The sequence below is a fragment of the Mycobacterium sp. ABE4_509 genome (genome assembly GCF_056160785.1).
Window position 1 is genome coordinate 1 of sequence record NZ_JBSWXU010000028.1, and the last position, 46162, is coordinate 46162.

A 46162-nucleotide genomic window follows, 5' to 3' on the forward strand; every position below is an offset into this window, starting at 1 on the left:
GTGCGGCCGGCTCGGTCTGGTCGTCGCGGTGGCCGCCGACCCGCTGGCGCGGTTGTCCGGGCTGACCGCCACCGCGGAATGGCTTTCCGGCGCCGCGCTGGTCGGCTACGGCGCACTGCTCTACGCGGTGTCCGGGGTGCGGTCGGTGCGGCGGGTCGGTCAGGGCGTCCTCGTCGGAAACCTGGCCTTCGCCGCCGCCGTCGGCGTCGTGCTGGCCGGCGGCTGGCTGCCGCTGACCGGGTTCGGCGTCGCTGCCGCGGTGACGTTCGTCGCGGTCACGCTCGGCTTCGCCGGGCTGCAGTACCTCGGGGTGCGCCGTCTGGCGCGACCCCCGCATGACTGGTCCGGGGCCGGCGCCGCGCACGCGAGGAGCGTGAGCTCGCGGGTGCGAGGTTCCGGCGTCGGCTCCGGCACCGGTCGTCCGTTCGCAACACCCATCCACTGAAAGGAATCACCATGACCGCCACCTTCTCCGCACGGCTGGGCGAATCGACCGACTCGCTGCTGCGTTTCGCGATGCGCGCCGACGCGGTGCTGACCGGGTTGGCCGGCGTGCTCGCCCTGCCGCTGGCCGGTTGGCTGGCCACCGTGTCGGGCACCACCACGACCATCGAGTACTCGCTGGCGGCGTTCTTCATCGGCTACGGCGCGGTGGTGTTCGGGCTGTCCACGCTGCCGCGGGTCGCGACCGCGGGCCTGGCGGTGATGGCGGCCAATCTGCTCTATTCGGTGGCTACCGTCCTGGTGGTCGTCACCGATGTGTGGACGCTCACCACCACCGGGATCGTTCTGGTGCTGGCCACCGGGGTGTACACGCTGGTCTTCGCCGACCTGCAGTACGTGGGCTGGCGGCGGCTGCGCCGGACGTCGGCCGAACACGCATAGCCGCAGGATCCGGTGGCCCGGCGCGCGGCACCGCCAGTGCCCGCGCCGGGTACGCGTGTGTCGCGCACCCTCAGAGCTTGCGCAGGCGCAGCCGGTTGATGGAGTGGTCGGCGTCCTTGCGCAGCACCAGCGTGGCGCGCGGCCTGGTCGGCAGGATGTTCTCGATCAGGTTGGGCCGGTTGATCGACTGCCAGATGTCCCGGGCGGCGAACATCGCCTGCTCGTCGGACAGTGTCGAGTAGTGGTGGAAGTGCGATGCCGGGTCGGCGAACGCTCCGGCCCGCATCGACAGGAAGCGCGAGATGTACCACTGCTCGATGTCCTCGATGCGCGCGTCGACGTACACCGAGAAGTCGAACAGATCCGACACCATCAGCGCCGGACCGGTCTGCAGCACGTTGAGACCCTCGAGGATGACGATGTCGGGGTGCTCGATGATCTGCTTCTCGCCGGGCACGATGTCGTACAGCAGGTGCGAGTACACCGGAGCGCACACGGCGTCGGCGCCCGACTTGACCGCGGTGACGAACCGCATCAGCGCCCGGCGGTCATAGCTTTCCGGGAAGCCCTTCCGGTGCATCAGGTTTCGCCGCTTCAACTCGGAGTTGGAGTACAGGAACCCGTCGGTGGTGACGAGGTCGACCCGGGGGTGGTGCTCCCAGCGGGCCAGCAGCGCCTGCAGCACGCGGGCGGTGGTGGACTTGCCGACCGCAACGCTGCCGGCGACGCCGATCACGAACGGCACCGGGCGGTCCGGGCTCTGCACCGGCTCGCCCAGGAACTCCGCGGTCGCCGCGAACAGCGCCTGGCGCGCCGCCACCTGCAGGTGGATCAGACGGGCCAGCGGCAGGTAGACCTCCTGGACCTCGAGCAGGTCGATCTTCTCGCCCAGACCGCGCAGCTTGACCAGTTCGTCCTCGGTCAGCTTCAACGGCGTCGACATGCGCAGAGCGCGCCACTGACTCCGGTCGAATTCCACATAGGGGCTCGGGTCGCTCAGCCGCGCCATGCGCACAGTCTTGCAGCTAGCGTGGGGCGGCATGGACCCTGGTATCGATTCCGGCGCGAACGCCGGGCTGGACTCGGCTGCTTCTGCTGGCTTCGTACGCGAGTACCTGACGCTCGGACTGCGCTTCGACAGGGTGGAGGAAGGCTACGTCGACGCGTTCACCGGTGACCCCGCCCTGCGCCGTGCGGTGGCCGACGAGCCGCGCCCCGAGCCCGCCGATCTGGTTCGTCAGGCGCAGCGGCTGCTCGCCGAGCTGCCCGCCGGGCTCGACGATGCCCGCGCCGCGTTCATCGGTGCCCACCTGCGGGCGCTGGCCTGCGCGGGGCGCAAGTTCGCCGGTCAGGACGTCGGCTTCGTCGACGAGGTCCAGGCCTACTTCGACGTCCGGATCGGCCGCGGGGACCCCGAGCGCTACCGGCAGGCGCACACCAGGCTCGACGAGGCGCTCGGCGGGTCCGGGCCGCTCGCCGAGCGGGTCCAGGCGCACCGGTCGGCCGAGGAGATTCCGCCCGCCCGCCTCGAGGAGTGCATTCACGCCTTCTCCAGTGCGCTGCGGGACCGGGTGCGTGCGACGTTCCCGCTGCCGGCCCGCGAGACCATCACCTACGAGGTGGTCACCGACAAGCCGTGGTCGGGGTTCAACTACTACCTCGGCGACTACACCTCCACCGTGGCCGTCAACGCCGACCTCAAACAGCAGATGTCGAACCTGCCGCGGCTGGTGGCCCACGAGTCCTATCCCGGCCACCACACGGAGCACTGCCGCAAGGAGGCGGGCCTGGTGGAAGGCCAGGGGCAGGCCGAGCAGACGATCTTTCTGGTCAACACACCGCAGTGTCTGATGGCCGAGGGGTTGGCCGACCTGGCGCTGTACGCCGCCGTGGGCCCCGGGTGGGGTGGCTGGGCCGGCGAGATCTACGCCGACCTGGGCCTGCGTTTCGACGGTGAGCGGGCCGAGGCGATCTCGGAGGCCACCGCCGCGCTGGCCGACGTCCGCCAGGACGCCGCGCTGATGCTGCACGACCAGCATCGCCCTGTCGACGAGGTCGTGGAGTTCCTCAAGCGGTGGCTGCTGGTGAACGACGAACGGGCCAGGCAGATGCTGCGCTTCCTGTCCTCACCGCTGTGGCGGGCCTACACCAGCACCTACGTCGAGGGATACCGGCTGCTGCGCGGATGGTTGGACGCCCGGCCCGACGAGGTCAGCCTCACCGACCGGTTCGCCAGGCTGCTCGACGAGCCGCTGATCCCGTCGTCGTTGCGGGCCGGCGAGCTTTCGACCGCGGACGTGCATTCCCGGTAGCGCCGGGCGCCGGGCCGCTACCACCGGCGCACGCTCGCGTCCTGCCACCGGACTAGGCTCGCAGGCATGACTGCTGACTCCACCATCGCCGGTCTGGGTGCCGAGTACGCCGATACCGCCAGCGAGGCCTACCGGGCCGCGCTGCGGGTGATCGAATCCGTCGAGCCCCGCATCGCCGCCGCGACCCGCAAAGAGCTTGCCGACCAGCGGAGTTCGCTCAAGCTGATCGCCAGCGAGAACTACGCCTCACCGGCGGTGCTGTTGACCATGGGCACCTGGTTCTCGGACAAGTACGCCGAGGGCACCATCGGGCACCGCTTCTACGCGGCCTGTCAGAACGTCGACACCGTCGAGGCGCTGGCCGCCGAGCACGCCCGCGAGCTGTTCGGCGCCCCGTACGCCTACGTGCAGCCGCACTCGGGCATCGACGCCAACCTGGTCGCCTACTGGGCGATCCTGGCCACCCGGGTCGAGGCCCCGGGCCTGGCGGAGATGGGCGCCAAGCACACCAACGATCTGTCCGAGGCCGACTGGGAGTCGCTGCGCAACAAGATGGGCAATCAGCGGCTGATGGGCATGTCGCTGGACACCGGCGGCCACCTGACGCACGGCTTCCGGCCCAACATCTCCGGCAAGATGTTCCATCAGCGCCAGTACGGGACCAACCCGCAGACGGGGTTCATCGACTACGACGCCGTCGCCGCCGCGGCGCGCGAGTTCAAGCCGTTGGTGCTGGTGGCCGGCTACTCGGCGTACCCGCGGCGGGTGAACTTCGCCAAGATGCGCGAGATCGCCGACGAGGTGGGCGCCACGCTGATGGTCGACATGGCGCATTTCGCCGGCCTGGTGGCGGGCAAGGTGTTCACCGGTGACGAGGACCCGGTGCCGCATGCCCACGTGACCACGACGACGACGCACAAGTCGCTGCGCGGTCCGCGCGGCGGCCTGGTGCTGGCCACCGAGGAGTACGCACCCGCGGTGGACAAGGGCTGCCCGATGGTGCTCGGCGGCCCGCTGTCGCACGTGATGGCGGCCAAGGCGGTCGCGCTGGCCGAGGCGCGCCAGCCGGCGTTCCAGGCCTACGCCCAGGCTGTTGCCGACAACGCCCAGTCGCTGGCCGACGGCTTCGTCAAGCGCGACGCCGGACTGGTCACCGGCGGCACCGACAACCACCTGGTGCTGCTCGATGTGACCTCGTTCGGCCTGACCGGCCGCCAGGCGGAGTCGGCGCTGCTGGACTCCGGGATCGTCACCAACCGCAACGCCATCCCGGCCGACCCCAACGGGGCCTGGTACACCAGCGGCATCCGGTTCGGGTCGCCGGCGCTGACCACCCGGGGCTTCGGCGCCGACGAGTTCGACCGGGTCGCCGAGCTGGTGGTGGAGGTGCTGAGCAACACCGAGCCCGCCGCCGGGCCGAACGGTCCGTCGAAGGCGAAGTACACGCTGGCCGACGGCACCGCCGAGCGGGTCCGCGCCGAAGCCGCCGAGCTGCTCGATGCCAACCCGCTCTACCCCGGCCTGACTCTGTAGATCTCTCCGCCGAACTGGCATTCCGGCAGCGTCTCTCTCGCACTTTCGCTGCCGGAATGCCGTTTCGGCGCGACACGTGCGCGGGAGTTTTACGATTCCCACAGAGTTGGGTTACTGTAACCGCATGGCACAGAAACCTGTCGCTACTGCGTTGACCGTCGAGCTCGAGCCCGTCGTCGAGCAGGAGCTGCGGCGTCACCTCGACACCGAGGACATCTGGTACGCCCACGACTACGTACCCTTCGACCAGGGCGAGAACTTCGCGTTCCTGGGCGGACAGGACTGGGATCCTTCGCAGGTCAGCCTGCCCCGGCACATCACCGATGCGCTCGAGATCCTGCTCATCACCAAGGACAACCTCGCCGGTTACCACCGCGAGCTGGTGGAGCACTTCATCCTCGAGGACAAGTGGGGCCGGTGGATGGGCCGCTGGACCGCCGAGGAGACCCTGCACCAGATCGCGTTGCGCAACTACCTGGTGGTCACTCGCGAGATCGACCCTGCGGCCAATGAGGACGTGCGCGTCGAGCACGTCATGAAGGGCTACCGCGCCGACTCCTACAGCCAGATCGAGACGCTGGTGTTCATGGCGTACTTCGAGCGCGCCCACGCCGTGTACTGCCGCAACCTGGCCGCCCAGATCGCCGAACCGGTGCTGGCGGGCATGGTGGGCCACATCGCCAAGGACGAGGAACGCCACGAGGAGTTCTTCGCCAACCTGGTCTCGCACTGCCTCAGTCAGCATCGCGACGAGACGATCGATGCCATCGCGGCCCGCGCAGCGACCCTCGACGTGGTCGGCGGCGACATCGACGCCTACGGCGACAAGGTGCAGGTCGTCGCCGAGAAAGGCATCTTCGACAGGGCGGCGCTGGCCCGCGTCGTCTCCGACCGGATCACCGGCTGGGGTTTGGCCGACGAACCGCGTCTGGCACAGTTCATCAGCTCGTAACTCCCGCGCCGTCCCGTCTCGGCGCGCCTGTCAGGCGCGAATGGCGCACCCGGAGTAGCGTCGTTTCCGATGGCTAGCGAAATGCTCTGCTGTCCGGGCGGTCCAGATCGATTCGATTCGAAAAGGACCGGCCCCGGTCCTGAGGCCGCTGTGTGTCCACCGAGAACGTTCGTGTGGGGCCACATGAACTTGGATGCCTCGAGGAGCGCTCTGTGACTGATTCGCAGGATCGGCCGGGCCAGCAAGCCGACGGATGTCGGACCTACGTGCTCGACACCTCAGTTCTCCTATCCGATCCGTGGGCAATCATGCGGTTCGCCGAACACGAAGTGGTTGTCCCGCTGGTGGTGATCAGCGAACTCGAGGCCAAACGGCATCACCATGAGCTCGGTTGGTTCGCCCGGCAGGCGTTGCGGCTGTTCGACGATCTGCGTCTGGAGCACGGGCGCCTCGACCAGCCGATCTCGGTGGGCGAGCTGGGCGGCACGCTGCACGTCGAGCTCAACCACAGCGACCCGACGGTGCTTCCGGCTGGTTTCCGCACCGACACCAACGATGCGCGCATCCTGACCTGCGCGGCCAACCTGGCCGCCGAGGGCAAGCGAGTCACGTTGGTGAGCAAGGACATTCCGCTGCGCGTCAAGGCCGGTGCCGTCGGCCTGGCCGCCGACGAGTACCACGCGCAGGACGTCGTCACGTCCGGCTGGACCGGGATGGCCGAGTTGGAGGTCGCCGGCCAGGACGTCGACGCGCTGTTCGCCGACGGCGACGTCGACCTCGAAGCCGCCCGCGACCTGCCCTGCCATACCGGGGTTCGGTTGCTGGGCACCAACTCTCACGCCCTGGGTCGGGTCAACGCCGACAAGCGGGTGCAGCTGGTGCGCGGCGACCGGGAGGCGTTCGGCCTGCGGGGCCGCTCCGCCGAACAGCGCGTCGCGCTCGATCTGCTGCTGGACGAATCGGTGGGCATCGTCTCGCTGGGCGGCAAGGCCGGCACCGGCAAGTCCGCGCTGGCGCTGTGCGCCGGGCTCGAGGCGGTGCTGGAACGGCGCACCCAGCGCAAGGTCGTGGTGTTCCGCCCGCTCTACGCGGTCGGCGGTCAGGACCTGGGCTACCTGCCCGGCAGCGAGAGCGACAAGATGGGTCCGTGGGCCCAGGCCGTGTTCGACACCCTCGAAGGCCTCGCCAGCCCCGCGGTGCTGGAGGAGGTGCTCTCCCGCGGCATGCTCGAGGTGCTGCCCCTGACCCACATCCGGGGCCGGTCGCTGCACGACTCGTTCGTGATCGTCGACGAGGCGCAGTCGCTGGAGCGCAACGTGCTGCTGACTGTGCTGTCGCGGCTGGGCTCCGGCTCGCGGGTGGTGCTGACCCACGACGTGGCGCAGCGGGACAACCTGCGGGTCGGTCGCCACGACGGTGTGGCCGCGGTGATCGAGAAGCTCAAGGGGCATCCGCTGTTCGCCCACATCACGCTGCTGCGCAGCGAGCGCTCCCCGATCGCGGCGCTGGTGACCGAGATGCTCGAGGAGATCGGCCCGGGGAACCTGCCCTGATTGGTGATTTCGGCGTGGTTGTCACCGCTGGGCGACGACAACCACGCCGAAATCGCTGGGTGATGGCGCCGGTTGCGGCGGTAGCGGCCGCGCTGGGGTTGATGACGGCGCCGGGCGCCGCGGCCCAGCCGGTCGATTGCGCGCAGGTCAAATGCGTGGCGTTGACCTTCGACGACGGGCCGGCCGCCCACACCGACCGGCTGCTGCAGATCCTGCGTGACCAGGACGCGCGCGCGACGTTCTTCCTGATCGGCGACAAGGTGGCAGCCGACCCTGCCGCCGCGGCGCGCATCGCTGCGGCGGGCATGGAGATCGGCAACCACACCTGGTCGCATCCGGACATGACGATGCTGCCGCCGCAGGAGATCGCCGCGCAGTTCGCCGGGACCAACGACGCCATCGAGGCGACGACCGGTCAGCGGCCGACGCTGGCCCGCACCGGCGGCGGCACCGTCGACGACGCTGTGCTGGCCGAGGCGGGACGCCAGGGGCTGGCCGTGATCAATTGGGACGTCGTGCCGTTCGACTGGCTCAACGACGCGAACATCGCCGAGACGCGTGCGGTGCTGATGCGCCAGATCCGGCCCGGTTCGGTGGTGTTGCTGCACGACACGTTCGCCTCGACGGTCGATCTCGTCGCCGAGTTCCTGCCGGTCCTGCAGGCCAACGACTACCACCTGGTGACCGTCACCGAGATGCTGGGGCCACGCGCCCCCGGCAGCCTCTACGGCGGCCGGGACAACGGCCCGCCGGCCGATGATCTGGTCGACCGCCCGGGTTAGCGCCGGCCGACCCGCCACCCCGCATACACCAGACCGATCCCGGCCGCCGCGATGATCGGCCCGGCAATCGACCACGTGGTGGTGCCGGTCATCGGGCTGCCGCCGACGAGGCCGAACCCCTGAAGCGCGAACAGCGTGCCGGACAGGGTCACCAGGACACCGAGGCCCACCAGCGCGATGGATGAGATGGTTCGCATCGGACCAGGCTAACTCCGCCCACTCGGGCCCCTGGGCCGATGATCCCGTTCGATCGTCGCTGCGGCGAACCGGTCCACCGAGGTCAGTGGCGGCGGCGGGACTCCACCAGATACCACCCCGCGGCGGCTGCTCCCGACATCGCCAGCATCCGGTCGGCGCCGCCGCCGTTGCGCACCTTCGACAGGCCCAGCAACGAGGCCAGCCCCAGCATCACGAACCCGGTGCCCAGCGCGGGCTGGCTGGTGGCCGTTGTGACCAGAGTGCCGGGAGTGGACGCCGGTGCGGCTGATGCGGCTGATGCGGCGATGTCAGCGATGTTGTGGTGTACAGGCACCGAGCCCTCCTTGAGCCGAACGCGTGAGACCACTCGACGCTAGGCCGCGACCGGCCCGCGACGAATCGGGTGTTTCCCTAATCTTGTTGCGGTCTCGGCGATTCGTCAGGCGTTTCGCGTGATCGGTGCGCCCGGATTCGCGTCAGCGCAGGTCGTCTTTGACCTTCGCCATCGCCAGCACGTCCAGCCGCTTGTCGAGCTCCTCCTCGGAGAGCTTGTCGCCGATCAGGCCGCGGTCGATGACCGTCTGGCGGATGGTCTTGCGCTCCTTGAGGGCTTCCTTGGCGACCTTGGCGGCCTCTTCGTAGCCGATCGCCGAGTTCAGCGGCGTGACGATCGACGGCGAGGACTCGGCGAGCTCACGCAGCCGCTCGTCGTTGGCGACCAGGCCGTCGATGCACTTGGTGGCGAACAGCTTCGACGCGTTGGACAGCAGCGTGAACGACTCCAGCACGTTGCGGGCCATCATCGGGATGTAGACGTTGAGCTCGAAGGCGCCCGAGAGGCCACCGACCGTCACGGCCGCGTCGTTGCCGATCACCTGGGCGGCCACCTGTGTGACGGCCTCCGGGATGACGGGGTTGACCTTGCCCGGCATGATCGAGCTGCCCGGCTGCAGGTCGGGCAGCTGCAGCTCGCCCAGACCGGTCAGCGGGCCCGACCCCATCCAGCGGATGTCGTTGGCGATCTTGGTCAGCGACACCGCGATGGTCTTCAGCGCGCCGGAGGCCTCGACCAGACCGTCGCGCGCGGCCTGGGCCTCGAAGGAGTCCACCGCGGTGCGCAGCTCGGCGATGCCGGTCTCGTTGACGAGCACCTCGACCACCTTGGCGCCGAAGCCGTCGGGTGCGTTGAGCCCGGTGCCCACGGCGGTGCCGCCGATCGCCAGCTCGCCCAGCCGGGGCAGCGACGCCTTGACGCGCTCGATCCCGGCCTGGATCTGGCGGGCGTATCCGCCGAACTCCTGGCCCAGCGTCACCGGGACCGCGTCCATCAGGTGGGTGCGGCCGGACTTCACGGCGGTGTGCCACTGGCCCGCCTTGGCGGTCAGCGACTCGTGCAGCGTCTCCAGGGCCGGGATGAGGTGACGCACAGCGGCTTCGGTGGCCGCGATGTGGGTGGCGGTGGGGAACGTGTCGTTGGAGCTCTGCGACATGTTCACGTCGTCGTTGGGGTGCACGGTCACCCCGTTGGTCGCGCAGATCGAGGCGATTACCTCGTTGGTGTTCATGTTCGAGCTGGTGCCCGAGCCGGTCTGGAACACGTCGATCGGGAACTGGTCGTCATGCTGACCGTCGGCGATCTCGGCCGCGGCGGCGATGATCGCGTCGGCCTTCTCCGCGGCCAGCAGCCCCAGATCCTTGTTGACCTGCGCGCAGGCGCCCTTGAGCAGGCCCAGCGCGCGGATCTGGGTGCGTTCCAGCGGCCGGAAGGAGATCGGGAAGTTCTCCACCGCCCGCTGGGTCTGCGCGCGCCACAGCGCGTTCTTGGGCACCCGCACCTCGCCCATGGTGTCGTGTTCGATCCGGTACTCGGTGTTGTCGACGCCGCTGTCGGTCATTGGCTCCCTGCTCGTTTCGGTTCGGACTGGTTGTCGGGTTCGGTGCCTGCGGCCGGTGCTTACGGCAGCGGGTAGGCGGCGGTCTTGTCGCCGGTGAAGTCGACTGCGGAGTACTCGTTGAGCTTGGCCAGCCGGTGGTAGGCCTCGACCATCCGGACCGTGCCGGACTTCGATCGCATCACGATCGACTGGGTGGTACAACCGCCACCGAAGAACCGGACCCCGTTGAGCAGGTCGCCGTCGGTGACGCCGGTGGCGCAGAAGAACACGTTCTCGCCGGAAACCAGGTCCCTGGTGGTCAGCACCTGGTCGATGTCGTGGCCGCGGTCGATGGCGCGCTGGCGCTCGTCGTCGTCGGTGGGTGCCAGCGTCGCCTGGATCTCACCGCCCATGCAGCGGATCGCGGCGGCGGTGATGATGCCCTCGGGGGTGCCGCCGATCCCGGCGAGCATGTCGGTGCCCGAATCCGGCCGGCACGCCGCGATCGCGCCGGCGACGTCGCCGTCGGAGATCAGCCGGATACGCGCACCGGCGGCGCGCACATCGGCGATGAGGCGCTCGTGGCGGGGCCGGTCGAGGATGCACACGGTGATGTCGGAGACCGAGGCCTTGCGCACCTTCGCGATCCGCTGGACGTTCGCCGCGATCGGCGAGGTGATGTCGATGAAGTCGGCGACGTCGGGCCCGGCGGCGATCTTGTTCATGTAGAACACCGCCGACGGGTCGAACATCGCTCCGCGCTCGGCCACGGCGAGCACCGAGATCGCGTTGGGCATGCCCTTGCTCATCAGGGTGGTGCCGTCGATCGGGTCGACCGCGAAGTCGCATTCGGGTCCGTCGCCGTTGCCGACCTCCTCGCCGTTGTAGAGCATCGGCGCGTTGTCCTTCTCGCCCTCGCCGATCACCACGACGCCGCGCATCGACACCGAGTTGACCAGCTCGCGCATCGCGTCGACGGCGGCTCCGTCGCCGCCCTCCTTGTCGCCGCGGCCGACCCAGCGGCCGGCTGCCATGGCTCCCGCCTCGGTCACCCGGACGAGTTCGAGGGCGAGGTTGCGGTCAGGGGCTTCCCGGCGCGAGGGCGTTGTCATGGCCAGATTGTCCCATTAGCGGGTCGGGGTCCGGGAGCTGGGATACTGGCTGGCATGACGACGCCGCCCGAGCCGGGTCCGCAGGTCGGCGGGCAGACCGCCGGCCACCCCGATCCCGCTGGTTCCGACGGCGCGGACGCCGGCTACGCAGGACCGGCGCCGCGCCCGCAGAAGTCCCGTCTGCTCCAGGACGGGCGGGACATGTTCTGGTCGATGGCGCCGCTGGTGCTGGCCTGCGTGGTGCTGGCCGGCCTGCTCGGGATGTGCTCGTTCGCCCCGACCGGGCCGGGGCGGGGGCCGGCACCCGACTACGACGCACCCGCGGCGCTGCAGGCCGACGCCGACGCGCTGGACATCCCGATCCGGCTGCCGCAGCTGCCCGACGGGTGGCAGGCGAACTCGGGCAGCCGGATGGGTATCGACGGCGGCCTCACCGACCCGGTGAGCGGGCAGCAGGTGCGTGCGGTCGCCTCGACGGTGGGCTACCTGACACCCAGCGGGGTGTACATGAGCATCACGCAGAGCAACGCCGACGAGGAGCGCCTCGTCGCGACGTTCGGTCCCGATCTGGTGCCCACCGGCGTGGAGGACGTCGACGGTGTCAGCTGGGTGGTCTACCAGGGCGGTGAGCGCGACGGCAGGCCCGCCGAGCCGGTGTGGACCGCACAGGTGGACGGCCCGTCCGGGCCCGCCCAGCTCGCCGTGACCGGAGCTGGCGGTACGGATGAGTACCGTATGCTGGCTGCTGCGACGCAATCCCAGTCACCTTTGACTCCGATGTAGCGCACCGCTGCGTCGCGAAACGGACGGAGACGCCATGACCGCCCCGGACCGCGCTGCCGCCGATGAGGCGGCCCCGGAATCTGACCTGACCGGGTGGGAGGCGGCGCCGTTCACCGCCGCCGGGCTCACCTACGACGTCTACCGCAAGGGCAGCGGGCCCGGTGTGGTGCTCATCCCGGAGATGCCCGGCCTGCACCCGGGTGTGCTGGCGCTGGGAAATCACCTGGTGGACAATGGTTTCACCGTTGCCGCCCCGTCTCTGTTCGGCACCCCGGAGGCGCCCGCGATGTCTCCCGGCGCGGTGGCGGTGCTGCTGAAGGGCTGCGTGGCCAAGGAATTCGCGGCGTTCGCCACCAACGCCGACCGCCCGGTCGCCCACTATCTGCGGGCGCTGGCCCGTGACCTCGACGAGCGCACTCCCGGCAAGGGGGTGGGCGTGATCGGCCAGTGCTTCACCGGGGGGTTCGCGCTGGCGGCGGCCGTCGACGACAGCGTGCTGGCGCCGGTGATGAGCCAGCCGTCGCTGCCGCTGCCGCTGACCCCGGCCCAGCGCCGCAACGCCGGGGTGTCCGAGGCCGAGATGAAGGTCGTCGAGCAGCGCGCGACCACCGAGAACCTGTGCGTGATGGGGTTGCGTTTCACCGCGGACCCGTTGGTTCCCGGCGAGCGCTTCGCCACCCTGAAGGAACGGCTGGGCGACGCGTTCGAGGTGATCGAGATCGACTCGACGAAGGGCAACGAGCACGGTTTCGGGCGGATGGCGCATTCGGTGCTCACCGCCGAGGTGCGCGAGGTCGACGGCCAGCCGGCCTACGAGGCCCGCAAGCGCGTCGTGGAGTTCCTCAAGTCCCGGTTGAGCTAGCCGTACCGGGCTCCGGTTCGGGCTCCGGCGCGTCATCGGGCTCCGGTTCGGGTTCGGTGGCGCCGCGGCGCCCGCCGGGCAGCACCCGCCGCCAGAACGGCACGCCCCCATCGTCGTCCTCCTCGGGTGAGTCGGCCCGGGTGCCGGCGATCGACTCCAGCGGTGCTCCCCGGTAGACCACCAGGTACACGCTGATCGTGGTGACGATGACGATCATCAGCACCGGACCCAGCACGATTCCCCAGAACCCGAACATGCGCAGGCCCGCGAACACGGCCAGCAGCATCAGCGCGGGATGCAGGTGCGCGCTCTTGGGCACCAGCATCGGGCGTAGCACGTTGTCGATGTTGGTGGTGATCACCAGGTGGAACACGATGACGAAGACGCCGCCGAACACGTTGCCGAACAGCGCCATCGCGATGCCGAGGGGAATGGTCAGGATGCCGCTGCCCAGCGGGATGAACGACAGCGCGGTCAAGAAGATGACGAACATGAAGAATCCGTCGTGGATCCCGCCGAGGTAGATCGAGATCGCGCCGGCCGTTCCCTGGCAGACGGCGATGATGAACTGCCCCTTCACCGACGCCGAGACCATCGCACCGACCTTGGCGAGGTAGATGTCGGATACGTGTTCGCCCAACGGGTTGAGGTCACGGAACAGCGCCAGGACCCGGTCGCCCTTGGTCAGGAAGGCCAGGAACACGTAGAGGAAGATGACCAGCGCGGTGACCAGTGATGCGATGCCGCCCACCGAGTCGCGGACGAACCCGAGGGCGAACTGGCCGCCGTTCTGGCCGAGCTTGGTCATCGCCTCCCGTACGGAGTCCTGGGTCAGGGTGACGTCCATGAACGGAATGCGGCTCAACACGTCGTTGGTCGAATCCAGCAGTCGCTGGGCCAGCGCGGTGAAGTCGGTCTCGGAGACCCAGCGGCTCACCGAGGTGACCATCTGGCTGATCTGCAGGAAGGCCAGAAAAGCGACCCCGGTCAGCGGGATCGCGACGATCGCGATCGCGGCCAGCAGCGTCACCGTCGCCGACAGGGCGACGTTCATCTTCGACCGGAGCCGGTTGTAGAGCGGGGTGAACAGATAGGCCAGTACCGCGGCGATCGCGATCAGCAGCACATAGGAGCGCAGGAAGTACGCCCCGAAGCCGAGGGCGACGAGGGTGACCACGACCAACGAGCGCTTCTGCGTGAGCGTCATCTCGTCGCGCATACGCCCTCCCGTCGGTTGCCGAGCGCAACCCTAACCGCAAACGGGGATGCAGGACGCCTAACCGAGGGTCTGGCGGGAGCGCTGCCCCGTCACGAAGCGCATCGCCATCCGGTTCATCAACGTGGGTACGATCCGCGCGAACAGCCATTGTGCGTGCGCCGCAGCCGGTTTGACCAGGATGGCCTTGTTGCGTTCGACGGCGCGCAGCGTGTCGGAGGCCAACCGGTCGGCGTCGTAGGCCTTGCCGCCCTGGTTCTGCAGGAAGTAGTCGCGGCCGACGAAGCCACCGACGGCGCCCTTGTCCAGGATGGGTGTCTCGACCGCGGCCGGGCACACCACGGTGACCCCGACGCCGCGCGGGACGGCCTCGGAGCGCAGCGCCAGCGACAGGCCGACGACGGCGTGCTTGGTGGCGACGTAGCTGGTGACCTGCCCGGCGGCCGCCAGTCCGGCCATCGAGGCGGTGTTGATGATGTGGCCGTGGCCCTGGCGCAGCATCTGTGGATAGGCGGCCGCGACCCCGTGCACGACGCCGCGCAGGTTGATGTCGATGATGGCGTTCCATTGATCGAGGGTGAGCAGTTCAGTGTCGCCGCCCCAAACGATCCCGGCGTTGTTGAACATCAGATCCAGCCGCCCGGCGCGGGCGACCACCTCGTCGACGGCGGCCTGCACGGCGTCGGCGTCGGTGACGTCCAGGGATGCGGCCTGGGCCCTCGGGCTCAGTGACGAGGCGGTGCGCTCGGCGGCACCCGGGTCGATGTCGGTGCACACCACGTGTGCGCCCGCCCGATCGAGTGCGCGGCACAGCGCCGCGCCGATGCCCGACCCGGCGCCGGTGACCAGGGCGGTCTTGCCGGTGAACGTCGCTGTGCTCACGCCTGCTCCATCAGCTTCATCACGTGACCCATCACGTCGGGGTAGCGCTTGAGGTGCGCGCCGCCGTTGATGTCGAGCACCTCGCCGGTCAGCCATGAGGAGCCTGGGGAGCACAGGTAGACGACCGCGTCGGCGATGTCCTGCGGGGTGCCCGCGCGGCCGAGCGCGGTGTTGCCGACGTAGTCCTCGACCACGCCGGGCACCGAGGCCGCCGCAGCTGTCAACGGTGTGTGCACGAACCCCGGAGCCACCGCGTTGACCCGGATGCCGCGCGGCCCCATCTCCAGCGCGGCGACCTGGGTCAGCATCGACAGGCCGGCCTTGGCCGAGCAGTAGGCGCTCATGCCCGCTGCCGGCTGCCGGCCGTTTAGTGAACTGATCTGGACCAGGGAACCACCCTGGCGTAGATGCCTGCCCGCATGTTTGGTGACGATGAACGCGCCGTTGAGGCAGACGTCGATGACCGCCCGGAACTCTTCGGCGGGCATGTCGGTGATCAGGCCGACGTTGCTGAATCCGGCACAGTTGACCGCGATGTCGAGGGGCCCGATCCCGTCGAAGAGGCGCTGTACCGAGCTTTCGTCGGTGACGTCGACGTGGGCGGCGGCGTGCGCGGCGCCGAGTTCGGCGGCCCGGGACGTCGCGGCGTCGCCGTTGAGGTCGGCGATCGTGACGCGGCAGCCGTCGGCCGCCAGCGCCTGGGCGGTGGCCCACCCGATGCCGGACGCTCCGCCGACGATGACGGCGAGGCGGTCGCTACTGTTGCTCATCCGGTTGGCCTTTCCACGACTCGGTAGAACGCGTTCCAACTTCACACCCGCGGCTCGAAAGTGCAATAGCCCGGGCCGATTCTGATGGCAGACTCGGGTGGGTGACCGAACTGAAGAGATCTGAGTCGATCGCGGTGGCGGTGCCGCCGGACGAGCTCTACGCGCTGGTGTCGGATGTGACGAAGATGGGGCAGTGGAGTCCGGAGTGTGAGGACTGCTGGTGGGACGAGGGGACCGGCCCGCAGGTCGGCGCCTGGTTCACCGGCCGGAATTCCGCCGGTGGCCGCACCTGGGAGACCCGTAGTCAGGTGGTCGCCGCCGACCCTGGGCGCAAGTTCGCGTGGGAGGTGAACAACGGTTGGGTGTACTGGGGCTACACCTTCGAGCCGCAGGGCGAGGGCGCGCTGCTGACCGAGTGGTGGGAGTTCCTGCCCGCCGGCATCGAAGGGTTCCACCAGGTGTTCGGCGACGCAGCCGAGGCCGAGATCGCGACCCGCAGTGAGGCGGCGCGAACCGGTATCCCGGTGACTCTCGCCGCGATCAAGCACACCGCCGAATCCGCCTGAGAACCCGTCCAGCCCTCGCAGGCAGCCGGCCTGGCGTGTCTGTCGTCGGCGGCTGGCGGTCGGGCCCGTCCCCGAACAGGTCGACCGAACCGTAGGCCAACGGTGGGCGTCTGATGATCGCGGGCCCACGCCCGCCGCCGCCTCGTGATCCGGGGTTGCCGGGGTTCTGCCTCGGGTTCGCTCGCGGTCATCGTCGGAAGTTAGCCATCGCAGGCCCTGGCAGCGCGTTCTGGGCTCCCTCGCCGCGGCGCGCGGCGGCGGCGTGGGCGACGGCGCCGAGCCGCATTCCGGTTTCGCCGCGCCGCCCTTCGATCACCCTTTCTGCAAACTGCTGTTCATTCGACACATTGTCGATGTAGCGTCAGGCGCTCCCACGGTTCGGAGTCCGAGGCGCGACATCAGTGCCATCAACTGGCTATTCGTTCTCGCTTTATATTGACGATGTGGTTAGATACCTCTTTGGCCACAGCGGCTGGCGAACCCCACAACCACGGCAGCGGGCGGGTGGAGTTGGTCTCCCGCAACGAACTGAAGCGGCGTTCCGCGTGGGCGCCCACTGGGAGGGTGTCGTGGAATCAGCGGGTCTCGGTGTGCGCGTCAGTGCGGCTGCATTTGCCCTCGGGCTCGGCCTTGCGGTCGCGTCCAGCCCCGGTGTCGCGTTAGCTGATGAGTCGGGCTCAGATCCTTCGTCGCGATCTTCGGACTCCGCGGGCTCACCGGCATCCGACGCCTCGGGTGACTCCGCCGCCGCGTCGACAACCCCGGATTCGGACACCGATACCGAGGCGCCGGACCCCGATTCCGCGCCGGCGGCCGACGAGTCCGACGACCCGGATCTCGACGTCGACGGTGAGGAGTCGGACGAGCCGGACGACGTGGATTCCGCCGAACCGCTGTCGGACCTGTCGGACTCGCTGGCCGGTGACGGCGCCGAGTCGGAAGGCGACGCGGATCTCGACGTCGACGGTGAGGAGTCGGACGGGCCCGACACCGAGACACAGCCGGAGCCCGCTGCCGACACCCAGGCCGATCCGGTCCCCACATCCGGGTCGGACGCCGACGCGGTCACTGCTCCCGCCGAGGCAGTGGTCAGCGGACCCAGCACCTACGCGCGTACGGCCGAGGACTCCGCCGCGCCCGAGGCCGCCGCGCTGAGCGTCGCCGTGCAGGGTGACGAGGACACCGGCCCCGACACGGAGGTCGCATACGAGGCCGCGGCGTCCACGCCGGGGGCTGACGGCCCGGAGCCGGCGGCCGAGGTCGCGACGCAGCAGGCGCAGAACGCCGCGCTCGACGTGGAGCCCAAGAGTGCCCCCGCCCCGCGCAACCTGGTGACCGAGTTCCTGTCGATGCTGGGATTCGCACCGTCGGCCGCCGGCGGCGGTGTGCCGCTCGCGCCGCCGGCTTTCCTGACTGCGGTGCTGGAGTTGATTCGCCGCGAGATCGACAGGATCTTCTTCAACGACGCCCCGGTTGCTGAGGTAGTGACGACCGGGGAGCCGGTCTCGGGCACCGCCACCGGATTGATTGCCGCCTCGGATCCCGAGGATGATCCCTTGACCTACACGGTCACCCAGGCTCCCGCTGCGGGCAGCGTGACGCTGGACGAGTACGGCGGGTTCAGCTACACCGCTGGTGCCGGGCTCGCCGCGACGGGCGGAACCGACACCTTCGTCGTCGAGGTCAGCGGCGGACGGTCCGGTCTGTTCGGGCTCGGTCGGAATGCGACCAGCGTGCCGGTAACGGTCACTATCAGCGCACCGGTGACCGGCGAAGGGACTGATGGGGCTGGCGAGCCCGCCGCCGGGGTTGCCGAGCCCGGCGTGGCGGCGGCACCCGCCCAGGAGGTCGACGGCGCCGACGGTGCAGCCGGCACCATTTACCAGGTTTCCACCACCGGCGAGAACGTCGTCGGATTCGATCCCGCCACCGACAAGATCGACGTCGGTGAGGTGACGGTGCACAGCTTCATCATCGTGGACACCGACACGGGTGTGGGATTCCGCAACCCGTGGACGGGTGACACCGTCGTGATCGAAGGTGTCTCGCTCGGTCAGCTCACCGTCGACAGCTTCACCCCGATCGCCAACAACCATCTCCGACAGGATATTTCCGGCGCACTGGCCTGGGAGCAGGGCATCGCCGAACAGCCCAACACCGTCTACGCACGCTCCCACGAGGTGGGCCAGGTCGACGTCGTGGAATTCGACCCCGCCACTGACGTCGTGGACTTCCGCTACTTCGCCACCCGCGAACAGATCTACATGACCGACAGCGCTAGCGGCGTGGTCATCTCCAATTCCAGCACCGGGCAGGCCCTGATCCTGCAGGGCGTCGACACCGGCGAGCTGACCGCACAGAACTTCGTGTTCCACTCCGCTCAGGTCCGCGAGGACGCACTGAACGAGCAACTGGGTATCGGCCCGGTGCCCGATGCTCAGGTACTGGCCCAGACAGTGCCGGTGGCCGGCACAGACGACTGGCCCACTGCCGTCGGAAACGGCACGGCCCCCAACCCCGCCGCCGAAACCGGTACCACCACGGTGATCTCGTGGCAGTGGGGTACCGATACGGCGCTCGATTTCGACCCTGCCTCGGACACGCTGGACTTCAACTGGTTCCAGGCCGACCAGTTCGACGTGAGCGAGAGCGCGGGGTCGACGGTCATCGAGATCGTCAACAACGAACAGACTTACACGCTGAACGGTGTTGCGCTGGGCGAGTTGCAGATCAGAAACATCATCGCGCTGGACAACGGCGCCCGGCAGAAGTGGCAGGCGCTCATCGAAGCGGCGGAACCGGTACAGCCGGCCGAATTGCCGACCCTGTCAGTGGCGGATGCCGCTGCGGCCGAAGGTGACTCGGGCACCTCGACGATGACCTTCACCGTCTCGCTCTCGGAAGCCTCCGAGGAGCAGGTGACGGTCAACTACGCCACGAGCAACGGGACCGCGACGGCGCAGGACTACGTGCCGGCGGTGGGGACCCTGACCTTTGCGCCCGGCGAAACCGTCAAGACCGTCGACATCGCGGTGACCTCCGACTCACTGGTCGAGCTGGACGAGCAGTTCACGCTGAGTTTGTCGGCGGCCGACAACGCGACGATCGCCGACGCTACGGCTACCGGCACCGTCGTCAACGACGATGTGGACCAGACTCCGGATACCCTGCCCACGGTCTCCATCTCCGATCTGGCCGTCGTCGAGGGCGACGGCGAGCACAGCCACTTCATGTTCACCGTGGCGCTGGACAAAGCGTCCGCCGAGACGGTCACGGTGCAGTACGCGACCGCCGATGGGACGGCCAGCGCCGGTGAGGATTACGCTGCGGGCTCTGGGACGGTGACCTTCGAGGCCGGGGTGACTTCGCAGATGGTGCACGTGGAGGTCCTCGGAGACACCGTCGTCGAGGGCGACGAGACCCTCGCGGTGATCTTGTCGGCCCCGTCGGGGGCCACGCTCGGCGACGCCACCGCGGTGGGCACCATCACCGATGACGACGTCGACGAGCCCTCGGACACCCCGCCGGCGGTGTCGATCGGCGACGTCTCGGTGGTCGAGGGCAACTCGGGTAGCTCGGTGCTGAGTTTCGAGGTGACGCTGTCGGAGCCCTCCGAGGACGTGGTGACGGTGGACTATGTCACCTCCGATGGCACCGCCACAGCGGGTGAGGACTACGTGGCAGCCGCGGGCACGGTGGTGTTCGCGGCCGGGGAGACCTCGAGGATCGTACAGGTGGAGGTTCTCGGGGACGTCGTCGTGGAGGACAGCGAGACGCTGACCGTGACGTTGTCGGATCCACTGGGAGCCACCATCGCCGATGGCGCGGCGACGGGGATGATCGTCGCTGACGACGCCGGCGTGGTTGTCGAGGATCGCTGGGGGGAGGCATTTTTCGCCCCCTATGTCGACATGGCGGGCTGGCCGGTGCCGGATCTGATGGAGATCGCGGCGGAAAACGGTGTCTCGCTGGTGGTGTTGGCGTTCGTGCAGGCAGACCCACAGGGTAATCCGGCGTGGGCGGGGCTGTCTGCGTTGGGCGTCGATTCCGATACCCAGCAGGCTCAGGCGATCAACTCCTCGATCGCCGAATTCCAGGCTGCCGGCGGCGATGTGATGCTGTCGTTCGGTGGGGCGGCCGGGACCACCCTGGCCCAGTCCTACGTCGCGTCCGGCAAGGATGCGCAGTCCTTGGCCGACGCCTACGGCAGTGTCATCGATGCCTACGGGCTCAACCGGGTCGATTTCGACATCGAAGGCGCCGCGGTGGCCGATCCCGCCTCGATTGCGTTGCGCAGCGAGGCGTTGGCGCTGCTGCAGCAGGATTACCCCGACGTCGAGATCTGGTACACGCTGCCGGTGTTGCCGTCCGGATTGACCGCCGACGGTCTCAACGTGGTGGATTCGGCGTTGGCCGCCGGGGTCGAGCTCGACGGGGTCAACGTGATGGCGATGGACTACGGCGAGTCCGCGGCACCCACGAGCGGACCCAACGCCCAATCGATGGGGGAGTATGCGATCGAGGCCGCCGAGTCGACCTACGCCCAGTTGTCGGCGCTGGCTGCACAGCACGACCAGGAGTTCGGTTGGAATCAGCTGGGCGTGACGCCGATGATCGGGGTCAACGACGTCCAGACCGAGGTGTTCACCCTCGCCGACGCTCAGGCGCTGGAGGACTTCGCCAACGAGGTCGATCTGGGCATGCTTTCGATGTGGTCGATTGCCCGCGACACACCGGGCAGCCTGGGCATCGCCTCGCCGACGGCCTCGGGCCTCGACGAGCCGGCCGCCAGTTTCAGCAATATCTTCAACGACTACGGCACGATCAACATCATCGACCTGGGCTCGGGCGGGGGTGAGACCCCGGTCGAGGGCGGCACCACCACGACGATCGGCTGGCATTGGGGCACCAACACCGTGGTTGCCTTCGACCCAGCCTCCGACAAGCTGGATTTCGTCTGGATGGGTCCCGACAGCTTCGAAGTGAGCGAGCAGTCGGGGTCCACCGTCATCGGGATCGTGGACAACGAGCAGACCTATACGTTGGATGGTGTCGGGCTCGATGTGTTGCAGATGGGCAACATCGTCGCTCTCGATCAGGGCACGGTGACGAAGTGGCAAGCGATCCTGGCGGGTGCGGTCACGCCCGAGCCCGAGCCCGAGCCGGTGATGCCGACGGTGTCGATCGGTGATGCCTCGGTGGTCGAGGGTGATTCGGGTTCGTCGGCGTTGAGTTTCACGGTGACGTTGTCGCAGGCTTCCGACGGGGCGGTGGCGGTGGACTATGTGACCGCTGATGGCTCGGCGTTGGCGGGTGAGGACTATCTGGCCGGTGCGGGGACGGTGACGTTCGCTCCTGGGGTGACCTCGCAGCTGGTGCAGGTCGATGTGCTCGGTGACACGGCGGTCGAGGACAGTGAGACGTTCACGGTGACGTTGTCGGCTCCGTCGGGTGCCACGCTCTCCGACGCGACAGCTACCGGCACCATCGTCGCCGACGACGTCGCCACCCCCGAAGAACCGGGCACCGGAGAACCCGGCAATGCCACGGCGACAGTCGACTTCGTGAAGTCCTCGGACTGGGGAAGCGGCTTCAACGGCGACGTCACGGTCACCAACACCGGCGCCGACACGCTGTCGGACTGGCAGGTCCGGCTGGACTTCGACGGCGACATCTCCTCGATCTGGAACGCCCGCATCGTCTCGCACGACGGCGACACCTACATCATCGAGGGTGCGGAATGGAATTCCGATGTGGCACCGGCAGGTTCGACCGCATTCGGATTCACCGCCGGCTCTGGAACGGTGTCCAGCGTCGTGCTGGTCGGCGCTGCGGACCCGGCAGAACCAGGTGAGCCCGGCGAGCCCGGCGACCCGCAACCGAGTGCCCCGCAGCTGTCGGTGGCCAACACCGCCGTGCAGGAAGGCGACAGCGGTGGTTCTGCGATGGTGTTCACCGTCACGCTGTCCGAGCCGGCCGACGAGGCGGTCACGGTGCGCTACCGCACCCAGGACTTCACCGCGGCCGCGGGAAGTGACTACGAAGCCACCGAGGGCGTACTGACCTTCGCCGCCGGCGAAACCGCCAAGGACGTCAGCGTCACCATCCTCGGCGACACCACCTACGAGGGCAACGAATCGCTGATGCTGGTGCTCTCCGAGGTCAGCGGTGCGGAGTTCGCCACCTCGGAGGGGGTCGGGCTGATCCGCAACGACGACGCCAACCCCGACGGTGAGCCGGAGTACCGGGTGGTGGGCTACTTCGTGGAGTGGGGCACCTACGGACGCGACTACCAGGTCAGCGACATCCCGGCCGACAAGCTGACGACCATCAACTACGCGTTCGCCGATATCAGCGACGACGGCGAAGTCGTGATCTACGACCGCTATGCCGCGGTGGAGAAGAACTTCCCCGGTGACACCTGGGATCAGGAGGTGCGGGGGAACTTCAACCAGCTGGCACAGCTCAAGCAGGACAACCCCGACCTGGAGGTGCTGATCTCGGTCGGCGGCTGGACGCTGTCGGACAACTTCTCCGATGTCGCGGCCACCGAGCAGTCCCGGGAGAAGTTCGCCGAATCGGCCGTCGACCTGATGGTCACCTACGGGTTCGACGGCATCGACCTGGACTGGGAGTATCCGGTGTCCGGCGGGCTGGAGTCCAACGCCTACCGGCCCGAGGACACCGAGAACTACGTGCTGCTGGTCCAGGAGATCCGCGACCAGCTCGACGAGCTGGAGGCCACCGACGGGGCCGACAAGGAGTACCTGCTCACGATCGCGGGCCCGGCCGGCTACGACAAGATCGAGAACTACGACCTGGCCGGCATGGCAACGTATCTCGACTACTTCACCGTGATGACCTACGACCTGCACGGTGCCTGGGATTCCCAGACCGGCCATCAGGCGGCGCTGTACTCCAGCTCGCAGAATCCCGACGATCTGTACTACGTCGACCACGCCATCGACCTGTACCTGGCCGATGTCGACCCGTCCAAGATCGTGCTGGGCAGCCCGATGTACGGACGCACCTGGCAGGGGGTCGGCCAGACCGCCGACGGCGGGCTGTACGGTTCGGCCACCGGCGCCGGGCTGGGAACGTGGGAGCCGGGGGTCATCGACTACTCGCACATCATGGAGTTGGTCGAGCAGAACCCCGACCTCTACCAGGTGTACTGGGATGACGAGGCGAAGGCGTCCTACGTCTACAGCACCGCCGACGGCGGAACGTTCATCACCTACGAGAGCATCGAATCGCTGCAGTACAAGCTCGATTACATCGAGTCGCTGGGCTTGGGTGGCGTGATGTTCTGGGAACTCGATGCCGATATCCGCGACGCCGACGACGAGGATTCGCTGCTCGGGCTCGCCGCGCGCAACCTGCTGGGAACCCAGGACGACGCGCTGTGATCAACGTCTGACGCAGCGAAAGCTGATGTGGCTCATGCCGGTATCGACGGCCTGCGGCCGCCGCGCCGCGGGCCGGTACCGCATGCAGTAGCTGTCGGCGCACAGGAACGACCCGCCCTTGACGACCCGGCGCGGGACCTTGAACTGCGGCTGGGCCGGGTCGTAGCTGTGTTCGGCGCAGCCTGACCCGTCGCCGGGTTCACGGTGGTCGCCGACGTACCAGTCGACGGTCCACTCCCAGGCGTTGCCGGCCATGTCGTACAGCCCGTAGCCGTTTGGCGGGAAGCTGCCCACCGCAGCGGTCTGCCCGTACCCGGTTTCCGGGAGGTAGGGGAACTCGCCGTGCCAGTAGTTCGCCAGTCGCTGGCCGCGCTGCTCGGGTTCGTCTCCCCAGGTGTAGGCGGCGTGCGGCAATCCGCCGCGGGCAGCCACCTCCCACTCGTTCTCCGTCGGCAGTGCCAGCCCGGCCCAATCCGCGTAGGCCTGCGCATCCTCGAACGCGACGTGCACGACGGGGTGGTTCTCCCGGTTACGCAACGACGAACGCGGGCCCCGCGGATGGTTCCAGCACGCCCCCGGCGTCCACGTCCACCACTGGCTGAGGTGGCGCAGATCCACCGGGCCACCGGTCCGGCGGAACACCATCGATCCCGGTACCAGGTTCTCCGGTGGCGCACCGGGGTAGTCGGCAGGATCCAACGGTCGCTCGGCGACGGTGACATATCCTGTCGCCGAAACGAACTCGGAAAACCGGGCGTTGGTGATCTGGTATCGCTGGATCCAGAAGCCGCCGACCGTGACCTCGCGCGTCGGCGCCTCTTCGGGGTAGTGGTCGTCAGACCCCAGCACCGCGGTCTGGGCCGGAATCCAGACGAGATCGGCGTCAGTCACGTCGAGGCTGCGCTGACGGCGGGCAGGCAGGGCCGTCACCCACCCTCCCCTCCTACGAACACGGACGCCCAGTCGTTGCGCAGGCTGGCGACCACCCAGTCGTTGGCGTCGGCGAGTTGCAGCGACTTCTCCGCACCTGCGACGTAGTCGAACTCGCGCTCGGCGTCGTCGTGGCGCAGCAGCAGCGCCATCGAGGGGCCGGGCCCGGCGGTGGCGTACTGCATCATCGCGATGTCGCCGTTGGAGTTGCCGGCCGCAAAGATCGGCCGCCGTCCCACCCGGCCCCAGATCCGGACCGCCTTGACCGGGCCGTCGTTGAGGAACTCCGGCGTCGAGGTGGTCTTGAGGTGCCCGTCGGCGAAGTCCAGGCCCACCGAACTGCCGATCACCCGCTCGGGCGGAATGCCGTACATCTGCATCGTGATCGGCCGCATGAAATCACGGCCGCCCCCGGAGGCGATGTAGTTGGTGAACCCGTTGTCCTCCAGATAGCGCAGCAACTCCACCATCGGCAGATAGCCGCACGCGGTGTACGGGCGGTTCAGCGTCGGATGCACCGCGTGGGCGTAGAAGGCCTTCACCTTCTCGGCGTGTTCTTCGACGGTCAGTCCCGCATACGCCGAGAGAATCCCGCCGGCAAGGATTTTCAGCGCAGAGTCGTCGCCGTTGTAGTGCTTGGTGACGGCGTCGCCGAACCACTGCAGGTCACCGGCAGCGGCCGCCCGGTACGGGTCCCTCTCGGCCAGCGCCGGATCGGCCGCCGCCTGCTCGGCCAGCCGGCGCACCAGGAAATCCAACTGGATGTAGGCCGGCTTCTCACACCACAGCGTGCCGTCGTTGTCGAACACCGCCACGCGCTCCTCGGGCGCGACCTCGCTGACCGCGCGCCCCACGAAGTCGACGATCGCCGACTTCGCGGGGCCCTCGGCCCAGGAATCCAGTCCTGTCAACGATCAGCCGCCCACCGACTGGAGTGCCTCGTTGAGCTTCTCCACGGCATTGGTGATGGTGAACGACGCCGGTTCGCGCCGGGGCGGGAACTCCTTGAACGTCTCCAGGAACTCCAGCACCACCGCATTGGCCATGAACGCGATGTAGTCGTGGTCGAGGAACCAGTCCCAGTAGGTGTTGGAGGTGACGTCGGCGTGTTCGAACGGATCGGTTCTCAGGTTGAAGACCTTCGGGGCGCGAAGCTCGGTGAACGGCTCGAACCAGATCTGCAGCGTGCCCTGGCAGCGCTGCTCCATGAACACGACCTTCCAGTTGTCGATCCGGATGCCCAGCACATCGCAGTCGTCGGAGAAGTAGATGAGGCCCCGGCGGGGGCTCTTCTCCACCTCGCCGGTCAGATAAGGCAGCAGGTCATAGCCGTCGATGTGCACGTGGTAGGTCTTGTCGTCGATCGTGTGGCCCTGTTTGAGCTTGTCGACGATCGTCGGTTCGCCCGCGGCGGCGAGGATGGTCGGCAGCCAGTCGTGATGCTGGATGATCTCGTTGGACACCACCCCGGCTTCGATCTTCCCGGGCCAGCGCACCATCTCCGGCACCCGGAACGCGCCCTCCCAGCCGGTGTTCTTCTCGCTGCGGAACGGGGTGGTGGCGCCGTCCGGCCAGGTGTTGGCGTGCGGGCCGTTGTCGGTCGAGTAGACGACGATGGTGTCCTCGGCGATGCCGAGTTCGTCGAGGCAGTCCAGCAGCAGGCCGACATGCTTGTCGTGGTCGACCATCGTGTCGTGGTACGGCGACTGCCAGCGGCCGGCCTGGCCCAGGCTCTCCGGCTTGGTGTGGGTCCGGAAGTGCATGTGGGTCATGTTCATCCAGACGAAGAACGGGGTGTCGGCCTCGGTCTGGCGTTTGATGAAGTCGATGGCCGCGCCGGTGGTTTCGTCGTCGACGGTCTCCATCCGCTTCTTGGTCAGCGGTCCGGTGTCCTCGATACGCTGCTTGCCCAGCGGGCCGAACCGCTCGTCGACCTCGTCGGAGGCCTCCTCGGTGGCCCACGACTTGATCACCCCGCGCGGCAGCATCGCCTTGCGCAGCCGTGGCGCTTCCTCCTCGGTCGGGTAGTCCGGGTGCTCCGGTTCCTCCTCGGCGTTGAGGTGATACAGGTTGCCGAAGAACTCGTCGAAGCCGTGCGCGGTGGGCAGGTACTTGTTCAGATCGCCGAGGTGGTTCTTGCCGAACTGGCCGGTGGCGTAGCCCAGCGGCTTGAGCAGCGTGGCGATGGTCGGGTCGTCGGGTGACATGCCGACGTCGACGCCGGGCATGCCGACCTTGGACAGGCCGGTGCGGTAGACGCTCTGCCCGGTGATGAACGACGAGCGGCCCGCGGTGCAGCTTTGCTCGCCGTAGGAGTCGGTGAAGCGCATGCCCTCGGCGGCGATGCGGTCGATGTTCGGGGTCCGGTAGCCCATCAGGCCGTCGCTGTAGCAGCTGAGATTGGTGATCCCGATGTCGTCGCCCCAGATCACCAGGATGTTGGGTTTCCCATTAGGCATGCCTGACCCCTTGTCATGGATTGAATTAACTCGCCAATCCACCGTAGGCTATATTCGCCTGGGCCGGGGAGTAGTGCGGCCGGTGAAAATTGTTTAGCTGCAGTGGCTTACCCGCCGTGTGGTTTCCCGGTCGCTGTGTTGGCGGCGAACCGCCACCGGCGGCTTCCGGCGCGGAAAATCGGATTCGATCTGGGTGCGACGTCGGCCCGCCGCTCGGGTGCAGGGCACTGTCCACCTGGCGGGGCGCCGGTGATCAGCGGTCGTGCCCACCTGTTCGGGACGGCCTGGCGAACTCGAGAATTGCCGCGGTGGGTGCCCATGTCCGAAGGCCGGGTCGCCGGGTGGAACGGGGATTCGTGGCCGTCAACATGTCGGCCACCGACAGCAGCAGATGTTCACTGCCGGGAGGGCCGAGGAGTTGGATGCCAACCGGCAGACCGTCGGACGTGAAACCCGCGGGCACGTTCACCGCGGGCCAGCCGACTAGATTCCACGGCCATGTCCATGGGCACATCGCCAGCATCTGCCGCGGCGACAGCGTGGTGGCGGCGTCGTCGGCCAGCCGTGGGGCCGGCACCGAGGTCGTCGGCGTCACCAGCAGATCGACGATCTCGAAGACGCGCCCGATGCGCCTGAGCTGGCGGGGTTCGCGGGCACGGGCCCGTCGTAGGGTGCCCTGGGAAAGGGCCAACCCGCGCCGGGCGCCGCGGCGGATCGCCACATCCGGTACCGCGGGAAGGCCGCCCTGACGGTAGGCCCAGTCGTACAGTCCGGCTGCGCGTCGCACTCCGTAGTCCTGCCAGAGCCTGACGCCGTAGTCGGCCGAGCCCGGCGTGACGACGCGATGGCCCAGCGATTCGAGGACTTCGCCGGTCTGAACGAGGGCAACCGCGACGTTGGGGTCGACACCACCGCCGGCCAGTCCGGCCGGGAACGGCGGGCGTCCGGATACGGCGATCCGCAGCTGCCGGTCGATGCCCGGCGGCCGGTATGTCCCGTCGCCGGTCACCGCGGACAGCACCAGCGCGGCATCGGTCGCTGTCCGGGCCAGAATTCCGTACGACGTCAGACCGTTGAAGCTCTCGCCGGGGGGAGCGGTGGCGGGCACACCGGGGCCGGGTTTGAGGCCGATGAGGTTCGTCCACGCTGCCGCGATGCGCAGCCCCCCGCCGGTGTCGGTGCCGATGGCCGCGGGAACGAGCCCGGCTGCGACGGCGGCCGCGGCGCCGGCGGAACTGGCCCCGGGAGTGTGCTCGGGTGCCCACGGATTGCGTACCGGACGGCCTCCGAGCCCCGTCGGGCAGAGTTGTTGACCGAGAACACCTGCTGCCGTCTTGCCGACGATGACCGCCCCGGCATCTCGGAGTCGGCGTACCACTGCCGCATCGGCGCTGGCCCGCGTCGTCATCGTCGGGATCCCGAAGGAGCTCGGCGCTCCGGCGACATCGATTTCGTCGTTGACCGCCACCGGGACTCCGAGCAGCGGAGCGGTTTCGTCGCGTGCGCGCCGGCGATCCGCCTCAGCGGCGGCGGCACGTGCCGAATCGGCCAGCACGACGGTGAAGGCATTGAGTTCGGGTTGGGTCGCCTCGATGCGTTGTAGGGTGTGCGCGACAAGTGCTGCGGCACCGGTGGTGCCGCTCGCCAGTTCGAACAGTGTCTGATACACGAGCGCATATCGTTCTGCTGCTGGTCAGCCTGCACATCACCCTGAGCGTGTGAGATCGTTGCGCCATGCGTTTGAGGACGCCGTCGATGGGCCGGGTGCCCTGGTTCCTGACCGTCGCTCCGCAGGACGGCCCGGAGATGGTGCCCCGCCCGATGGTCGTCGAGAAGCTCCTCGCATCGGCCCGTCAGAGGGCGACGATCGTCTCAGCTCCCTCCGGGTTCGGCAAGACGGTGGCAGTCGCGCAGTACGCCGCCGCGCGCTGCGCGGAGCGGGCGGGGAGCGTGTCCTGGGTGACGCTCAGCGACCAGATGACCGACCTCTGGGACGTGCTTCGCGCTGTCGTCACTGCCCTGCGACAGGCCGCGCAGGAAGCCGGGGACTCGCAGTTCGATCGCTGTCTGTCGATGGTGCTCGACGCGGTGACCTACGACGACGCGATGACGGTTCTGGCAGCGATCGAGCATGCTCAGTCGGTCACCGTCGTGCTCGACGACGCCCAGAATGCGCGCCGGGCGCTCAGCGATTCCGGGTTCGCTCAACTGGTCGAGTACGGTCCGCGGTGGCTGCACCTGGTCGTCGTCACCACCGACGCAGCCGATCCCGCCCTGGTGCGGCTTCGGGCCCACGGGCGGGTGGCCGTCCTGGGGCCGGCGGATCTGGCGTTCGCACCCGCTGACGTCGTGGCCGCGGGCGCGCGGGTCGGGTTACCCGTCGACCGTGGCGCCGCCGCGGAGATCATGTCGGCGACCGGCGGCTGGCCCGCGGCCGTCCGGCTGGCGCTCAACGACGGTGGACGATCCCCGGACCTGGGCACCGACATCGACCCCACCGACTACGTCGATTCCGCGGTGCTGCAGCGGATGCGTCCGGAACTCGCCGATTTCGTGTTGTCGGTGACGATCACCGGTCGGGTGGACGAGAAGCTGGCCCAAACCCTGTCCGGGCGTTCGGACGCCGGTGAGTTGATCGCCGAGTGCATCGCCGCCGGATTGTTCGTCGAACGTTTCCAGTCCGGTGGAAGTACCGTCTACCAGTGGCATTCGTTGCTCACGTCGAGTTGCCAGAACATCCTGCGCCGCGCCGACGTCGGGCGTTGGGAACGATTGAACGCAGTGGCTGCCAAGGAGTTGGCCGACGCGCATCCGTTGACGGCCGTCGAGCACGCCATCCGGGCCGGTGATTCCGAACTGGCCCGCGCGGTGATCTTCGACCACTGGCTGGAATTGCTGCTGCAGTCTCGGCCGGAGGCGCTGGATCGCACCTGTGTCGCCGCCATGGCGGCGTTCGGCGAACATCCGATGCTGCTGATGATCCGGGCGTGCTGCCGGGACATGCTGGGCGACATCGCGAATGCGCAGTTGTTGCTGCAGCGGTCGCGGCGCGCCGAGCCGGGGGAGTCGCTGTCTGCGCGATCGGCCTTCGTCGCCGACATCGCCTGCGTCCTGGTCTCCGCGGATGACGAGGAGATGCTGGCGGCCGGCGATCGCGCGGTGACGGCGCTCGCCGACCGCGGCCTCGTGCCGACGCCGGTGTATGCCGGGGCGCTGTTCGTGCTGGGGTGGGCGCAGTCGAGTCTGCGCCGAGGTGGGTTGGATCTGCTGGAGGCCGCGGTCAGCGAGAGTGAGGCACTGGGCCTGACCGAGCTCGCCCTGCGGGCCCGGCAGACCCTGGCGTTCTCCGCGGTCAGCGTCGGCGAGTTCGAGCGCGCGCTGACGGTGTTACGCGAGCTCGATTCGGTTCGCACCGGCGACCCGGAGCGGCCACTCGTCCACCACTGGGTTGGAATCGAGCCCCTGACACGCGGTTACGCCCGGATGTGGCGGGGTGAACTCGCCGGTGCTCGTGAGGATCTGGCGGTCGCCGAGGCCGTGGCGGGTATCGGCTACCCGGATATCGCCCGGTCGCTGCTTGCGTTCACCACGGCCACCCTCGGCGAGGGAATGGCCGAGGCGGCCGAGGCCGTCGCGCGCATCCACGACATCGACAGCCACGGGGCGCCGCTGGGCACCTACAAGTTGGTGGCCGCCGCCAGGTTGGCCGAGGCTCGTGGTGAGCGACGGACGGCGCTGGCGATGGTCAGGCGGCTCGGCGACGGCGCGAACACCCCGACCATGTCGGCGATCGCGTCGGGCATCGCGCGGCGCCTCGGTGAGCCGGCGCTGGCCGCCCGGTACGCCGAGGCCGCAGTGGGCACCGAGCTGCAGCGCTACACCCGGGTCTATGCGCTGCTGACGCTGGCGATCATCGATTGGAGCCGCGGCGCAGGCAGTGCCGCCTACGGCAAGCTCGAGGACGCGTTGGCTCAGGCCGAGGCTGAGCACATCGTCTATCCGTTCCTGGACAACGCCGATGCGCAGTGTCTGGAGATGCTGGCCGCGCACCTGCCGGTGACCGGGTACGGCCGCTTTCTTCAGGAGTGTCTGGACGCGTGCTACGTCGCCGTCGGCCGCGGCGTGTCGGCGTCGACACCCCCGCTCACCCGGCGGGAGAAGGAAGTGCTGGCCTATCTGCGTACGCCGATGACCTCCGCCGAAATCGCCGAGCAGATGTCGGTCTCGCTCAACACCCTCAAGACACATCAGCGTTCCATCTACCGCAAGCTGGGGGTGATCAACCGGCGCGACGCCAGCCGCGCCGCCACCCGCTGATGCGGGCCTCGAACTGCAGCCCTGCCGGCACCCGGCCAAGTGAACACTTGGCCGGTTGCGCTGCACGTTTCTCTTCGGCAACACAAGCGGGGCGCCGTACCGGGCACGGGAAGGCATTCCGCAGGAGAGATTTCGGCTGACGGTCACATCGAACGCGGTCCCGCCGTCTAGGCTCGGATGTTGGCGCCCGGTCGCCGGAAACAGACTCCACACGGCAGGAGATGACATGTCCGAACCGACCCAGCGAGCCCAACCACACCTGGCCCGTGAGCACCTGCCGATCCCGGAGGCCAAGCATATCGGGCTGACGACCTACGACGCCAAGGACCCGAACACCAAGTATCCGCCGATCACCGAGCTGCGCCCGCCCGAGGGCGCGCCCAACGTGCTGATCGTGCTCATCGACGACGTCGGTTTCGGGGCTTCCTCGGCCTTCGGCGGCCCGTGCGCGACACCGGTCGCCGAGCAGCTTGCCGCCGACGGGGTGAAACTCAACCGGTTCCACACCACGGCGTTGTGCTCACCGACCCGACAGGCGCTGCTCACCGGGCGCAACCACCATTCGGTCGGGATGGGGGCGATCACCGAGATGGCCACCTCCGCGCCGGGTAACAACAGCATCCGGCCCAAGGACAAGGCGCCGGTCGCCGAGACGCTGAAGTTGAACGGCTACTCCACCGCCCAGTTCGGCAAGTGCCACGAGGTGCCCGGCTGGGAGGTCACCCCCGTCGGCCCGTTCCACCAGTGGCCGACCGGGTCGGGGTTCGAGTACTTCTACGGGTTCGTCGGCGGGGAGGCCAACCAGTACTACCCGGGGCTCTACGAGGGCACCACCGCCGTCGAGCCGCCGCGCACCCCTGAGGAGGGCTACACCCTCACCGACGACCTGGCCGACCGGGCCGTCACCTGGGTGCGTCAGCAGAAGGCGCTGATGCCGGACAAGCCGTTCTTCATGTACTTCGCGCCCGGAGCCACCCACGCCCCGCACCACGTACCCAAGCAATGGTCCGACAAGTACCGCGGCAAGTTCGACGAGGGCTGGGATGTGCTGCGCGAGCAGACCCTCGCCCGGCAGAAGGAACTCGGCGTGGTGCCCCCGGACGCCGAACTGACCGCCAGGCACGACGAGATCCCGGCATGGGACGACATGCCCGCCGAGCTCAAACCGGTGCTGGCCAAGCAGATGGAGATCTACGCCGGCTTCCTGGAGCAGACCGACCACGCCGTGGGCCGGGTGGTGGATGCGATCGCCGACCTCGGCGTGCTCGACGACACGCTGATCTACTACATCATCGGCGACAACGGGGCCTCGGCCGAGGGCACGATCAACGGCTGCTTCAACGAGATGACCACGCTCAACGGGTTGCCCGGTATCGAGACCCCCGAGTTCCTGCTGTCCAAGCTCGACGACTTCGGCACCCCCGAGGCCTACAACCACTACGCCGTCGGCTGGGCCCACGCGCTGTGTGCGCCGTACCAGTGGACCAAACAGGTGGCCTCACACTGGGGCGGCACCCGCAACGGCACCATCGTGTCCTGGCCGAAGGGGCTGTCCGGCAGGGGGACAACCCGCGACCAGTTCCATCACGTGATCGACGTCGTCCCGACGATCCTGGAGGCCGCGGGGCTGCCCGCGCCGCACTCGGTGAACGGCACCACCCAGGCGCCGCTGGAGGGGGTCAGCATGATGGCGACACTGCGTGACACCGGGGCGCCCGAGACGCACGAGGTGCAGTACTTCGAGATGATGGGCAACCGAGGCATCTACTTCCAGGGCTGGACCGCGGTGACCAAACACCGCACCCCGTGGAAGGCCGACACCCCGCCCCCGTTCGACGACGACGTGTGGGAGCTCTACGCACCCGGTGACTGGACCCAGGCGCACGACCTGGCCGCCGATAATCCGGCGAAACTCGCTGAACTGCAAAGGCTCTGGCTCATCGAGGCGACCAAGTACAACGTCGTGCCGCTCGACGACCGGGGTTTCGAACGGATCAACCCCGACATCGCCGGACGGCCCCAGCTCATCCGCGGCAACACCCAGCTGCTCTTCGACGGCATGCGGGTCAGCGAGTGGTGCGTGGTGAACCTGAAGAACAAGTCACATTCGGTGACCGCAAACCTCGATGTCCCCGAAGGCGGTGCGAGCGGGGTCATCGTCACCCAGGGCGGCAGCGCCGGCGGGTGGACGCTCTACGCCCACGAGAAGAAACTCAAGTACTGCTACAACTTCTTCGGCATCGACTACTTCGTCACCGCCGCGACCGAAGACATACCGGCCGGAAAACATCAGGTGCGCATGGAGTTCGGCTACGACGGCGACGGCCTGGGCAAGGGAGGTGACGTGACCCTCTACTACGACGGCCGGGAAGTGGGCCGCGGCCGGGTCGGTGCGACCCAGCCGATGGCGTTCTCCGCCGACGAGGCCTGCGACGTCGGGTGCGACACCGGCTCACCGGCCTCGACGGACTACGGGCCGACGGGAAACAGGTTCACCGGAACCATCGATTGGGTGCAGCTCGACCTGGGCGGCGACAGTCAGGATCACCTGATCAAACCCGAGGACCGGTTCAACATCGCGATGGCCAAGCAGTAGGGGGAGGCGGGGGCTCACAGTCCGTCGCGGTTTGTTCACCGGAAAGGCTGTCAGCGGGCAGCCGCGAAGCGCAGGATTGGGCTACAGGGGACAAACCGGGATGTACGGGCGGGGAGCAGCGATGAACGAGGACTTCAAGGGCAAGATCGAACTCGACGTGCGCGACTCGGTGGCCGACTGGTCGCCGTATGTGCTCGAACGGGCACCCGAGGGCGCGCCCAACGTACTCGTGGTTCTCTACGACGACACCGGTCTGGCGGCGTGGTCACCCTACGGCGGCCGCATCGAGATGCCGGTGATGCAACGGCTGGCCGACAACGGACTCACCTACTCGCAGTGGCACACCACCGCGCTGTGCTCACCGACCCGCTCGTGCTTCCTGACCGGGCGTAACCACCACGTCAACCGGTGCTCGGCGATCACCGAGACCTCGAACGGCTTTCCCGGCGCCGCGGCACGACTGCCTGCCGAATGCGCCACCATCGGGCAGGTGCTGCAGGAAAACGGCTACAGCACGTTTTGGATCGGCAAGAACCACAACGTCCCCGAGGAGGACATCGCCAGCGGCGGCAGCCGCTCGGAATGGCCGCTGCAGAAGGGATTCGACCGGTTCTACGGTTTCCTGGGCGGCGAGACCAACCAGTGGTATCCCGATCTGGTCGAGGACAACCGGTTCATCGAGCAGCCCTACGGCCCCGAGGACGGCTACCACCTGTCCAAGGACATGGCCGATAAAGCGCTGGGCATGCTGCGCGACCAGCAGGCGACCAACCCGTCCAAACCCTGGTACATGTGGTTCTGTCCGGGCGCCAACCACGCACCGCACCATTCGCCGCTCGAGTACGCCGACAAGTACAAGGGCATGTTCGACGACGGCTACGAGGCCTACCGCGAGTGGGTGCTGACCCGGATGATCGACAAGGGCATCCTGCCCGAGGGCACCGAGATGACCCCGCTGAACCCGATGCCCGACGATATCGCCGTGCCGGCCGATCAGGTGCGGCCGTGGGATTCGCTCAACGACGACGAGAAGAAGCTGTTCGCCCGAATGGCCGAGGTGTTCGCCGGCTTCTCCGAATACACTGACGCCCAGGTGGGGCGGATCATCGACTACCTCGAGAAGACCGGGCAGCTGGACAACACGCTGATCTTCTACTGCGCCGACAACGGCGCATCTGGTGAGGGCTCGCCGAACGGGTCGGTGAACGAGAACAAATTCTTCAACGGCTACCCCGACGAACTCGCCGAGAACATGCAGTACCTGGAGACGCTGGGCAGCGCGGACACCTACAACCACTACCCGACCGGGTGGGCGGTGGCGTTCTCCACACCCTTCCAGATGTTCAAGCGGTACTCGCAGTTCTCCGGCGGCACCTGCGATCCGATGGTGGTCCACTGGCCGGCCGGCATCAAGGCCAAGGGTGAGGTGCGCCACCAGTACCACCACGCCACCGATGTGGTGGCCACCATCCTCGACGCCGCCGGGCTGCAGATGCCCGCGACCTACCGCGGCGTCGAACAGCACCCGCTCAACGGCGTGTCGATGCGGTACAGCTTCGACGACGCGGCCGCGCCGACCACCAAGAAGCGCCAGTACTACACGATGCTGGGCACCCGGGGCATCTGGGAAGACGGCTGGAAGGCCTCGGCGATCCACGCACCGCTCAGTGGTGCCGGCCATTTCGACCAGGACCGCTGGGAGCTCTACCACGTCGACGAGGACCGTTCCGAATCGAACAACCTCGCCGACGAGCATCCCGAGAAGCTGCAGGAGTTGATCAGCAGCTGGTTCTCCGAGGCGGACGCCAACTTGGTGTTGCCGCTCGACGACCGCTCGGCCCCCGAGCTGCTCACCACCGAACGGCCGCAGTCGGAGCCGACCCGCAACCGCTACGTCTACTACCCGGGCACCGCGCCGGTGCCCGAGGGCGTCGCGGTCAACATCCGGGGCAGGTCCTACAAGATCGTCGCCGACGTCGACATGACCGCCGACGCGGCGGGGGTGATCTTCGCCCACGGCTCGCGGTTCGGCGGGCACGCCCTGTTCCTCAAGGACACCAAGCTGCACTACGTCTACAACTTCCTCGGCATCAAACCCGAACAGGTATTCGTCTCCGAGGAGCTGAGCCCCGGCAAGCACACACTGGGCATGGAGTTCATCCGCGAATCCGCCGGAGAGTACGGCGAATCACACGGCACCACAACGCTCTACGTCGACGACAGGGTGGCGGCCAAAGGGCCGATGCGTGCTCAGGTCGGCAAGTTCACCCTGTCCGGTGACGGCCTGTGCGTGGGCTACGACAGCGGCGACAACGTCTCGAGCCTCTATCAGGCACCGGGAACCTTCACCGGCGGAACCATTCTCGGTGTCGGCATCGACGTCAGCGAGGAATCCTACGTCGACCTCGAAAGGGAGGCGGCCGCGGCGTTCGCGCGTGACTGACCCGCAGGTGTCGACGGACTGCGCCGTCAGTGGTCGAGGTGCTCCAGCGCGCAGCGGGCCGCGTGGTAGCCGCACATGCCGTGCGCCCCTGGCCCGGGCGGGGTGGCCGCCGAACACAGGTAGATGCCGGGAACCCCGGTGGAGTACGGCGACAGGGTGGCTCGCGGTCCGAAGGTCAGTTGCCGGATGTCCTTGGCGCCGGTCATGATGTCGCCGCCCAGGAAGTTGGCGTTGTAGGCGGCCAATTCGCTGGTCGAACGGCTGGTGTGCCCGACGATCCGGTCACCGAACCCGGGGGCGAACCGCTCGATCTGGGCGATGATGGCCGCTGTCGCGTCCCCGGTGTATCCGTTGGGCACGTGGGCGTAGCTCCACACCGGGTGCACATCACCGGCCGAACGTTGCGGGTCGGCCAGGTACTGCTGGCCGACCAGCACGAACGGACGCTCGGGCATCCGCCCGGCGGCGACATCGCGTTCGGTGGCGGCGACTTCGGCGAACTCGCCGCCCAGGTGCACGGTCCCGGCGCGGTGTGCGTGCGGGTTGGTCCACGGCACCCCGCCCCGCACCGCGAAGTCGACCTTGAATGCTCCGGGTGCTCGGCGGAACCGGCGGTAGGCCCGGGAGATTCGCGGAGGCAGGGCATCACCCATGATCTCGGCGACCGCCTCGGGGGTCAGGTCGAAGACGGTGACCGACGATGGCGGCAGGTCGGTCAGCGACCGCACCCGGCTCCCGGTCACGACCGTGCCGCCCAGATCGGCCAGCAGCGCCGCCATCGCATCGGTGATCGCGCGCGACCCGCCCATCGCGACCGGCCAGCCGTGCCGGTGCCCGGCGGTCAGGATGCCCAGCCCGATCGCCGACGTCATCGGTAGGTGCAGCGGGCGAAACGCATGCGCTGCAACGCCACCGAACAGCGCACGTGCCGGCGCGGTACGGAACACCCTGGCCAGCGCGGCGGCCGGCAGCACGGTCGGTGCGCCGAACCGGGCCAGGGTCAGCGGGTGGCTCGGGATCCGCAACAGTGGGCCCATGATGTCGTTGGACAGCTCGTCGAACCGGCGTGCGGGGGCGCCGAACAACGCACGCCACCGGGCACCGTCGGGGCCCAGCGCCTGGGCCGTGCGGTCGACCGATCGGTAGAGCACCCCGGCTTCTCCGGTGTCCAACGGGTGCACGCAGTCGATCTCGGTCCAGCCCCAGTTCAGCCCGTAGCGCTGCAGCCCCAGCTCGGCGAGCAGCGGCGAGCCGACGGCCATCGGATGGATCGCCGAACAGTGGTCGTGCAGCAGCCCCGGCACGATCGCCTCGCCGGTGCGGGTGCCGCCGCCGATCTGCTCGGCGGCCTCCAGCACGGTGACCGACAGCCCGGCGCGGGCCAGGGTGACGGCGGCGGCCAGCCCGTTGGGTCCGCTGCCCACCACGGTCGCAGTGCTCACCCCTGCAGTATTCATGCCATCGGCCGGCGCCTGTCCCGCCGGGCGGTGGAGCGGCGCGGCCGGCCGATCATCGGGGACCGCATCGACGTCGAGCTCGCGCTGTTGCTGTGTCAGCAGTACAGCGCCGCCGCACGGTGTCTGACCGCAGCGGCCTCGCCCGGCGCGCGATCGGATCGTTGCAGGTGGCAGGCATTTCCGGCACCTGCTGATCATCCAATTCGGGTGATGTGCCCCCGGGCCTGCGCGGCTAGCGTTCTCGTCGTATCTGGTCGATTGCGGGAGACGGTGAGAATGGCGAAGCGCTTCAACGGGGTCATCAACATGGACGTGCGGGACTCGGTACCCGACTGGGCGCCGTACCAGCCGCCGCGGGCCGCCGAAGGCGCGCCGAACGTGCTGTACGTGGTGTGGGATGACACCGGCATGGCGTCGTGGGACACCTTCGGCGGCGCGATCGAGATGCCGACGCTGAACCGGATCGCCGACCTGGGCCTGCGCTACACCAACTGGCACACCACAGCGCTGTGCTCGCCGACCCGATCCAGCCTGCTGACCGGCCGCAACGCCCACACCAACGGGATGGCCTGCATCGTCGAAGGGGCCTCGGGCTACCCGGGCCAGTCGGCGGTCATCCCGCCGGAGTCCGGCACCATCGCCGAGGTTCTGCTCGAACAGGGCTACGGCACCTACTGCGTCGGCAAATGGCATCTCACCCCGGAGAACGAGGCCAACATGGGCGGGTCCCGGCGCAGCTGGCCGCTGGGCCGCGGGTTCGAGCGCTACTACGGGTTCCTCGGCGGCGAATGTAACCAGTGGTATCCGGACCTGGTGCACGACAACCACGCAGCCGAACAGCCGTATCTTCCCGACGACGGCTACCACCTGTCCAAGGACCTGATCGACAAGTCGATCGAATTCATCCGCGACGGTAAGCAGGTCAACCCGGACAAGCCGTGGATGATGTATCTCGCCTTTGGCGCCAACCACGCCCCCCACCACGCCCCCAAGGAGTGGATCGACAAGTATCAGGGTGTCTTCGACGAGGGCTACGAGGCGTACCGGGAGAAGGCGCTGGAGCGGATGAAACAGCTCGGCGTCGTTCCGTCGGACACCGAGATGGCTCCGATCAACCCGTGGCCCGCGGGCGAGGTGATCGCCGACATCGACCTGGTGCGCCCCTGGGACGAGCTCAACGACGACGAGAAGAAGCTGTTCGCCCGGATGGCCGAAGTGTTCGCCGGCTTCTCCAGTTACACCGACTACGAACTCGGCCGCCTCATCGACTATCTGGAGGAGTCCGGGCAGCTGGACAACACCATCATCGTCGTGGTCTCCGACAACGGAGCAAGCGGCGAAGGCAGTCCCAACGGCTCGGTCAACGAGAACAAGTTCTTCAACGGCTGGCCCGACGACCTGCAGGAGAACCTGGAGAAGCTTGACGACCTGGGTGGGCAGGAGACCTACTGCCACTATCCGACCGGCTGGGCGGTGGCCTTCAACACCCCCTACAAGATGTTCAAGCGCTACACCCTCGAGGGCGGTATCGCCGACCCGATGATCCTGACCTGGCCGGCGCAGATGACGTCGGTGGCCGGTCAGTTCCGCGACCAGTATCACCACGCCATCGACGTCGTGCCCACCATGTACGACTGGATCGGGGTCACCCCGCCGGATGCTCTGGGGGGTGTCACCCAGTTGCCGATCCAGGGTGTGTCGATGGGCTACAGCGTCGACGACGCCGACGCCCCCAGCGCCCGTACGACGCAGTACTACGAGATGCTCGGCACCCGGGCGCTCTATCACGACGGGTGGAAGATCGTGGCCCGCCACGGTGCGCTGTCGGGCAAGGGTAACTTCGGCTCCGACACCTGGGAGCTCTATCACACTGCCGAAGACCGCGCCGAACTGCACGACCTCGCCGCACAGTACCCGGAGAAGGTCCAGGAGATGGTGGCTATGTGGTTCGCGTTTGCGGGGCGCAACAACGTGTTCCCGCTCGATGACCGCACGGCGGCCGAACGGCTGCTCGACCCGCGGCCCTCGGCGGTCAGCAACCGTGACGAGTTCACCTACTATCCCGGGACTGCCGATGTCCCCGAGGCGGTCGCACCCAACATCCGCAACCGCTCCTACACCATTCGCGCCGAAGTCGACGTCACCGACGCGACCCCCTCAGGGGTGATCATGGCCCAGGGCAGCAGGTTCGGCGGCCATTCCCTGTTCGTCAAGGACGGCACCGTGCACTACGCGTACAACTTCCTGGGAATCGCCGAGACCCTGGTCTCGGCTTCGCAGCCGCTGACGCCAGGCCGGCATTCGGTGGTCGCCGGATTCGCCAAGGAGGGTGAGAACCCGCCGAAGGTCGCCAACGGTGTGCTGACGCTGTCGATCGACGGTGTGCCGGTGGGTTCGGACGCCATGCGCACCCAGCCCGGGAAGTTCGCGCTGGCCGGCGAGGGGCTCGCGGTGGGACGCGATTCGGGTGACCCCGTCAGCAAGGAGTACGGCAGCGAGTTCGGCCTCACCGGTCTGTCCGTCGACCACGTCACCATCACGGTGGAGGGTGCCCACTTCTTCGACGAGGAGATGGAGGCGCACGCCATGCTCGTGCGCGAATAGTGCAGCGGCGCGGGGTGTGTCGGTCAGTCCAGACCGACCGCCTCGCGGCGGTTCCGGACCCGGAGCTTGCGGTAGATCGACCGTTGGTGGGTCTTGAGCGTGTTCACCGAGACCGACAGCTTGGCGGCGATCTCACCGGTCGTCATCGGGGTGCGCATGAACGCCAGCACCTCGCGCTCGCGTGCGGTGAGCGGTTCGGGCCCGGTCGAGTCCGAAGCGGCGCGCTCACAGCGCAGCATGCACTCTTCGACGAACTCGCTGTAGGCGGTGGTCCCCACATGCTCGGCCAGCAGCTGGCGGCAGGCGGCGTCGTTGTTGTCCAGGAACGGGTAACGCACCCGTTGCGGTGCCGCGAGCGCGAGCATCTCCTCGAGCCGTTCATGGGTGGTTTCGTCAGGCGAGGATCCGATATCGAGCAGCGCCAGGGTCAGCATCCCCGATGCCCTCAGGTAGTCCGGTACGTCGTGTGCCACCGCGTTGTTCGCGAAGGCGCGGGCGAGGTCGGGATCCCCCAGCCGGCGGCACATGCCCGACAGCACGGCCGCCACCATCGGCAGGTTGTCCCTGTCTGCCACGGGGCGGGCGAGGTCCAGCGCCTTCGCCGGCTCGCCGTTCAGTTCGGCCAGTCTCGCCAGGCTGGCCTGCTTGTAGCTGCTGAACGGCACACCGTGGGTGTCGACGTCGGCCATCCGGGCCACCGCGGCCTGCACGGTGCGCGCTGCGCCGCGGTCGGCAAGAGTTGCGACCGTGAAGGCCAGCATCTGACATGCCATATCCGGGTAACCGGCACCGACCGACCCCGCAACAACGGTGAAATCCTCACGTGCAGAATCGAGTTCGCCGCGCCAGAAGTTGACCCAACCGGCCGCGAACCGTTCGATTCCGGCCCCGTCGTGTGCCAGCCAGACTCCGGGCTCGCCGGCGACATCAGAGGTGTCTCGGTGCAGCACGCTCAGCGCCCGGTCGAATTCTCCGGCATGGGCGGTCGCCAGCGCCTGGTTCTGCCGTGCCCGGGTGGCGACTTCGAACAATCCCGTCGCAGAGCACTCGTTGACCGCGGCCGTCAGAAGCTCGGAACCGCGGTCGGAACCGTACCGGAGCCGGGACTTGGCCCAGCCGAGTACGAACAGCGTGCACGCGTACACGCGGGGGCCGACCACCGTTCGGTCACCGAGTACGTCCTCGGCCCGCTGGACGGCCTGCGACATCTCGTCTTCATCGTCTGCGACCAGGACACAGGACAGGTCGGCGATGAACCGCAGCCGCCGTGCGGCGTCACCGCCGGCCGCCAGCATGCCGGCGCGGTCGAACTGTGTTGCGGCTCCGACGCCGTCGCCGATCAGGCTTCGGCAACACGCTCTGATCATCAGTACCTCGGGTAGTTCCCCGAAGGCATCGAGCATGCGTCCGCACAGCTCGTCGAGGGCCCGCCAACGGGACTGCAGCAGCAGCTCGAGCCAGTGTCCGGCGACGATGTCCTGGGCGATTGCGCAGTCGTCGGCGTGGATCGCGTGATCGACGGCCGCGACCGGATCGGCGTCGGCCAGCTCGCGGGCCGCGAGTCGGTTGAGTTCTCGCCACCGTGCCGGGTGGTACCGGCGCAGGATCGCCTGGCAGTGCGTGGCGAACATCGAATGCCATTGGTAAACGGCGTTCTCACGCACCTCTGCGTCGAACCGCTCGAGAAACAATCCTGCCGAGAGGCATTCGGCGATCAGGCGCTCGGCGTCGGGACGGCCGGACAGGACCGTCGCCAGCCGCCCGTCCATCCGGGCGGGCACGGTGGTGCTGAGCACGAACTCGGCGACGTCGCTTCGCAGCCGGTCCAGAACCGTGGTTCTGATGTACTCCGTCATCAGTTCGGTCCCGGACTCGGCTGCCGGAACGTCTGCACCGCTGGTCAGCATCAGGCGAACGGCCGCAGGCCAACCCGCGGTGATGGTCTGGACGGCCTGGGCCCTGCCCGGTCCGATGTCGCGGCCGACCAGGGCTGCTGCGGCCTGGATCTCGGAAGTCGACAAGCTCAGGTCGGCCGCCTTGATGGTGGCCACCTGGCCGTGCACCTTGAGCCGCCCCAGTTTCGAGTCGACGGGGTCGGTGGTGATCATCACCAGGTGCAGCCACTGCGGTCCGTATTCGATGAGGTCTGCCAGGTCGGACTCGGTCACCGTCGTCGCCTTGTGGAAGTCGTCGATCACCACGGTCACGGCCGGCGTGTCCATCGCGCCCACCGCGGCCAGTGCCTCGTGGTAGCTGCCGGAGTCGTACACCGTCGCCAACGCGCGGTGCAGGTCGACGTCACCGCGTTCGCGGGCGCTGCGCTGCAGCGCGGTGAGCACCCCCCGCACGAGATCGTGGATGTCGCCGGTGCCTGCCGACAGCGTCACCCACGCCACGGCACCCGGCTGGCCGCGGTGCCGGCGTCTTCTCGCCCACTGAGCCACCGCGACCGTTTTCCCGAAGCCGGACGGTGCCGTGACGATCGTCGCACGGTGGCGATCGGTGTAGCGGTCCAGCAGATCGGCCAGCGCGGGGCGCTCGACCATCTCGGGGTGCGGCGACGGGCTGGTGGCCAGAAACCACGGCAGAGGGTGCAGCGCCGATGTGCTTGGGGACTGCATGCTCACACAGCTTAGGTACCCATGTGCTCACACATCACGCAATGTCGTGCGCCGCGACGGGGCCTGCGGGGGCGGGGCAATGGTGCGCCACGCCACCGCCGCGGCGGCCAGCGTCACCGCCGCCGTCGCGGCGAACACCGGCCAGAACGCGCCGGTCGCGATCAGCAACGGGCTGCACACCGCGATGGCCAGGGTGCCGCCCAGCATCTGGATGCTCAGGTTCACCCCGCTGGCCTGCCCCTGCTTGTCGGCCGGTGCCGCCCCCATCACCGCGGGTCTGGTCGTCACCGCGATGAACGGCATGATCGCTCCCCACACCACCATCGCGGCGATGAGCAGCGCGGTGTTGCCGGCGATCGTCGCCCCGCCGACGGCGGCCACCGTGACCGCCGTGGTGATCAGCGTGGCCACCAGCGGCACGCGCGGACCCCGGCGGTCGCGCACGGCGCCGGCGAGCCTGGAGGTGATCAGGGTGGGCACGATCGCGACCGAGACGACGAGGCCGGCCATCACGGGGGACTGGCCGAGGCTCTGCTGCAGATACAACGCGACGAAGACGAAGACGACCATCTTCTCGAACTGGAACACCGCGAACACGATGTTGCCGCCGGTGAACGTGGGATCGGCGAGCAGATCGAGCTCCACCAGCGGTGCCGCCCGGCGCAGCTCGATCACCACGAATGCGGCCATCAGAGCGGTGCCGCCGATCAGGCTCCCGAGCACCCCCGCCGAGGTCCACCCCCAGTCCGCGGACTGCATCAGGCCGATGGTGATCCCGCTCAGACCGGCCACCAGGGTGGCCAGGCCGGCGTAGTCGAAGCGGCGCGGGCCCAGCTGCGCCCAGTCGGGCCGGACTCTCGGTGCGGCCAGCATGGCCAGCAGCACGCCGACGGTGATCGCGATGATCGGCAGGTTGATCGCGAAGATCCAGCGCCACGAAACCGTCTGGGACAGCACCCACCCACCAGCGGCCCCGAGGCCATGAAGCACCCGGCGATGGTGGTCTGCACACCGAAGGCCGAGCCCTGCCGCCCGGGCGGGAATGCGCCCGCCACGATCGCCATCGAGGCCGGGAAGGTGACCGCGGCGCCCACCCCCTGCACCGCCCGGCCGGCGATCAGCCAACCCCCCGACGGGGCCAGCGCCGCGATCGCCGATCCCGCCGCGAACAGCGCCGCGCCCGCCGGGAAGGCGATGCGTCTGCCGAGCATGTCGCCGAGCCGCCCGCCGACGGCGAGGAACGCCGAGAAGGTCAGCAGGTAGGCGTTGACCACCCAGTGACTGGCCAGAACCGTCATGCCGAGGTCGTCGCGGATGGTCGGCAGTGCGACGCCGACCACGGTCTCGTCGAGCACGACCAGTCCGAGTACGGAGCTGGCCGCTGTCAGGATCCACCAGGGGCGGTGTTGCTCGGTGATCAACAGCGCGAGCCTATGTCAGCGCGGCTCGGCCGGCGCGGGTCAGCCCTTCGGAGGGACGGGTGCGGCGGGCTGCACCGCCGGTGCGCCGGCCTCGGCCTTCATCTTCTCGAACAGCTCGACGTAGTAGGGCAGGCAGTGTTCCAGCGCCTGCTCGGTGGTGTAGACGGGCTCGTAGCCCAGATCGCGTCTGGCTTTGGCGATGGAGAAGTAGTTGTCCAGGTAGAGCCGTTCCACCCCAAGCGGTTCCAGCAACGGCTTGGGCGCTCCGAGCTTGAAGTGCAGGAACTGCCACACCGTCATCGCCAGCCGCACCAGCCGGCCGGGTACCCGGAACGTCGGCCACGGCTGGCCGCACGCCTCGACCACCGGACGGGAGAACTCGAACATGTTGATCGGCTCGCCGTCGTTGATGAAGTACGCCTGCCCCGGCGCCGTGCCGCCAGGCACCAGATGCTGTGCGGCCAAGATGAACCCGTGCACCAGGTTGTGCACATAGGAGTTGTCGAGCTTGACGTTCTTGCTGCCGATGAGCACCTTGACGTGGCCGGCGAGCACACTTTCGAACACCTTGCGGAACATGGTCTGATCGCCACGGCCCCAGATCCCGCTGGGCCGGATCGAGCAGGTCAGCACGCCCTGCTCGCCGTTCTGGGACAGCACGAACTTCTCGGCCGCCACCTTCGTCTCGGTGTAGAGATCGTTGAACCGGTCGGTGTAGGGCAGCGTCTCGTCGCCGCCGGAAATCCGTTTGCCGCCCATCACCACGCTGTTGGACGCCGTGTAGACGAAGCGCCGCGCGCCGGCCCGCTGCGCGGCGCGGAGCAGATTCTCGGTGCCGGTGACGTTGACGGCGAAGCTGCGGCGCCGGTACTCCTCGGTGACCGAGGCGCCGCCCATCAGGTCGATGATCGCGGCGGTGTGGAACACCGTGCCGATGCCCTCGACGGCGCGGGCGACGTCGTCGACGTCGGTGATGTCGCCGACGATCACCTGCAGGTTCGGGTGGTCGGGCAGCGGGCAGGGCACCCGGTCGAAGGAGCGGACCTCGACGCCGCGGTCGAGCAGCTCACGCACCAGGTTGGCACCGACGAACCCGGAACCTCCGGTGACCAGGGCTCGGCCGAGTTCAGTCTGCAGCGTTGCATCACCCATGCCCGCAGCGTAACTGAAACATGTTCCAATTTGCCAGCGAACACCGGTCGAATGGTTGCCGGGTCAACCTTCGTCGTCGTCCTTGGCGGCCAATGCGTCCTCGACCCTCTTGCGGGCTCCGGCGAGGTGCTCTTCGCACCGTTTAGCCAGCTCCTCGCCTCTTTCCCAGAGTGTCAGCGACGCGTCGAGGTCGAGCCCGCCGTGCTCCAGGCGCTGCACCACCTCGATCAGCTCGTCGCGCGCCTCTTCGTATCCGAGTTCACTAATAGGCTTCATCACCGGCCTCCAGAGTCGTCGTCGGCCGCACCCTCGCTGAGCGCGGTGATCGCACCGTCGGCCACCCGGATCCGCAACCGGGTGCCCTCCGGCGCGTCGGCCACCGAATGCAGTACGTGCGCCGGCCCGCCGGTCGGCAGCCCCTGCGCCGCGGCCTGTGCGATGGCCTGGACCACGGCATAGCCGCGGGCCAGCGT

Annotated in this window: 33 protein-coding genes and 1 pseudogene; 15 read left to right on the forward strand and 19 right to left on the reverse strand. The window is 68.4% G+C overall.

Translation table 11 applies throughout. From position 1 onward, the window contains the following. Together ACXAID_RS08835 and ACXAID_RS08840 are read left to right on the forward strand one after the other, a co-directional pair. Positions 1-445 (forward strand): hypothetical protein (locus ACXAID_RS08835; protein ID WP_475021825.1); only part of this gene is annotated, 445 nt, incomplete at its 5' end. A gap of 11 nt (positions 446-456) precedes the next feature. Continuing rightward, the gene (locus ACXAID_RS08840; RefSeq protein ID WP_475021826.1) at positions 457-885 is read left to right on the forward strand and encodes a hypothetical protein; all 429 of its coding nucleotides are present in this window, start codon (positions 457-459) and stop codon (positions 883-885) included. A 70-nt stretch (positions 886-955) separates the two neighbouring features. Here the strand turns inward: ACXAID_RS08840 and coaA are convergent, their stop codons facing one another. Further along, the gene (gene coaA, locus ACXAID_RS08845; protein WP_475021827.1) at positions 956-1894 is read right to left on the reverse strand and encodes a type I pantothenate kinase; all 939 of its coding nucleotides are present in this window, start codon (positions 1892-1894) and stop codon (positions 956-958) included. A gap of 31 nt (positions 1895-1925) precedes the next feature. Between coaA and ACXAID_RS08850 the strand changes: the two genes are divergently transcribed. The 5 genes from ACXAID_RS08850 to ACXAID_RS08870 all read left to right on the forward strand — a co-directional run bounded on the left by ACXAID_RS08850 (position 1926) and on the right by ACXAID_RS08870 (position 8017). Continuing rightward, a complete protein-coding gene (locus tag ACXAID_RS08850) occupies positions 1926-3197 on the forward strand; it encodes a DUF885 domain-containing protein (protein WP_475021828.1) in 1272 nt (423 codons plus the stop codon). Between the two features lie 66 nt (positions 3198-3263). Further along, the gene (locus tag ACXAID_RS08855; protein WP_475021829.1) at positions 3264-4730 is read left to right on the forward strand and encodes a glycine hydroxymethyltransferase; all 1467 of its coding nucleotides are present in this window, start codon (positions 3264-3266) and stop codon (positions 4728-4730) included. Positions 4731-4854: 124 nt separating this feature from the next. Beyond that, positions 4855-5682: an acyl-ACP desaturase gene (locus tag ACXAID_RS08860; protein WP_475021830.1), complete on the forward strand. Its 828-nt coding sequence runs from the start codon at positions 4855-4857 to the stop codon at positions 5680-5682. A gap of 308 nt (positions 5683-5990) precedes the next feature. Further along, positions 5991-7235, forward strand: coding sequence for a PhoH family protein (locus ACXAID_RS08865; protein ID WP_475021854.1), 1245 nt, complete (start codon positions 5991-5993; stop codon positions 7233-7235). Between the two features lie 62 nt (positions 7236-7297). Next, positions 7298-8017 (forward strand): polysaccharide deacetylase family protein, encoded by a 720-nt coding sequence (locus ACXAID_RS08870; RefSeq protein WP_475021855.1) that lies wholly within the window; start codon positions 7298-7300, stop codon positions 8015-8017. Here ACXAID_RS08870 and ACXAID_RS08875 read toward each other — a convergent pair. The 4 genes from ACXAID_RS08875 to glpX form a co-directional block, all read right to left on the reverse strand. After that, positions 8014-8214: a hypothetical protein gene (locus ACXAID_RS08875; protein ID WP_475021831.1), complete on the reverse strand. Its 201-nt coding sequence runs from the start codon at positions 8212-8214 to the stop codon at positions 8014-8016. The two genes, ACXAID_RS08870 and ACXAID_RS08875, sit on opposite strands and share 4 nt — an antisense overlap. A gap of 83 nt (positions 8215-8297) precedes the next feature. Then, a complete protein-coding gene (locus ACXAID_RS08880; protein WP_475021832.1) occupies positions 8298-8549 on the reverse strand; it encodes a hypothetical protein in 252 nt (83 codons plus the stop codon). Between the two features lie 142 nt (positions 8550-8691). Then, positions 8692-10110, reverse strand: coding sequence for a class II fumarate hydratase (locus tag ACXAID_RS08885; protein ID WP_475021833.1), 1419 nt, complete (start codon positions 10108-10110; stop codon positions 8692-8694). 59 nt (positions 10111-10169) lie between these two features. After that, positions 10170-11201 (reverse strand): class II fructose-bisphosphatase, encoded by a 1032-nt coding sequence (gene glpX / locus ACXAID_RS08890; RefSeq protein WP_475021834.1) that lies wholly within the window; start codon positions 11199-11201, stop codon positions 10170-10172. 54 nt (positions 11202-11255) lie between these two features. On the opposite strand from glpX, the gene ACXAID_RS08895 reads away from it, so the two are divergent. Together ACXAID_RS08895 and ACXAID_RS08900 are read left to right on the forward strand one after the other, a co-directional pair. Next, the gene (locus ACXAID_RS08895; protein WP_475021835.1) at positions 11256-11984 is read left to right on the forward strand and encodes a DUF4245 domain-containing protein; all 729 of its coding nucleotides are present in this window, start codon (positions 11256-11258) and stop codon (positions 11982-11984) included. Positions 11985-12018: 34 nt separating this feature from the next. Next, a complete protein-coding gene (locus ACXAID_RS08900; protein ID WP_475021836.1) occupies positions 12019-12846 on the forward strand; it encodes a dienelactone hydrolase family protein in 828 nt (275 codons plus the stop codon). Here the strand turns inward: ACXAID_RS08900 and ACXAID_RS08905 are convergent. The 3 genes from ACXAID_RS08905 to ACXAID_RS08915 are packed head-to-tail and all read right to left on the reverse strand — an operon-like array spanning position 12827 to position 15714. Next, a complete protein-coding gene (locus tag ACXAID_RS08905; protein WP_475021837.1) occupies positions 12827-14065 on the reverse strand; it encodes an AI-2E family transporter in 1239 nt (412 codons plus the stop codon). The two genes, ACXAID_RS08900 and ACXAID_RS08905, sit on opposite strands and share 20 nt — an antisense overlap. 57 nt (positions 14066-14122) lie before the next feature. Next, complete coding sequence (locus ACXAID_RS08910; protein WP_475021838.1) at positions 14123-14944, reverse strand: SDR family oxidoreductase; 822 nt, start codon at positions 14942-14944, stop codon at positions 14123-14125. Further along, entirely contained in the window at positions 14941-15714 is a 774-nt protein-coding gene (locus ACXAID_RS08915; RefSeq protein WP_475021839.1) for an SDR family NAD(P)-dependent oxidoreductase, read from the reverse strand. Before ACXAID_RS08915 ends, ACXAID_RS08910 begins: the two co-directional genes overlap by 4 nt. Before the next feature lie 101 nt (positions 15715-15815). On the opposite strand from ACXAID_RS08915, the gene ACXAID_RS08920 reads away from it, so the two are divergent. Both ACXAID_RS08920 and ACXAID_RS08925 read left to right on the forward strand, forming a co-directional pair. Beyond that, positions 15816-16280, forward strand: a complete 465-nt coding sequence (locus tag ACXAID_RS08920) for an SRPBCC family protein (protein ID WP_475021840.1) — start codon at positions 15816-15818, stop codon at positions 16278-16280. Positions 16281-16849: 569 nt separating this feature from the next. Then, on the forward strand, positions 16850-23689 hold the full coding sequence (locus ACXAID_RS08925) for a glycosyl hydrolase family 18 protein (protein ID WP_475021841.1): 6840 nt from the start codon (positions 16850-16852) through the stop codon (positions 23687-23689). On the opposite strand, the gene ACXAID_RS08930 is transcribed toward ACXAID_RS08925, so the two are convergent. The 4 genes from ACXAID_RS08930 to ACXAID_RS08945 form a co-directional block, all read right to left on the reverse strand. Then, on the reverse strand, positions 23690-24580 hold the full coding sequence (locus ACXAID_RS08930) for a formylglycine-generating enzyme family protein (RefSeq protein WP_475021856.1): 891 nt from the start codon (positions 24578-24580) through the stop codon (positions 23690-23692). A 35-nt stretch (positions 24581-24615) separates the two neighbouring features. Continuing rightward, positions 24616-25530 carry an HAD family hydrolase gene (locus tag ACXAID_RS08935; RefSeq protein ID WP_475021842.1) on the reverse strand — a complete coding sequence of 305 codons (915 nt, stop codon included), beginning with the start codon at positions 25528-25530 and terminating at the stop codon, positions 24616-24618. 3 nt (positions 25531-25533) lie between these two features. Continuing rightward, the gene (locus tag ACXAID_RS08940) at positions 25534-27078 is read right to left on the reverse strand and encodes an arylsulfatase (protein ID WP_475021843.1); all 1545 of its coding nucleotides are present in this window, start codon (positions 27076-27078) and stop codon (positions 25534-25536) included. Positions 27079-27331: 253 nt separating this feature from the next. Then, positions 27332-28747 carry an amidase family protein gene (locus ACXAID_RS08945; protein WP_475021844.1) on the reverse strand — a complete coding sequence of 472 codons (1416 nt, stop codon included), beginning with the start codon at positions 28745-28747 and terminating at the stop codon, positions 27332-27334. 65 nt (positions 28748-28812) lie between these two features. Here ACXAID_RS08945 and ACXAID_RS08950 point away from each other — a divergent pair, with 65 nt between their 5' ends. From ACXAID_RS08950 to ACXAID_RS08960, 3 genes are all read left to right on the forward strand, one after another. After that, positions 28813-31395 (forward strand): LuxR C-terminal-related transcriptional regulator, encoded by a 2583-nt coding sequence (locus ACXAID_RS08950; RefSeq protein WP_475021845.1) that lies wholly within the window; start codon positions 28813-28815, stop codon positions 31393-31395. 226 nt (positions 31396-31621) lie between these two features. Then, a complete protein-coding gene (locus ACXAID_RS08955) occupies positions 31622-33991 on the forward strand; it encodes an arylsulfatase (protein ID WP_475021846.1) in 2370 nt (789 codons plus the stop codon). Positions 33992-34112: 121 nt separating this feature from the next. Further along, positions 34113-36434, forward strand: a complete 2322-nt coding sequence (locus ACXAID_RS08960; RefSeq protein WP_475021847.1) for an arylsulfatase — start codon at positions 34113-34115, stop codon at positions 36432-36434. Between the two features lie 26 nt (positions 36435-36460). On the opposite strand, the gene ACXAID_RS08965 is transcribed toward ACXAID_RS08960, so the two are convergent. Next, positions 36461-37876 (reverse strand): phytoene desaturase family protein, encoded by a 1416-nt coding sequence (locus ACXAID_RS08965; RefSeq protein WP_475021848.1) that lies wholly within the window; start codon positions 37874-37876, stop codon positions 36461-36463. Positions 37877-38167: 291 nt separating this feature from the next. On the opposite strand from ACXAID_RS08965, the gene ACXAID_RS08970 reads away from it, so the two are divergent. Beyond that, positions 38168-40495, forward strand: a complete 2328-nt coding sequence (locus ACXAID_RS08970) for a sulfatase-like hydrolase/transferase (protein WP_475021849.1) — start codon at positions 38168-38170, stop codon at positions 40493-40495. A 23-nt stretch (positions 40496-40518) separates the two neighbouring features. Here the strand turns inward: ACXAID_RS08970 and ACXAID_RS08975 are convergent, their stop codons facing one another. From ACXAID_RS08975 to ACXAID_RS09000, 6 genes and pseudogenes are all read right to left on the reverse strand, one after another. After that, entirely contained in the window at positions 40519-43116 is a 2598-nt protein-coding gene (locus tag ACXAID_RS08975) for a winged helix-turn-helix domain-containing protein (RefSeq protein ID WP_475021850.1), read from the reverse strand. 27 nt (positions 43117-43143) lie between these two features. Then, complete coding sequence (locus ACXAID_RS08980) at positions 43144-43989, reverse strand: MFS transporter (protein WP_475021857.1); 846 nt, start codon at positions 43987-43989, stop codon at positions 43144-43146. Then, complete coding sequence (locus ACXAID_RS08985; RefSeq protein ID WP_475021851.1) at positions 43896-44537, reverse strand: MFS transporter; 642 nt, start codon at positions 44535-44537, stop codon at positions 43896-43898. The genes ACXAID_RS08980 and ACXAID_RS08985 overlap by 94 nt, the downstream gene beginning before the upstream one ends. Positions 44538-44576: 39 nt before the next feature. Next, a complete protein-coding gene (locus ACXAID_RS08990; RefSeq protein WP_475021852.1) occupies positions 44577-45689 on the reverse strand; it encodes a 3-beta-hydroxysteroid dehydrogenase in 1113 nt (370 codons plus the stop codon). Positions 45690-45752: 63 nt separating this feature from the next. Next, positions 45753-45965 carry an exodeoxyribonuclease VII small subunit gene (locus ACXAID_RS08995; protein WP_475021853.1) on the reverse strand — a complete coding sequence of 71 codons (213 nt, stop codon included), beginning with the start codon at positions 45963-45965 and terminating at the stop codon, positions 45753-45755. After that, positions 45965-46162: pseudogene (locus ACXAID_RS09000) on the reverse strand (hypothetical protein); the annotation flags it as partial. The pseudogene ACXAID_RS09000 and the gene ACXAID_RS08995, both read right to left, overlap by 1 nt.

Bases quoted from the DNA above. Each gene is read 5' to 3' on its own strand.
- ACXAID_RS08915 (WP_475021839.1), bottom strand. From the start codon at position 15,714: ATGAGCAACAGTAGCGACCGCCTCGCCGTCATCGTCGGCGGAGCGTCC.
- ACXAID_RS08870 (WP_475021855.1), top strand. From the start codon at position 7,298: ATGGCGCCGGTTGCGGCGGTAGCGGCCGCGCTGGGGTTGATGACGGCG.
- ACXAID_RS08860 (WP_475021830.1), top strand. From the start codon at position 4,855: ATGGCACAGAAACCTGTCGCTACTGCGTTGACCGTCGAGCTCGAGCCC.
- ACXAID_RS08885 (WP_475021833.1), bottom strand. From the start codon at position 10,110: ATGACCGACAGCGGCGTCGACAACACCGAGTACCGGATCGAACACGAC.
- ACXAID_RS08850 (WP_475021828.1), top strand. From the start codon at position 1,926: ATGGACCCTGGTATCGATTCCGGCGCGAACGCCGGGCTGGACTCGGCT.
- ACXAID_RS08990 (WP_475021852.1), bottom strand. From the start codon at position 45,689: ATGGGTGATGCAACGCTGCAGACTGAACTCGGCCGAGCCCTGGTCACC.
- ACXAID_RS08905 (WP_475021837.1), bottom strand. From the start codon at position 14,065: ATGCGCGACGAGATGACGCTCACGCAGAAGCGCTCGTTGGTCGTGGTC.
- ACXAID_RS08970 (WP_475021849.1), top strand. From the start codon at position 38,168: ATGGCGAAGCGCTTCAACGGGGTCATCAACATGGACGTGCGGGACTCG.
- ACXAID_RS08960 (WP_475021847.1), top strand. From the start codon at position 34,113: ATGAACGAGGACTTCAAGGGCAAGATCGAACTCGACGTGCGCGACTCG.
- ACXAID_RS08975 (WP_475021850.1), bottom strand. From the start codon at position 43,116: ATGCAGTCCCCAAGCACATCGGCGCTGCACCCTCTGCCGTGGTTTCTG.
- glpX (WP_475021834.1), bottom strand. From the start codon at position 11,201: ATGACAACGCCCTCGCGCCGGGAAGCCCCTGACCGCAACCTCGCCCTC.
- ACXAID_RS08955 (WP_475021846.1), top strand. From the start codon at position 31,622: ATGTCCGAACCGACCCAGCGAGCCCAACCACACCTGGCCCGTGAGCAC.
- ACXAID_RS08840 (WP_475021826.1), top strand. From the start codon at position 457: ATGACCGCCACCTTCTCCGCACGGCTGGGCGAATCGACCGACTCGCTG.
- ACXAID_RS08995 (WP_475021853.1), bottom strand. From the start codon at position 45,965: ATGAAGCCTATTAGTGAACTCGGATACGAAGAGGCGCGCGACGAGCTG.
- ACXAID_RS08900 (WP_475021836.1), top strand. From the start codon at position 12,019: ATGACCGCCCCGGACCGCGCTGCCGCCGATGAGGCGGCCCCGGAATCT.
- ACXAID_RS08950 (WP_475021845.1), top strand. From the start codon at position 28,813: ATGCGTTTGAGGACGCCGTCGATGGGCCGGGTGCCCTGGTTCCTGACC.
- ACXAID_RS08895 (WP_475021835.1), top strand. From the start codon at position 11,256: ATGACGACGCCGCCCGAGCCGGGTCCGCAGGTCGGCGGGCAGACCGCC.
- ACXAID_RS08980 (WP_475021857.1), bottom strand. From the start codon at position 43,989: ATGCTGGCCGCACCGAGAGTCCGGCCCGACTGGGCGCAGCTGGGCCCG.
- ACXAID_RS08940 (WP_475021843.1), bottom strand. From the start codon at position 27,078: ATGCCTAATGGGAAACCCAACATCCTGGTGATCTGGGGCGACGACATC.
- ACXAID_RS08865 (WP_475021854.1), top strand. From the start codon at position 5,991: ATGCGGTTCGCCGAACACGAAGTGGTTGTCCCGCTGGTGGTGATCAGC.
- ACXAID_RS08855 (WP_475021829.1), top strand. From the start codon at position 3,264: ATGACTGCTGACTCCACCATCGCCGGTCTGGGTGCCGAGTACGCCGAT.
- coaA (WP_475021827.1), bottom strand. From the start codon at position 1,894: ATGGCGCGGCTGAGCGACCCGAGCCCCTATGTGGAATTCGACCGGAGT.
- ACXAID_RS08875 (WP_475021831.1), bottom strand. From the start codon at position 8,214: ATGCGAACCATCTCATCCATCGCGCTGGTGGGCCTCGGTGTCCTGGTG.